Origin of the sequence: Tenacibaculum crassostreae (genome assembly GCF_964512405.1) — a bacterium.
GTDB classification, from domain to species: Bacteria; Bacteroidota; Bacteroidia; order Flavobacteriales; family Flavobacteriaceae; genus Polaribacter; species Polaribacter crassostreae.
This window is the reverse complement of record NZ_CAZELE010000003.1, coordinates 345,792-403,462: the sequence shown is the minus strand read 5'-3', so window position 1 is coordinate 403,462 and position 57,671 is coordinate 345,792. Positions and strand designations below refer to the sequence as shown.

The following is a 57,671-nucleotide window of genomic DNA, read 5'->3' as shown; positions in this document are numbered from 1 at the left end:
TTATTTTGCTTACTGAACACTCTGAAAAAAGTTCAGTAGGATTTATATTGAACCGACCTATGAATCACGTTTTAAGTGATCTAATCCCAGAAATTGATTGTGATTTTAAGATTTATGAAGGCGGACCTGTTGAACAAGACAACTTGTACTTTATACATAAAGTTCCACATTTACTTCCTAATAGTGTAGAAGTAGCCAATGGGATGTATTGGGGTGGTAACTTTGAACTTTTAAAAGATTTATTGAATAAAAAACAATTAGAAGCTTCTGATATTCGCTTCTTTTTAGGATACTCTGGTTGGAGCAGCAATCAACTTGAAGAAGAACTTTTAATGGATTCTTGGTTTGTATCTGAAAATGATTACGACAATATTTTAACCACTAACGATCAAAGTTTTTGGAAAGACAAACTACTACAACGTGGTGGTAAATATAAAATATGGGCAAATGCACCTAGCGATATTCAAATGAACTAACTAGTTACCATTGCTAATTGTAAACTACTCTTAATTTTATTGGTAATATCCGTAGTAAATTCTTTCTTACGATAATTAGTAACTGATTGAATTCCAACAATAGCATTCGTTATAAAAACTTCATCAGCTTTTTGAATTTCAAAAGGAGAAATTGCTGTTTCTTCAATTGTGTAATCTAGGTGTTTGTCTACTATTTCAATCACCTTTTTTCTAATAACCCCTTTGATACAACCTTCTTCTAATGCTGGAGTTTTAATTACATTCCCTTTTATGATAAAAAGGTTTCCATTAATTGCTTCTACTACCCCTTTACGTTCATTCAATAAAATACAGTTATCTAAATCGTTTTCTTCAGCAAAAATAGCCGCCAAAGTATTTAACATTCTGTTGGTAGTTTTTACTGTAGATAGCAACCCTGAATAGTTATAAAAATCTTTAAAAACATCAATTTTATAAACTTCTTTCTCTTGTGTTTCTAACGGACTACCCTCAATAATATAATCTATTTCATTAGAAACTGGTTTATACAAACCTCCATCTTTTCTATAAACTGTTAATCGAATTCTATGAGTAGAAACTTCTAATGACTCTTTTACTACTTTATTGATTTCTTCTTGTAAAAACTCAAGAGTAAATTCCATCGGAATTTTCATACGAAGCATACGCATAGAAGCCATTAACCTAAAATAATGATCTTCTAAAAAAACAACTTTACCGTTAACAACTTTTATTGTTTCAAAAATAGCGTCACCATATTTAAAAGCTCGGTTTTTTATTGAAAGTTGCACTTCGTTATCAGCAATTAAGGCTCCGTTAAAATTTACCATTTTCTAAAAATTTTCAAATGCAAACTTACAATTTAGAGAAATATTAGCCACAAAAAAACTCGACAAATTGCCGAGTTTATATTTAAAATATAGTTACTGTAATTTTTAAGCTCCAATAGTATGTTTTAATTCTTCAATCTGATTTTCCCATAGCATTTTTGCCTCTTCAACATCGTCTTCATCATCAGCAAAATCGGTAACAATTACTGCTACATCTTTTGTTAATGGATCTACTTGAATTTTAAACTCAAAATAACTGTCATCATCCTCACTCTCTGTCCATTTAAACTTAATTCGTTCATCACTTTTTTTGGTAATAATTTTTGCTTCTTCTTCAGAATCATCCCAAAAAAAAGTAATTAACTTACCTCTTGAATTTACTTTATCTGCAAACCACTCTTCTAAACCTGCTGGGGTTGCAAAATACTGATACAACATGCTTGGTGATGCATGGATAGGAAACTCTAGCTCAAATTTAACTTTACTCATTTATTTTTTGTTTGAGCGCCAATATATATAATTATTTTTTAAAAAAAAATTTTAATGTTTTGTTGCCTAAAACCAAAAAGTAATTATATTTGCACCCGCAATCAGGCGAGGTAGCTCAGTTGGTTAGAGCGCAGGATTCATAACCCTGAGGTCACGGGTTCAAATCCCGTCTTCGCTACAAAACCCAAATCATTAGATTTGGGTTTTTTTATTTCTTATAATTCGGTCATCATTTTACAATGTAGTCCAACTTTTTGCACATCAAACTCCTCACCTATTATCTTAAAATTAAGACTTTCATAAAAGCCAACAGCTTCTTTTCTTGCATTGCACCATAAAAAAGAAATTCCCTTTTCTTTAATAATTCTTTTTGCCTCTTCAATCAATAATTTCCCAGTACCTTTACCTCTTACTTTTGGTAAAGTAGCCATTCCTCTTAATTGATATTGTTCTTCTACTTCATTATCAATAGTATTTTTCATAAATGTTGCAATTCCAACCAATTCATTTTTATAAAAAGCACCTAAATGAAAAGTACCTTTGTCATTGTCTCCTTTAAACTTATAAGGTAAATCAATATTCTTACGCAAAACAGTTAAACGTATTTCGTAAGTATCTTGAGTTGATATATTTTTTATTTTTATCATCTTAATTACTTTAACTCAAAAATACATAATGAATATACATTTTCAACCTATTGATAAAAAAGACCTGTTAAGTATTCTCCCTCTTGTGCAAAAAGTTAATACAACCACTCCTTTCGATATTTTAAAAAAACGAGTTTTAGAAATGTTTGAATACCCAAACTACGAATGTGTAGGAGTTTTCGACAATCAAAAGCTAATTGGTATTTCTGGTCTTTGGTATAGTGTTAGACATTATGTTGGTAAAAGTGTGGAACCTGATCATGTTGTAATAGATGAAGAATACAGAGGTAATAATATTGGTAAACAGTTTTTTAACTGGATTTACGAGTACACTAAAGAAAAAGGTTGTGAAGCTATCGAGTTAAACACATATACAGGAAATAGAAAATCACATAAATTTTATTACAATGAAGGTTTTGAAATCTATGGATTTCATTTTGTGAAAGTTATGCGTGAAGACCAAAAATTTTATTAATTTTTTCAAAAAAAACTTTTGCAGATATTAGAAACAGTCTTATATTTGCAACCGCTTTACTGCGGGAGTAGCTCAGTTGGTAGAGCGTCAGCCTTCCAAGCTGAATGTCGCCGGTTCGAACCCGGTCTCCCGCTCAAATTTTTACATATTGTAAGCAATTACAAAAAGCTTTACCGCGGGAGTAGCTCAGTTGGTAGAGCGTCAGCCTTCCAAGCTGAATGTCGCCGGTTCGAACCCGGTCTCCCGCTCAAAAAACCGAAACATTAGTTTCGGTTTTTTTTATTGCTTTATTTTATCTATTCAATCTTAATTTATCGCCAAAGAAAAACAAACCTAGGATAATTAACCCCATCACTCCTATCATTAACGTATTATTTGAAATTACACTTGGTCTTAACAGTAACGTGATTGCATATCCTCCTATCGCTCCTCCTAAATGAGCTGAATGACCAATATTTCCAATTTGATTTTTCATTCCGTATATTGAATACACTAAATATCCAATACCAAAAACATACCCTGGAAGCGGAATAGGAATTGGTAGCATTATCAATTCCATGTCAGGATACAACATTATTGATGAAAAAATAATTCCTGAAACTGCTCCTGATGCACCAACTGCACTATAATACGGTTCACTTTTATGTTGATATAACGAGTACATACTTCCTGCAAGCAAGCTCGCAAAATAAATCAGTAAAAAATTAACAGTTCCGAAACTAGCATCTACTACTTTTCCAAATAAATACAAGGCATACATGTTAAATCCTAAATGCATCCAATCAACATGCAAAAAACCTGAAGATATCATTCGTAGTTTTTCTCCTCCTAAAATTCTTTGAACTTGAAATTTATAGCGATCAAAAAAGGCTGCATCTCCAAACCCTTTAATCGACATCAACACATTTACTAAAATTAATCCAATAATAATTTGACTCATAGTTTAAACATATATCTACAAACATAAACAAAAGTTAATAAAATGAATGATTGATAATTTAATACGATATTTGCATTTTAATTTTTATAAATGGCATTTTTAACTTTTGCAATTGTTTACCCTTTCATCTGGTTAATATCAAGATTACCTATGAGGGTTTTATATGTTTTTTCTGATTTTTTCTTTTTAATTCTATATTATATTGTTGGTTACAGAAAAAAAGTAGTGAAAAAGAATCTAAATATTGCTTTTCCTAACAAAAGCAAAACCGAAATCAATAAAATATCTAAACAGTTCTTCAAACATTTTGTTGATTTACTTTTTGAAAGTGTCAAGTCTTTTTCTATCAGTAAAAAAGAATTGCAAAAACGCTATAAATACAAAAATCCTGAACTTGTTAACAAATACGCTGAACAAGGCAGAAGTATTGCATTGACAGGTGCACATCAAGCTAATTGGGAGTGGGCTTTTGGCATGACTTTTTCACTTAACATAGACTGTTTTGGTGCTTACAAAAAAATTAAGAATCCGTATTTCGAAAAAGTTGTTAAGGAATCTAGAACAAAGTTTGGTTTTGACGGAGTTCCTACAACTTTATTCAACAGAAGTATTTATGATCGTTATTCAAAAGGAATAACCAGCTTATACATTTTATTAAGCGACCAATCTCCTCAAATAAAAAAGACAAGATATTGGGCTGAATTTTTGAATGTAAAAGTACCTGTACATACTGGCGCAGAAGTTCTTGCAAAGAAATACAATTCTGTTGTTATGAACATGAAAACTACCAAAGTTAAAAGAGGTTATTTTGAAGTAGAATTTGAATTAATAACCGACTCTCCTAATAACTTTAATGATTTTGAAATTACAGATAAATACCTTGAAATAACTGAGAAAAATATTAAAGAACAACCCGAGTGTTATTTATGGACGCATAACCGATTTAAGCACAGAAATAAATACGACCAATGGTTAGAAATTAGAAAAGCTTCTCAAAAATAATTGAGAAGCTTTTTTTATAGTCTTTTATTTTTTTAAAATAAAAAAACCTTCTTAAATAAGAAGGTTTTTGGGTGAAAGACCGGGTTCGAACCGGCGACCTCCGGAACCACAATCCGGCGCTCTAACCAACTGAGCTACAATCACCATGTAACTTGCGGGTGCAAATATACAAGCTTTTCACATTGTGACAAAACTTTTTTTTAAATTAATTTGCTAAAATCTTCAACCGCAACATAACGTTCTGAGGTAAAGCCTTCTGCATAATCAACACCTATAAGCCTTCCTAAATCACGCGCTCTATATTCAATACTATCAGTAAAGTTTTTACTTGTTATTGGTGTTTCTGGCTCTTCACTTTTTGGGTCATAAAACTGCGATGAATACGCCATAACAGCATCAATCTTCTTATTTATAAAACCTGTAACATCTACCACAAAATCTGGTTCAATATTTTTCCACTGAATATAATGGTATACTTGTTTTGGTCGCCATTTTCCTTGTTTAACTCCGTTTAATTCAGTCTCAATCTTTAGCAAACCACTTAAAAAACAAGCATCAGACACTAATTTACTTCCTTTGGGATGATCTATATGACGATCATCAATAGCATTACACAACACGATTTCAGGTTGATACTTTCGTATCATTTTAATGATTTCTAACTGATGCTTTTTATCATTCGTGAAAAAACCATCAGCAAAACCCAAGTTTTCACGTACCGAAATTCCTAATATTTCCGCAGCTTTAGTAGCTTCTATATCTCTTAATTCAGCAGAACCTCTTGTTCCTAATTCACCACGAGTTAAATCGATAATTCCTACTTTTTTTCCTAACGAAATTTCTTTTGCTATGGTAGCAGCACATCCTAATTCAACATCATCAGGATGTGCACCAAAAGCTAATATATCTAGTTTCATAATCTTATATAAGAAAAGCTAATTTACTAAATGAATTTTAGACTTGTACTGTTTTCCAGCTTCCTTTTCTAAACAACCAAATACTAATAACTGCTATTAAAACTTCCGCTAAAGTTATTGCCAAAAACACTCCTATAGGTCCGAAATTTAACGTTATCGCCATCAAATAAGCAAATGGCAACTGAAACAACCAAAAACACACAAGGTTTATATAAGTTGGAGTTTTTGTATCTCCAGAACCATTAAATGATTGAATAACTACCATACCATAAGCATACGCAACATAACCAGCAGCCATGATTTGCAAACATAAAGCTCCGTTTTCTACAACCTCAGTATTATTTGAAAACCAACTTAGAAAAGTGGATGCAAAAAGAAGATAAACTATCGAAACAACTCCCATAAAAATTGCGCAATACTTACTCGTTATCCAAACTGATTTTTCTGCTCTTTCAGGTTGATTGGCCCCAAGATTTTGTCCAACTAAAGTAGCTGCTGCGTTACTCATTCCCCAAGCAGGCATAAGTGTAAACATCATTATACGAATTGCAATTGTATATCCTGCTAAAACTTCGCTACCAAATTCAGACATAATACGCATCAAAAACACCCAACTTGACGTTCCTATTATAAATTGCCCGATACCTCCTAGTGATACTTTTATTAAGTTTATCATTACCGAAACTCTAACTACTAAGTCTTTAACAGCGAGTTTTATTTTACCGGCTCCAAAAAACAACACTAGCAATTGTGAAACCACAGCAGTTCCTCTACCAATCGTAGTTGCAATTGCTGCTCCCTCTACTCCATATGCAGGAATTGGTCCTAATCCGAAGATAAAAATTGGATCTAAAATGATATTTAATCCGTTGGATAAAATCAGCGTCCACATAGCAATTGAAGCATTTCCGGCACCTCTAAAAATTGCATTGATTAAAAAGAGTAACATTACAGTAATGTTTCCTCCTAACAACACACGAGTATAGCCATAGCCTTCCGCAATTAAATCAGGTTCTCCGCCCATTAATTGTAAAATCTCCTTCGGATATACGATTCCAACAATGCTAATTAGAATGGAAACAAAAATTCCTAAAAAAATAACTTGAACCGCTGTTTGATTTGCTCCTTCTGAGTCTTTTTCACCAGTTCTACGAGCAACTAATGCAGTAGCCGCCATACTTAATCCGATAGCTACAGCATACACCAAAGTTAGCACCGACTCTGTTAATCCGACAGTAGCAACAGCATTTACACTTACTCTAGAAACATAGATAATATCTACCAGTGCAAAGATAGATTCCATTAACATCTCTAAAATCATCGGAATTGAAAGCATAAAAATCGCCTTTTTAATACTTCCTGTGGTAAAATCTTGCTGCTTTCCTAAAACAGCGTCTTTAAAAAGTGAAATTATATTTTGTTTTGAAGTTTGATTGTTATCAGTCATTATAAGTTTAATTAAATACATAAATAACCTCAAGAAAACTTAAGGCATAACTATTTGTTGCTCAAGCAACCGTACTATGGATGCGACTTATACAATCATAATGATACAAATATGCAAAAATAATTTTAATTAAATTCAATATCTTCGTGCTATGATTAAAGTTGTTATCATAGGAGGCGGTAATGTAGCTACCCATTTAGCCGATGCTTTTAGCAAAACCAACAATGTATCATTGACTCAGGTTTATGCTAGAAACATTGAACAAATACAGCATTTTAAAAAATTTACTTCAATAACTAATAATATAGAGCAATTAAAAAAAGCTGATGTTTATATTATAGCTGTTTCTGATGATGCAATCACCGAAGTTTCACGTAAGATTAATCTCCCTGACAGCATAATTGCTCATACATCTGGGAGTGTAGAAATGAACGCTATTAAAACAAATGGCAGTAAGGGTGTTTTTTATCTTCTGCAAAGTTTTTCTAAAAGCAAAGAAGTTAATTTTGATACTATTCCCTTTTGTCTTGAAGCAGAAAATGAAAAGGATTTACAACTGTTAGAAACGTTAGCAAAAACTATTGGAAAGAATGTGTATCATATCAATTCTGAACAAAGAAAAAGATTACACGTTGCAGCTGTTTTTGTAAACAATTTTACGAATCATATGTACAAAATTGGTGCAGATATTTGTAACGAACACCAAGTCCCTTTTGAAGTTCTACAACCTTTGATTAAAGAAACTGCTGAAAAAATCACGAAACTCAACCCTGAAGATGCTCAAACAGGTCCTGCTAAGAGAAACGATCAAAAAACTATTCAAAATCATTTAGCTTTATTGAATACAGAGCAACAAAAAATTTATAAACTTATTACAAAATCAATCCAACAAAATGGAGAAAAGTTATAAAGAATATTTACCTCAAATAGACACGTTAATTTTTGATGTAGATGGAGTATTGACTAATGGAATTGTTACTATTTTTCCTGATGGGCAATTAATTAGACAAATGAACACAAAAGATGGATATGCTTTACGAGCTGCTGTAAAAGCCGGTTTAAAAGTATGTATCATCTCTGGAGGTAAAAACGAAGGGGTTCGTACCCGCTTAGAAAACTTAGGAATTACCGATATCTATTTAGGAGCTCAAAACAAAACTGATCAGTTTAATGAACTTGTAGAAAAGTATAATTTAAAACCTGAAAACATAATGTATATGGGTGATGATATTCCTGATTACCCAGTTATGAAACTAGTTGGAATGCCTGCTTGCCCTAACGATGCGATTCGTGAAATACAACAAATTTCAAAATATATTTCTGATAAAACTGGTGGTAACGGTTGCGCTCGAGATATTATTGAACAAATTTTACGCGTTCAAGGAAAATGGGAAAGTAACTTTGACGCTCAATATCACTAATTGGAATACTTTTTGAAAACAGTTATTTATTAAACATAATTATAATGAAAAAAACACTTTTAATCTTATTATTTACAGCTTTTAGCCTTTCAATAAACGCTCAAACAATTTTCGGTAAATGGGAAAACCGTGACGAAGAAACGAATAAAGTTGACTCGGTTATTGAAGTCTACGAAAAAGACGGAAAAGCCTATGCTAAAATCATAGAAATTACAGATCAAAGCCGTCAAAAAGCTGTATGTGATAAATGCAGCGGAAAACGTAAAAACAATCCTATTTTAGGAATGAATATTTTAACTGGATTAGAAAAAGATGGTGATGAATGGAGTGGCGGTAAAATTCTTGATCCTAAAAACGGTAAAGAATACAAATGTTATATAAAACTAGACGGTAAAAACAAACTTAAAATAAGGGGCTATATTGGGTTTTCTGCTTTTGGGAGAACTGCTTATTGGTATCGTAAAAGCTAAACTTCAAAATTCATATGTAAAGCACTATTTTTTAATGGTGCTTTTTTTACAAAAAAATAAAAGACTTTAGTGTCTTTTATAAATAAAACTAATATCTTTGTAGCATATTATTTTATATGTTTTCAAAATCTTGTGAATACGGTTTAAGAGCAACTATTTTTGTTGCAGAACAATCTAGCTTAGATAATAAAGTTGGTGTAAAAGCTATTGCTGCCGCTATTGATTCTCCTGAAGCTTTTACAGGGAAAATATTACAAATTTTAACAAAAAATAACATTATTGATTCTATTAAAGGTCCTTATGGTGGATTTGTAATTAATAAAGCTGACCTTAAAAAAATTCGCTTAAGCGATGTGGTTCGTGTTTTAGATGGTGATAGTATTTACACAGGTTGCGGATTAGGTTTAAAACAATGTGATGATAGCTCTCCGTGCCCTCTTCACTTTAAATTTGTAGAAATTAGAGATAACTTAAGAAAAATGTTAGAAGGAAACACCCTTCATGATGTATTATACACAAACGACAAGAAAAATACTTTTTGGCTAAAACGAGAATAAAAAAATTTACAACAATAAAAGACAAAAAGGTCTTTTTATAATTTATAAAAAATGGAGATAAATAACAACTCAATAGTAGCAGATATAGTTGCAAAAAACTATAAAACAGCTACAATTTTTAAACTATACGGAATTGATTTTTGTTGCAATGGTAACAGAACTATTCAAGAAGTTTCAACAAAGAAAAACATTGTTCCAGATACATTGATCAATAAACTCATCCGAATTGATAGAGGTTTAAAATCTACTAACGACTATCAAAACTGGTCCTTAGATTTTTTGTGTGATTACATCTATCAAAATCATCATACCTATGTAGAAAAACAAATTCCTGAAATTTTAGAGTACTTAACTAAAATAGCTAAGGTACATGGTAACAACCATCCTGAGCTACACGAGGTTTTGCAACTCTTTAAAGAAAGTGCCGGAGAACTTACCACCCATATGAAAAAAGAGGAACTTATTTTATTTCCTTTTATAAAAAAGTTAGTTGAGGCGAGTAATTCAAATACGCCCCTTACTCCTCCTCCCTTTGGTACGGTAGAAAACCCTATAAACATGATGCATACTGAACATGATAATGAAGGTAGTAGATTTAGAACAATTGCAAAACTTACCAATAATTACACTCCGCCTGAAGACGCTTGTAACACTTATAAAGTTGCTTTAGCCATGCTACAGGAGTTTGAAGAAGACTTACACAAACACATTCATTTAGAAAATAACATTCTATTTAAAAAAGCAATCAAATTAGAAAATCAATTAAACAATTAATAATGAGAAAAATTTGGACTGGATTTATTGCAGTAGTGGTATTATCATTTATTGCATTAATATGGGTAGGTACAGAAATTTATCAAACCCAACCCCCTATACCTGAAACAGTAAAGGTTAAAGGAAGTAACGAAACTATTTATACAAAAAAAGACATACAAGACGGACAAAATGTATGGGAATCAATCGGAGGAATGGAAGTAGGGTCCATTTGGGGACACGGAAGTTATGTAGCTCCAGACTGGACAGCTGATTGGATTCACAAAGAAGCGGTTTATCTATTAAATTACTGGGCTAAAAAAGACTTTAACACCAACTATGATGCTTTAGATGAAGAAAACAAAGCTGCTTTAAAAGCTCGTTTGGTAAAAGATATTAGAACCAACACTTTTAATGAAAAAGACCAATCAATAACAGTTTCTAAAGAGCGAAAAGAAGCCATTGAAGCAAACTCAGCGTATTATGCAAACATTTTTTCAAAAGGTCATGAAAAATATGCCATCCCAAAAGGTGCATTAACCGATACTGAAAAACTAGCTAAACTTAATGCCTTTTTATTCTGGACTTCTTGGGCTGCCAGTACAGAAAGACCTAATCAAGACTATACCTATACTTCTAACTGGCCTCACGAACCGTTAATTAACAATACAATTACTCCCGATTCACAACTATGGTCAGGGTTCTCAATAATTTTATTACTACTATTTATTGGAGTATTAACCTATTACTACATTCGAAATCATGAAAAAGGAGAAGCGGTAACAAACCCAAACAATGACCCCTTATTAGACTTAAAATTAGTTAGATCTCAAAAAGCAGTATTAAAGTACTTTTTAGTCATCTCACTTCTTATTGTATTACAAGTTGTTTTGGGTATTGTTACTGTACATTATACGGTAGAAGGTCAAGCTTTCTTTGGCTTTAATTTATCGGAATATCTTCCGTATTCAATCTCAAGAACCTGGCATACACAACTTGCTGTATTTTGGATTGCTGCTACATGGTTAGCTACAGGATTATTCTTAGCTCCAATTATTAGTGGTAAAGAAATGAAGTATCAAGTTTTCGGAATCAATTTCTTGTTTATCGCCTTGTTAATTATTGTTTTAGGTTCTATGCTAGGAGAATGGTTAGGTGTACATCAATTTTTAGACTTAACCACTAACTTTTTCTTTGGTCACCAAGGATACGAATACATGGATTTAGGTAGATTCTGGCAAATATTCTTAGGTATAGGTTTAATTTTATGGGTAGTTATGGTTGGTAGACACGTATTGTATGGTATCCGTAAGAAAGACGACTCTAAACATTTGCTTACTATCCTATTAATAGCAGTAGTTGCTATTGGTATGTTCTTTTTCTCAGGATTGATGTATGGAGAAAACAGCTCACTACCTGTAATTAATTATTGGAGATGGTGGCTAGTGCACCTATGGGTAGAAGGATTCTTTGAGGTGTTTGCGACGGTGATTATTGCCTATATTTTCTCTCGAATGAAAATTATTTCAACCAAAACAGCAGGAAAAACAGCGATAGCCTCAGCAACTATTTTCTTAGCTGGTGGTATCATTGGTACCTTACACCACTTATATTATTCAGGAACACCGGTGCAAGCCATTGCTTTAGGAGCTACATTTAGTGCTTTAGAAGTAGTACCGCTTACCTTAATGGGATTTGAAATTAGAGAAAACTGGAATTTATTGAAAAAAAATGCTTGGATTCAACGTTACAAATGGCCTATCTTTTTCTTTATTGCTGTTGCCTTTTGGAACATGGTCGGTGCTGGTGTTTTCGGGTTCTTAATCAACCCTCCTATTGCATTGTACTACATCCAAGGGTTAAATACTACTGCGGTACACGCACATACTGCATTATTTGGAGTATACGGAATGTTAGGGATGGGCTTTATTTTAATTTGTTTACGTCTATATTCAAATATTTTTTGGAACGAAAAACTAATAAAAAACGCCTTTTGGTTTTTAAATGGCGGGTTAGTTTTAATGGTCGTATTAAGCTTACTACCAGTTGGTATCATTCAAGTTTACACTTCTATTACCAAAGGATACTCTTTTGCTAGAGACCCTGAATTACTATACAATCCAACAGTACAAACCTTAAAATGGATGCGAATGATAGGAGATATTGTATTCTCTTTAGGTATTGTATGTTTCTGCTGGTTTGTGGTAAGAACAACGATTAATGCAATAAAACAGAAACTATAAACTTATTTTACAATTTATTCAAAAGGCTGTATGAAAACTCATGCAGCTTTTTTTAAGTAGATTTAAAAACAAAAAAGCCTTACTAGTTTTAGTAAGGCTTTATGTGATCGCGACAGGATTCGAACCTGTGACCGTCTGCTTAGAAGGCTGAAAAAATTTAAGCACTTGAAAATTTCAAAAATTATACTTTATTGATAATCAGTATTTTAATAAATTTTATTTCGATTTAATTTTAATTAAAGTCAAAACGATTCAAAAAAAAGTGTGCACAAAGTGTGCATTTTTTTTCCTAACTTTAATAGAAAATTAGGGCTAAAAATGGCACGTGTAAGACTCGTTTTAGATACCAGAGAATCATCAAAAAGTAGTACAACTGGATTGTATCCAATTGCGCTACGTGTCTTCCATCGTAAAGCCAGACTTATACGCCTTTCATTTTATACTTCTAATGTCGGTTGGGATTCTACATTAACCAAATTCAAAAAATCTGCCTTAGCAAATAAAAACCAAAATTGTGATTACATAAATAAAGAGCTATATACACTACTCCACAAAGCCAAAAAACTACTTGATGAACTTGGAGAATCACTTAAATCAATTCATGTTGATAGTCTTGTAGAACATATAAAGTTAATCTGGGAAGAAGGTGAACAATCGACTATAAAAAAGAAAATAATCAACAATATTTCTTTAGAGGAATGGGGAAAAACATTAATCGCACGAAAACTAAAAGCTAAGAAACCAGGAACCGCAAAATGGTATAGAGGAGGAATTGATGCGATTAAAAAATTTAATGCAGATAACGATATCAAGCTCTATGATATTACTGTTACATTTTTAACGGACTTTCAAGCTCATCATGAGCATATTGGAAATTCTAATAACTGTATTAGCTCTTACCTAAGAGCAGTCAGAGCCATATATAATAGTGCCATTAAGGAAGATGAGTTTGAACCTATTAAAAACTCATTTATCCATTACAAAATTCCAAAGTCAGGAAGAACTAAAAAACGTGGAATTTCAAAAGAGAAGATTCTATCCATACGAAAACTTCATTATGAAATAGACTCGGAACTATGGCATACAAAAAATTATGCGTTAACTATGTTCAACTGTCGAGGAATGAACTTTATAGACTTAGCTAAATTAAAGGTAAATGCAATTAATAATGAGCGATTGCAATATGGACGAAGTAAAACTGGAGAGCCTCTGTCTGTAAAAATTACTGATGAGCTTGCTCAAATTTTAAACTATTACCTCACAAGAGAAAAAGATGAAGATGATTTCATTTTCCCTGTTGGATATGATGGAAGTCCCGAAACCTATAAACATTATCTTTCACATAGGAGACGCGTCAATAAACTATTAAAAATAATTGCAAAAGATGCAGGAATCGAAGAAAACCTAACTACATACACTATAAGACATTCCTGGGCAACAATAGCAAAATACATGGGGATTTCTACTGAAGTAATTAGTGAAAGCTTAGGGCATAATTCATTAAAAACTACTGAAATATATCTTAAAAGTTTTCATAACGACGTTTTAGATGAAGCTAATAAAATGATCGTCAGCTAGAATATTCTTTTTGTTACAGTCCTAGTTCTTTTAATCTTGCAAAAACCTCTGCCATTGATTCACCTTCTTCAAGAGGTCGTTCAGATTCCTGTTTAGTTGTCAAATATGATTCAAGAGCACTTTTTGAACCAAACATAAATTTTTCTGAATTCTGCATTTGTGAATAGTTGGCTGTTAATTTTTCTATTTCTGAAAAAGGCCTTTTGCTTATTCTTCTCCATATTCTATTTAGAAGCCCTTCTGGGCATTCAGGCATCAACATTAAAATATGCTGAGAATCTAACGGAAGCTTTAATATGTTCGATGGGTCAAATGGAGCAAATCTTTCAGGTTTATTATTTGACGCAATTACAGGATTATCACTAGTTACTAATTCTAAATTTTCATCATCAATTTTTATAACACAGATTGAATCATTTTTAAGTCTTACTTTAATCAGCTCGATAGCAACTTCTAATTGCGTTATAATCATTCCTGGTTGTCTTTCTTTATTATAATCTCTTGTAAACTCTTCAAGATTTTTTCCAGCTATAGACACTTTTTCATCCCCAAAAGTGAAATAATCTTTCCCCGTTTGTTTACAGAGCGCGAAAGCTTGTTTAAAAGCCCTCCTCATTAGATCTCTACTGGCATTTACCCATTTAGTTGTTCTATAATACATTGTAACCACTGTAGAAATGATTAATTCTCTTTCTTCGTTTGTTAGCTCTGTTTTATCTGGATCTGTTAAAATTTGATAAATTGCATCATAATGTTGCTCAAGTTCATCAGAGTAGAATCTCTCAACTGCCATTTTTTGTTCAACCGTTTCTCCTGGGAGTGTATAAAGATGTTTTTCTAAAGCAACATTCTTGATATTCGATTGAAAAATAGCTTCTTTTTTTATTGCTTTTTCAGGAAGAGCATGAATAAGATATTCTTGTCCATCTTGAATACTAAAGTGCTTTAGATAAGTTCTAGGAACAAAGTGTTGACGCTTAACTAAATTTCCTGACATAATATTTCCTTTTTAAATAAAGTTTGTCAAATCTATAAAAATATACAGTTATCACACTTCAAACTACGCATATAATAAAATAGACCATCAATTAAATTTTAGAACCACTTTTCTATTACCCTTTAGTTCTTGAAGTTCTATTTCTAGTCTCTCATTATCTCCAAGAACGAACTTTGGTAATACAAAAACAAATCGGTTCGAATCCTTGTTTTTAATCATACCTAAAAGTTCGTGTTCATAAACAACTTTCTGTAGTAGTTTTTGATATGAAGATTTCCTTCTTTTATTACCATTAACGCGATAAATATTCAAGTAATCAATCTCGAAATCGATTCCAGAGTTGTTGGAAAACTCTAAAACCAAATAGACTTCATCACCTTGATATACCATCTTTTGTAGACGTAATTTTAGTCCTTTCTTTCGTTTAGTTTTTAGATTTTCCGACTTTAATTTCAAGAGATATTTACTAAACTTCTCAAAAAACGAAACTCTTTTCCTTTCTTCAGAAATTGGCAGTATACCTGGCTTTTCTTTTATAGTCTTTCTCATTTCATTACCAATACTTTCCATATCACCAACAAAATAATTCAACTTTGGAAGATTTCTTCTATACCTAAGTATGTAGGAATAAATACGACCATCATTGGTAACAGTTAATAAATTACTATCAGTTCCTGGTTGCGCCTGTAGTAACCCAAAGTATTGCTCTTTTTCACGATTGTATGTAAACACAAAATGTGAAGCTCCAGTAATGCCCTGTCTGATAGGTTTAGGAAAAAACAGTGCTACATTTTTATGCTCATTGGCATAAATAGTGTCTAATTGTTGTTGTGCATTTAGAGTTGAACAAATTAAAGCAAACAACAATGTAATTATATATTTATTCATAAGAGTGAGTTTTTAATTATCTCTTTGAGATTTTTAAGATTAATTGATAGTTATCCGCAATCGTAACCCTTACATTACGATTGTTACGTTGGAATAGTTTTTTGATTCCAGAAACTTGCGGTATACCTGGAACATTTACATCGTTGATTGCATCACCAATTAATTGCTGTCTAACTTCAGCTCTAAAACTATTCTCTATGTAAATACCTTCACTTCCATCTTGATAATCGTGCGCTGTAAGTTTCACAGGTTGATGATTGATATGCTCAATAGAAATGATTGTGCGATTGGGCTGAAACTTTACAAATCCATAAATAGATGAATTCTTTAATAAATGCTTTCCATTTATGGTGGCATCTTTCATCAAGCGCATCTGCAATCTAAAATTTTGACGAACCGTTTGTTTCCCATCAACACGAACAAATATTTCGGAATCTGTGTTTTGGTTCATCACGATTTCATTCTTTACTGGACTAGATGCAAAAAAGAGTTGATGTTCTAAACCTAATTCTTTGGCTTCAACAGCTGTTTCCTGTTTTTCGATTTTTGAAACCGTGTCTTTTTTAATTTTAATAATCGGTTTGGTGGGAAGTTTTGGCTTTCGATAAGAAGCGTTTGTATAGTTTATTTTTCCTTGATTGTAGATGCTATCGATCATTCGTTTCTTTTCTTTCTCCAAAAGATTTGAGTCATATACTCCTGTAGAATCCAATAACTGTTCATCATAGATACTTGGCGCATTAGTTTGTCGTACTTCTTTTAAATCGTCTAAAGCCTCTAATTTGGACTTATATTCCTTTTGCTCGTCTTCCAGTTTCGGAACAGGAATTTGATTATTTTCAATAGTGGTTTCTTCCTCACCGCTAAAGTTAATAGCGTAATAAGAACCAATGAACAATACTACACAAAGTATCAATCCCGCGAAAACTATTTTATTCTTGTCCATTTTCATCATAATATTCTTTATTTATTGCCCATTATGGGCTCATAATCTTCTAGTTTTTTAAGTTGATTTTCAAAAAAGTTGGTAATCAATAATCCGTGCGTATTCTTTGGAAAGTTGCGATTCACATGGATTAAGTTTCCTGAAGTTGTTAGCTCATAGGTATCTACTACAGATCCTCTATTAATTTGAAAAATGGTTTTTGTCTCGAACCCATAGGGTTCATTTTGTAAGTCAATTTTGGTATCGATACTTATTACTTTCTGAACTAATGAGTACTGGAGTAATCTGTTGTATACTCCATCCGCTTTTTTCTGTCTATACAATGCATCTACAGAACTATTTCCGAGCCACAGCGCCTTTTCTAAATTCTTTTCATAGTTACTAGCATCGATATTATAGAAATAGTTATGAAACAAATCTAAATGCGCCAATGTTTCTACGCCCAAATTTTCTAATTGAGAAACCATCTTCAATGGAATAACACTTCCGTCTCCATTTACCACAAAGGCACTATTAACAGTTTCTTTATGCAGTTTCATAACCATTAGTACAGAAACAATGCAAGTAACAACTGTTGCGATTACCACAGTCAACACAATGAAGCGATTTAACTTCAGTACATTGTAAATATTTTTATACGGTGTTTTCATTTTAAAAAGTTGATTTTAATTGGCAAAAAGCCTAAATACAAAAGATGTTGCGCGGTGATAGAGTTTAAACTTTAGAAACACAATAAAGCCAAGTGAACCCAATTGAATAAGAGGCGCAAAGAACTCACTACCCCAATCAGTACCGAACAGATCATTCCAAAAATTTGTATTGATTTCGGTATAGAGATTATTGACAAAAACATTCACAAGAAAAAAAGCCGGTACTAGCATATAAACCCCTACGTACAATTTGAAAAAATTATAGGCAAGCGTTCTAAACTTTTCAAATACAGCTAAACTTATTACCAATGGGAAAAACGCTTGCATAATTCCTAATAAAAAGAATCGCTCAGCCAAGAATAGTGGATAAATAAATAAGTCTATCAGCCATAAAAATATTCCAACAATAAATGACAGTATTTTCAATCCATACAATGGTGTTACCAATGCCTCATACAACATTGCCAAAGCCTTTTTGGCGGCTTCCAAGGCACCCACATCCTGTTCCAAATCTATATCCTGCATCTGCAAAGGAAGGAGTGCCGGAGCCGTATCTCGGTATTGCGTTTCAATGGCTACCAAAATGTTATCAAAAACGGTCAATACCTGAGTAGAAAAAATAACAACAATCACTATGGCAAAGTTTTTAGCAAGCTCGGTGGGTGTTAATCCCCAAGTGTGCCCTTCTGTAGAAGCGATTCCTTCATTATATTTTTTTAAAATGTTGATGAGAAAAAAGAGAATAGCCAAAGTCTTCATACCAGCGATAGTATACTGCGAAAAATCGCTGTTCTTTATCGTCGTAAAAACCGTATCAATATATTCTAACCCAATCCCCAAAAACATAATTTCTAATAGCCAGTTTCTCTGTTGTTAATGATATCTTGCATTCTTCTAAAGGAAATGATTTCGCGATAACGTTTCGTCTTCGCTTGAACTTCAGCCACCATTTCCTGCGATTTTAATTCGTGTTCCTTAAGTACTTCCGCACGTTCCGCGTCACTCATCTTTAGATTACCACTAGATAAAATTTGATTGATATACTGAACCGTAGACATTGAACTTTCAATAATCTGAGTAAAAGATTCTGTAACACGATTGACTTCTTCAGGTTTGATATAGGGAGAATTTAAAATCTCTTGTAAATCTCCTTGTACCATATTAAAAAGCTGTTGGTTATTCTGAACAACTTTATGAACAGCATCAAGCTGTTGAATGACATTACTGACTTGCTCAATGCGTTCTTTTTGTTTCTTTAAAAAGTCTACTGTTTTGAGTAATTGTGTGGTATGTTTACCAGATTCTAACAGTTGTTTTGCTAGACTGACAAAGTTAGTGTTATCATACACTGGCCATCCTTGGCTCGTAGCACGAGCAGGCAATAAAAGTGTCAAGGCTAGTGCAATTACTAATGTTCTAATTTTGTTTTTACTCATTGTTAAAAATTTGTTTTGGTATTCGTGAATCTTCGATTTCATAATGATTGTTTTTAAGAATTGATAAATATGTTGATGGCTCTTTCCATTGAGCCGTGTTCTTCAAATAATGCCATTATTTGCTCACTCTCTTTACCATCGGTTAAGTAAGCTGCAAAGACTTCTTTCGGAACTTCCAATCGAAAAATGTTGCTCTCCTTTCCAATTTTGATGAACATTTCGGTGTACTTGCGCTCACCAGTTAGATTGTTTCGGATAGATTTTAATTGGTTTAAATCGTGGCTCGAAAGGTTTAAGCGTTTTTGTAGTTCATCATAACCTTTCTCATTACGTAAGCTGTAAATGACTTGCGTGTTTTCAAGAATACTCGCCGATGTTGAATTGTTTGGCAATTGATTGATGGATTGCAAAATGATGCCAATTGCACCATTCTGTTTTCTAATTGCCTGATAGTAGAATTCCACACTTTCTAATACGTTCCCAAACTTCAATTGCTTTGCAAACTCATCAAACAGTATGATACCACGTTCTGAACGATTACGCCAAATAGTTCTTTGAATAGCCGACTTGATAAGCTTCAGCATCACCGACAAAATCTCTTTGTTGTCCTTTACTTCATCCAGTTCAAAGACAATCATTCGCTTGTCTTCAATCTTATAGGTTTGGTCTTCGCTTACATTGAACAAGAAGCTGTATAAACCATCATCAACATATTCCGAAAGGATGTGCAAAAAGTTATAAACGCTAAAATGCTCTTCTTGAATTTTAAGTTCCTGAATGAGCGTATCTTTTTTATCATCTATAAATTGATACAAGGATGCCAGCGAATAGGTGTCATTAACACCATTTTGGTAGTAGTAACGAAGTACTTTTTTGATAGCTACTTCGTGCGCTTTGGTAGCATCCTTTAGTGCCAATAACTCCAACAGGAACACACCCAAATCTTCTAATCGTTCAGGTGTTAAATCGGCTTCCGAAGCAATATAAAATGGATTGATGCCTAAATTCTTCCCTTGCTCATACCGCAGTATGATATGGTCATCTGGATAGAGCTTTGCAAACTTGGAATACGAACCTCCCAAATCTATAATCACCAAGCGAACTTGTTGCTCGAAATATTGGCGAAGTATGTTGTTAGCTAAAAAGGATTTACCCTCACCAGTCGGTGCGAAAATGGCAAAGTTTCTTGCCTTAATGCGTTTCTTTTTTTCATCCCAGACATCTTTTAAAACTGGAATGTTGTATTGTCTGTCGTTAAAGATGATACCTGTTTTATCCGACTTATAATTACTATTATTAATGTATAAACACAGTGCATGCTTTAAATCGGTAACGTATAAATCCTCATTCGAAAAGTTAGACGAAAAGCAAGCATAAGAGTTTAGAAAAAAGTTTTTTCGCTCTTCTCCTTTTGGATAATACGGGACAATATCCAATTCCTTAAACTCTGTTTTTATCTTGGATGCAATTCTGCCCAATTCTTCAGCTTCCTTACTCCAAAAGATGACGTTTAAATGTCCTCTGATAATTCGTGAAGCATCGTCTTCATTAATTTGATTAACGATGTGCTGAATTTTCTTCAAAACCACTTTATTTTGTGAGCCAAAGTTGGAACTCTTGTTCAACTCTTCAATCTTCTTATCGAGTAGTTTTCGCCATTTATGCTTGTCATCCAAATAGATGATTTGATTGACGATATGATTTTCATTGAGGTTTAATCCCAATCCGTCGATAAAACCTTGATGAAACACAAAATCATCTGAAGTAAACTTGTCATTGGTTTTACTACTTTGTACTACTTCACCAAAACAGAGTTCACTATTTACTGCCAACACATCAAAATTGTAATCGCCTATTTCAATGTGTTTCTTCTTTAGCTGTACATCGGTATCAAATCCTTCATTGAAACCATTGAAATAGCTGTTGGTGTATTCCAAGATTTCTTCTTGGTTCATTGGTTTCATCAATACCTTTCGGCTATTATTGATAAAAGATACTGCATCATTCACCGAAGCAATGAACTCGGTAATGTTATGGTCCATTTTTTTATGGATGCCTTTTTCAACTTTCCGAAAAGGGTTGACAAACTTCGCATTATTCAATGCCTTGTTAAATGGCATTATAAAGAACAAATAGCTTTGGTGTTTTAAGTAATCCCTTCCCTTAAAATAGTTATAAGTGGCCCGTTCCAAAAAGGAATTGTTGGGTAATTCGTTAGCATCATAATGTGCCTTCTGATACACATCTTGTTTATGGATTACTGTACTTGTTGGCAAGGATTTAAAAGCCTGAAACCATGCTCCGTGTATGTCTTCAAAATCTTTTTCAGACAAGGAGTAGATTTCAGGCAGATCCCCCTTAAAACATAATACCACATTACCATTATTGGCAAACACCAAATGATTCTGAATATCTAATATAGGATGGTATGCAGATAGATTAATCTTCATAATACAGGCGGTTAATTCTTTTATTACTTATGGCTAATGGAAATACCTTTTTGAAGTGTAGCAATGCAGGGTGCTTGGTAAGATGTGTCAGTACTATATAAAGCGTTGCATTTAACACGAACACCGAAATGATCACTGCAAAACTGAACGAAAAGATGATGAACAATAATGACCCTATTACAGAGATCATCATGATGGCGAACAATGAAATGGGTAATCCCATTATCATTGCACGCTTTCGTATGTTTTTATAGACTTCGTAACGTTTCATACTTACACTACGATTCCTATTAAATATGTAAAAATACCTACCACTGCTCCAGCTATAAGTACAAAAACCAATACACGCGTAATCCCTTTTTTAAGGTCAGCATTTTCTCCAAAGAAATGCCCTGCATTAAACAGGAAACCAACTAAAAAGATAACACCCAATAGAATTGGAAATATGGAACGAATGGTGTCCGAAATATCGTCTACCGAATCTTCAATACCACCAATTTGTGCAAAAATGGTGTTTGAAATTAGAAGCAAAAGTGTCGTGAGATACAGTGATTTTTTCATAATGAAATAGATTTAAAATTTACTTGATTTTACTTTTGGAAAATTACTGTATATTGTACTTCAAATTATTAATAATCAGATATTTGTGAATAAAATAAATATTGATTTTGATTGTGTTTTTTTGATGTGAATTGGCATCAAATTGTATGAGAAATTGAAGCGACTATGTTGATAACTGAAAAACTTTTAAGACGTCGAAAACTGAAAAACGTCGTTTTTGTGATTCTACTACTAAAAATGTGTTTGTTTTTTGGTCAGAAAAAAGTGGTTGTGATTGATGTTGGACATGGTGGAAATGACACTGGTGCCATTGGTATAAACGATATAAAAGAAAAGGATGTGGTTTTAGAAATTGCCAAGCAAATTATTCAGCTTAACAAAACTGTTTTACGCAATGAGCTCGATATCTATTTAACCAGATATACTGACACCTTAATTTCTTTGGGTGATAGAACCCATTTGGCTAAAGCTTTAGATGCTGATGTGTTCGTATCATTACACTGCAATGCTTCGCCAGTTGTATCAAAAGGTATTGAAGTTTATGTACACCGTTCAGATAGAGAACATACCAAAGCCTCAATTGGTTTAGGATTGTCAATTTTAAATGAAACCACAGAAAAGTTGGGTTTTAAGAAGAGAGGCGTCAAGTTTGCCAATTTTCAGGTATTGCGTGAAGCCGAAAATCATCCTGCTGTTCTTATAGAAATGGGATTTATGACAAATGCTGATGAAGCCGACTACCTTAATAAACCAAAAAACATAAGAGCGATGGCGCTCTCCGTACTAATGGGAATTATAAATTATTTAAAACTGGAACTATGAAGGATTTTTTTGTTCAAATAGTCAAAATTTTAAAGAAAGTACTTTACAAAATATTCATGGGACTTTTTAAAATATAAGAACACATTCGCTAAAGAAGTGGATTACTCCCCAATATTTCATTCGTTCTTTTCATATCAACAAAAACACTATTACCATGAAGTATATATTTATCTAATAAATCTTTACTAACCTTTATTTGAGATAATAAAAGGTAAGCGATAACGAAATCAAAAAGAAAACTTATATACAACAAATCAAACTCTGAAAAAACATCTCTATTTCCTGTGTTACTATGAATATGAAAATCTCGTGAACGTACTACTTTACTTGGAAACTTTTCCCATTCTTCATCACAAATCTTGCCTATCTTCTTGAATATATCTTCATGTCCTAGAATTTGTTTTTTTAAATTGGTCTTCAAGTCATCTGTAAAAAGTTTACAATAAGCCTCAAATGTTGCTATACTATTTGTGAATCTTTTGTTATGACTAGGTTGATTGCCAATGAAATTTTCCATGAGTTTATCTAGGCAAAACTGAAAGTCCTTATTTGAATATGTAGCATTCAGTATTTTAGATAATTGAGTTTTTACTTTTTCATAATCTGTGTGCACAAATGTTGTAGTAGATTTGGATAATTTTTTATCGTTATAGTATAGTTGCTTCCAATACCCACACCCCATACACTTAAAACTAAACTTGCTAAACTTAGATGATTGTCCAAAAACTAATTGAAGTACTTTTTGAAATTGGTCATACAACTCTATTGCTGATAAAACGGTCACTGCCTCTTCTAATTCAAATTTTATTGAACCTTGATTAGATATATTGAGCTCAGTTCTTTTTACCGTATGATATTTCAAATAATGCGCAATTTTAATCTGAAGATTTTCATTTGTGATAGTATAGGAATCGTTAAATTCTTTCTTAATTAACTTCTCATCTATAGTGTCATACCAAGGTGAAAAATTCACCCATTTGACAATCGCTTCATTCACCACAAAAAATTCTTTGAATTTAAGATTTATTGCATCCACTATATGTGAATCACTTACAAATGAATACTTGGGTCTGTATATTCTAGTTTGAGTAATCCCAGATGAAGAATATTTTATTCTACAGTCTATAAATGTTAAGTGCCCTAAACCCGTAAAAGCTCCAAGAATTTGAGATTCTTTGTAAGCTTTCTTTGGTGTATGTAAATTAGTTTCTAAAACAAGATCATCATCTATAAAAGACATAACACAGAACTGCTTATGTTGTTCTTGATTTACGAACCAAACTTCACCATAGTATTTTTTATCTTTTTTTAAATCCACATAAAATCTGTTTATAATTATTATGATTTAATAAATATCGTTTTTTAGCAATGTGTCAATAAAAAAGTTAATGAATTGTCATCAGCCTAGAAACTCCAATATAAAGTGATTAAGCAATCCTCATATAAGCATCTGGCATATAATTGTATATATATACTCTATCAAAATTAGATTCAAGCTTATCAAAATCTGAATGCTCAAAATCATGTGTTGACGCTTTTGTGCCAAAATCTGAAACTAAAAGCAACCAATTTTCATCATATTCTTCAGGGTACTTCTTAATATTCTTTTCTTTTTTTGATATAATAGTTTGTAACCATTCAATATTAACCCTCTCTACTAAATATGCTCCAAAATGTTGCCAATTTTCAAATTTTCTAGTATTTGAAATAGAAAAACTATCAATTAAGTTTGAAACTTTAGAATCTAAAAATTTTGATGAAATATCAAACTCAAAATTCTTATTATTTAAATAAATTGTTTCTACCAACTTAAAAACTTCTATAGAGTATTCCATTTCAGCTTTTAGTCCCGACTTAAGTTTTATATTATTAAAGGTCATTAATACATACAACTCATCATCATATTTTTCCCTAAACAATTTTAGAGCATTATTGATAATTTTTTCTCTATAAGATTCTAATTGTTTTAGTTTAGGGTTTATTAACCTAGTGTGTTCTAAAGATACTTTAAGACCATCAATATCCAATATAAAATCAGGTGTTTCAAAGTCTATTATATTCGATACTCGTAACTTTAATTCAGAATTAGAAATAAATTTTATTAATTGATGTCTTTCAATTTCTTTCTTTTTATCCAATCCTTAATTTTTAATTAATTATGCTTTCCGTTAGGTTAGAAGATAGCTTCTTATCAAAATTTACCCCTTTGAGTTTTAACTCTTCTATTACAGAGTCTTTAAACTCTAGCTTATCTACCAAGTTCCTGTGTCTATGATTGTATTGCCTGAACAAATCGTCCCAAGTCATTGCATAAATTTCGTAGTTGTTAATTGATTGAACCAGAAAACGCTTTCCTTTGTTTTTTTGATTTTCATACAATCCTTTGATAAAACCATCAACCTGTTTGCCTACTAGAATAAATTTCCAATGTCTTAACTGGCTATTAAATTGAGTTTCATTCACAATAAAGTTAAGATAATCTTCTATTTGTCGATATTGCTCTTTACCAATTGTAACTGAAGGCCTTTTTAATTCAATAATTATATTCTCTTCAATTATATCATCATTAGAGTTAGGGTCTGGAATACTTGATTTACGACATATAAAAATATCCGGTCTTCTTAACTTTTCTTTACGATTTAATTCACTAATCTTTGGTTGCTTGTTATTGTTAATCTCAAGGAACTGCAAATAATTATTGAGAACAGTTTCAAAATTCACATCTGCCGATACCAAGTGATACTTTTCTCCAAATAACCAATAATTGTTTTCAATAACTTTTTGAATATGATTAATTTCATCAGTGAATTTTTCCAAATCAAACACTAGAACTTTTAAGGTTTCAACGGCTATATGTCTATTTTCAAGAAGCTTAACCAAACTCATTATATGAGTGAACTTTGTTCTATTTAGAGTTTCAGCGAGTTCAGTTCTTTCATCATCAGTGAGATTAACAATACCATCGATTATTGTCAATATTTTATCCCGCTCTTCTGAATCAAGAAGTAAATTCAAGAAACCAACTAATGTTCGGCTTTGAGTTTTATTCAGCTTGTGAAAAATCTTTGGTTCAGCACAATAAAGCTCTTTAACGACATTTTCTAAATCATTCTTACGCAATTGCTCATAACTCGTATTTTTAAATGAAGGAAAAACATTATCGTTTCTATATTTAATTATTAAATCTTCAGCTTTATTTTCCTTTATATATTCTTTCTCTTTTTGAGAAATAAATTCTTTTAAGTGAGAAACAAGAAGCTTAAATGTACTATCAAGTTGATTTTTATCAAAAGAAGGAGAATCATTCTTTGTGGGTAAAAAGTCATTAAAATAAGCTGACTCTACATAAACAGAATGATGAAAATCTATCGCTCCGTTATTAAAAGAGGTGTGAACCCGATGCTTTTCTATTTTATCACTATTTAGAAAATAATTAAAGTACTTGTCTCCAATTTTTTTACTCCAACGGACATAAGAAACTTTAAATTTATCATCAATAATCGTTGCTTCAAAATTTTGAGAATCAGCAATGATTCTATTATAATCAATTCTATTTCCGTTAACTATAATTTTGTAATCTCGTTCTTTATTAAGATGCAAAAACCAACCAAACTCACTTGCTAAAAAATCAAAAAACGCCTCATTTTCTAATTGATCTCCATATAGATCAAAAAACGTATCAAATGTAACGACTGTACCTGTGTCCTTTTTAACAACCTTCTTTTCTTGGGTTATACCATAATTCTGACTGTCCTCCTTACTAATGACTATACCGTATTGAAAATTTTTACCTTCCTTTTCAAATACAGTATCCCATTTGGCTTCATTCGCAAAAGTTGTAAATGAATATCTACCTTTTCCTTTTTTACCTTTAATAAATCCAGTCTTAGAAAAAGTAAACATCTTTTGAGAATCTTGAAATTTTCCAAACGTATTTTCTAATTCGGATAAATCAATACCTGTTCCATTATCAGAAATTGATAAGCTATTGAGATAGCCTATTTCATTAGAATCGTAATCTATTTTTATTGTAGTAGCTCGGGCGTCAAAACCGTTCCACACATATTCAGCAATGGCTTTATATCCACTCGGTAAGCCACTCTGTTCGATGCTTTTTGATGTTATTTTAGAGGTAAACTTTTTCATGAAATGTAAAGGTAATAAAATGATCTTGTTCATTTAAATTTTATTATCCTTTATCCATAGCCCTTTTTCCAATAATAGAAATGCCTTGTTTTATTAGGATTGTAAAACTATAGATATACTATAATAAGTTTGTTTCTACTAACTGAATCAATCAAAAACCAGAACAGGACCATTTTTGATAACAAGACTAGTAATACTTCTAAACTTAAAATATTGAACCAACCTATCTGAAAAGAATATAGAACCGGTTTGAAGACTTATAATATCTCTTTTTGCATAGTGTTTATCTAAGGCAATTTTCGCCCATCTGTAGAATAAATTCTCTTCGCTATAATCCTTAAATTCTTGATAGTTTTTGAAAGATAGATATCTTCTGTCAACCTCATCAATCAATGCGTCTTCTTCAGGAAAAATAGCAGATTTAGAGAATACGATCTCAGAAGTAGGAATCATCGGAATAAATAACAAATAATAATTCTGTTCTGTTCCTGTAATGTGAACCTTTCTAATTTTGTAGTCTTCTTCAGATACTTCAAGTTCTTTTAAACATTCTAAGAACTTTTCACTAATGATATATTTATAACCATTAAAATGAGGTGTAAACACCACCAAGTCAGTTTCTTTAGCACTTTTTAAAAAAGACGCACTCAAGTGTTCAATTTCTAAATTCGCTACTTGCTCTTGTTCGTTTACGAAATTGGGATTATAACTTAGTAGAACGTTATTTATGTCTTTGAAATTATCATTTTTACGCAATTCTTTTTCGGAAAATTCTAGTTGATAAACACCGTTTTTAACTCCGATTACTTTCGGCTCTGGATTATGTGATATTTGTTTGTAAGAGTGCATTCTAATTATTGAGTTTTCTAAAATAGTCATTTAATTTTATTCCGCTATCGTACGCCTGATTTAACTGTTTATTCAAGTTTTTTTGTAAGCCTCTAATGGCTTTTTTACTTAAGCTCCCTTCATTAATAAGTCTTTCAATTTGATTCCCTACATACTTATTGTATTGTGGATGATTCCCATGAAAAGGTGTGGGTAACTTCTTTAAATTCCAAACTGAATTTATTTCCATAAATGGAGCTAATATCGCTTTATGTTTCTTCCAAATTGCTTTAGGAATTATATGGTGTTTTTGAATTTTCACCAACTTAGCAGCTCTCGCTATTTGGGTAACACTCTGTTTAACGGGGCCTCCAATTAACTCCAGTGCTCCCCCACCTCCTAGTTGTAAATCGGACTCCCTCTTTACATCAGGAGTATTAAATAAATAATCGGCGATATTAGATATATTAAACTCCGAGTAGCTATTTTGCTCGTTATAAAAATCCGTATAAGCATCTGCAATGTCATCACTCACATAATTAATTACATTAGCCTCGAATGACTTTCCTCCAATAGTTACAGTAGTTGTTTTATCATTGATTTCATTAGCGAAAAACTTGGCTTTTGTAAAATCAGTATCACTAACTTTAATAGTTTTATTTATACCATCGTTTACCTCAACGGTCTCTCCAGTATTAATGTTTTCATAAATCGTTTCCGGAGCCAACCCGGTTGGATCTATAAAAAATATCGGATTGTTATTTGTGAAGTTATAGGGTGACATATCCGGAAATTCTTCACTTAAAGGATCAGGAGTCATCCAACGACTCACAATCTCTGGTTTTAAATCAGCCTCTGAAACACCCAAGTTTTCAGTTATAATGACACCTGTTATTTGCTTAGATTTTAGGTTATATGTAAAGCTCCCTATTTGAACGAGAGTGTCAGGAAAAGCTTCACGATATTTGCCTTTACTTAACGTGGCAATTTTTGGTTTATACCCCAAATGTCTAAAAGGGTTTACCTCATTGATATAGCGTTGTCCTCTTTCTTCTTTTGTTTCATTGTTTTGCTCCGTTTGGGCATACGCTCCAAAAAGTGCAAATACAAAAAGGATGGTTAATAGTTTTTTCATAGTTTAATTTTACTTTTTTAGGGTCATGATTTTTTTGTTTAAATATTTTTCTTTCTCCTCTTTTAGAGATACTAACCAATCGAGATACATTCTCTTAGGCATTTGGCGATATCCAAGTTCATGTATATTTCTAACTTGAGTATTTAGATTTACCCAAGCTATCTTACCTTTTGGGTCATCTATAATTTCATTAATTGTTTTATGCTTGCTCTTCACATATGCTTGAAGTTGCCTCTTCTCAGTTTCTAATTTTAACAACAGTGCATTGATGTAGTTTGGATAATATTGAAGTGCTTTCTCTAAACATCTAAGAATGAACGCTCCATTATTATCGGGATATTTCCTATGATATCCTTGAGCCAGGTCTACTAACAATAAAGCAAGGCTTTCCTTATCGTTTAAAGCCTTCATATAAAGTCCATTTCGTATTCCATCTAAATGGACATAGCCACTGGCCATTATCCAAGCATCAATTGGAAAATAGCCACTAGTCAATTCTGTGTTATACCATCCGTCTTTTTCGTTACGATGCTTGATATAAATATGGTTTGGTGCTAATGCTAAATGTGCTTTCACTCCAATTTCTTCCGCTAAGATTTTATACAAATATGGTAGAGAATGACAATTTCCTTTGTTCTCAATGAGTAGTTTAGAAACAAACATTTTTCTCCAATCTTTTTCGCCCCATATATCTTCAAAATCGTATCCATAAGGTTGATACTCGTACTGTCCTCCTTTCATATAGATTGGTATGGTGTCTTTCATAACACTGTATAAAGACGCGTATTTCAAAACAGCTTCTTTGTCTTTATGATTATAGTTAAGTAGTTTTCTGGATTTTACAATATTCTCAATTAACTTCGTTAATCCTTGAATCTCCATGTTGAGATATAGGGTGTCTAATTCTCCTTCCATATAAGCATTCTCCACTGCGAAAACAGCTTCCTTAAAACTGTATTTCTCTTTTGCATCGTGCATACTTACTATTTTTAAAAATGCATCTTCGTGCAAATGGTCTTGCCCGACCGCTATTTTTGGTAAGAAAACTGTTACCAAAAATGAGATTGCCAGAAATCTATTCATTAGTCCTTGATTATTGGTGCTTTATTTAATCCTTTATACTTTTCCTGATCTTGTTTTTCTTTTTCTTTGTTTAATGATTCTAACCAAGCTTCATATCGTTCTTTTGGCATTTCTTGAAAGCCTAATTCTTTAAGTTTCATATCCTGTAGTGCAAGCTCTTTGTACATTTCTAGTGCCTTCGGATGTCTAGACAATTCTTTAGGGTTTTTAGCTCGTAATTGTTGTGCTACGAAAGTCATTCTAGCCAATTTCATATTAAAATTATGAATGTTAGGGTTGATACCATTTGGATCAAGCTCCAGGGCACTATTAACGACCGTTTGCACAAATTCATCACGTCCGAACTTACTGATATAACCCGACGCCAAATCATCCAGCAGAAGGGACATCAATTGTCTTTTGGTTCTAGCAGTCATATAATTACCATTCCGTATGGTTTCAGCTTTTATAAACCCCGAATCGAACATCATCATATCGCTCATAATTGCCCCACTGGTCAATTCAGCGTTATGCCATTCCCCCTGACCATCCTTAAAACGGATGAATGAGTGATTCGGGGCTAAAGCCAAATAGCTATTCGCTTCTAATTCTTCAGCCAATATCAGATAGAGTCGAGGCATTGAATTGCATTGTCCTTTGCCTGTATATAGCAATTTAGAAACGAACATATTGTTCCAATTTTCTTTTCCCATATAATCATTAAAATCATATGTATATGGTAGATGCGTTCTTCCATCAACCGTAAGTGTGTCAGAAATAAATTGGTAAATACTTAAGTTTTTGGAAAGATTGCTTTTCGGGTCTAGTTCTTGATTTTGCATTGCTTTTCTTATAAATCCCGAAATATTGGATATTGTTTTATTGAACCTTGCACTGTCTAGCTTATTATCATAAAAGGCATTCTCTACTATAAATGTCGCATCCTTTATTGAGAAGTTATCCGGGTTCATTTGTTTAAGCTTCTTATAGGCTTCGTGATAATAAGATGTTCTCACATCTTTGCTAAAAGAAGGTAAGCTATATTGAACACGGCTTTTATTTATTTCAGCTGTATAATCTTTTATAAGTTGCTCTTGCTGAGCGACTCTTCTGAGGTCTTCTTGATAGTGGTTATGTTGTTGCTGATACCTAAGTGCATCGTTTGGTTGTAAGGTGTATAACTGTCTAGGCGGATGTGGGTTTGTAACGATATGTGGGTTTTTAGCCACATGTCCAAATTTGAATGGCTTAGGTACTCCAGGTACAATATATCCAACTGATTGAGCCATTGTAGTCATACTAATAATGAGCAACCCAACCGAGAAACCTCTAAGTAATATTTTCTTTTTCATTCTCGACAATTTAATTATAAGAGAAATAGCACGATAAGGGAAAAAACCTTGTTTTCTATAAGGAAAATCCTTCTTGTTAATTCAAATACATTTTTGCCTGTAATACCTTAAGGGGTTTACAAGTCTGCTATAATAATTAGAAAATTTACTCTCTCTTATAAAGAGTATTTAGGGAAAATATAAGACGTACTTGATTTAACAGTGTGCTATTTCTCGTTTAATCTTTTTGCTATTAAATGTTAAAATCCTTTTGCTTCATCTTATTAGTTCTAAATCTTCAAAGGTCTTTTTAACTGTCTTATAAGACAAAGTTATAAAAAAAATTCAATTCACGTCATATATGACGTAATTTATTTATCTTATTTTAAGGAGGTTTATATCATAATGAGCGACGATATAAACCAAACAAGGAGAAAAGCCATTGGCAATCGAATAAAAGAGCTAAGAAAAAAAGCTGGATACTCTAGCTATGAGACTTTTGCAACTGACAATGGAATGCCTCGAAAGAATTATTGGCGTGTAGAAAATGGAAATAACTTCACCATTAATACGCTCTTACGCTTATCTGAAATTCACAAAATTACCCTTGAAGAATTTTTTAAGGGTATAGACTAAATTTTCCTTAGAAGAGAAAAGCAAGCATTAGGTCACTTCAATTTAACGTATCTCAAGAAAGAAAATCAAGGCATAATTTTTGCATTAATTTGATTAAAGAAATGCCTATCTGATGCGAATTATAATGATTTTCTTTATTAAAATGTTTCAATATTTTCTAGGAGCAATCTTCTGGAAAATATTCAACTGGAATTCGCCTAAAAGAGAAAATTATTCTAAACGAAAAAGAACTATTAGTTTACCAAAGGATGGAATCATACGATTTAGCTTTGGGAAATATAGAGGTCAGCCCGTAAAAAAAATCTGGAACTCAAATAGACAATATATTGATTGGTTAAGAGAGAACGTCGATATGACCAAATATCCTAATGAGGAGTTTATGATTGAATTGCTTTTTAATGCTGAAGCTTAAACAAGATTTTTCGAAATTTCTGCGAATATCATTCCTTTATCTTTAAGACTGATTTCATATTCTGATTTCTTATAAAATTTGACTACATCCTTAGGATTTGAATAGTCCTTATTTTTTGTTATGTCTCCAATTATTTGCTTAAAATTTTCATTCTTTGCCCACTCTTCAAATTTAGATAAAACGAAACGACCTAATCCTTTTTTCCTTTTTTCTTCATCAACTTGGAAATGTGTAATCTTTAATATGCTACTATAAGGAAAACTAAAAAAAACAAGTTTAAAACCTTTATTATCAGACTTATCTATACCAGAACATTTTTGAGCTTTATTATCAAAGTTAACTTCAAAATTGCGTCCTTTAAAAACAAATGATTCCATACTAAAACAAAATTTATGTTTGTCATTGTTAAATTTAATAAAAAGTATAACCAAAATGAAAATATGATTATCATTTCCTCTTATCCCTACTTCCCTTATCAAACCCAATTAAATTAAATAGCTCACGCATTCGAGAGCGTACCCGATTACCATATCGTTCTTCTAATTCTTGAGCATTGAGGTTGGTTGTTCCGTGTGTTTTAATACGATGATTTACAAACAGTTCGTAACGTGATAGCAGTACTTCACCAATCACATTACAGTCTTTTCCAAAGAATCTACCCGTAGGCTCAACACCTAAATCGTCAAAGCAATAAAAACGACTATCTCCATACTGTTGAATGGTAGTATAACCAATATGATTAAACGCAAATGTGACGTTGCGAGTTGGAATCATTTCATAAGCTTTGTAATGCGGCGTGATGTAGCGGATGAGTTTCATCAAGCTAGTTTTTCCACAGCCTACAGGTCCAGAAAGTAAAATACCTTTTTTCAGGTCAACTCCTAATTTCTTGCACGTATGATAATCTCTGATTTGATAGTTGCACAGTTTGTAGAGTATGTTTCTATCCTCTATGTAAATCTTGAATTTATCTCCAAACAACAACTTTCCTTTAGCATCTAGATACTCCAAAATCTTATCGAAATCATACAAGATTTGATTGCCTTTTAATTTACCAAGTTCGTAGTGTTTGTTAGCTTCAAAAATGATATGTGGTGTTCGGTGATTCATAAAGGTTCGTTGTAATCTTTATCTGTGGTTGTCTTTAAGTTGTCCTGATATGGGACGGTTGCTTTATGTTTTTCGCCGTTTTCAAAATCCTTGGAATTTGAATTTTTAAAATCTCGCTGTTTGTTTTTATTTTTATTGTTTTCTATAGTTTGTATATGTTTGTTTATAGGTACCTGTGCTTGTCCACTGCTTGTCTTAATATTGGTACGGCTTTGGTACAGAACTTGTCCATTACTTGTCCCAAAATCGAACATCTTGATTCTGCTTCCTTTGAATGGGTTATGTGATGGTGTGTAGAGAATATATTTCCAGTGCGTAAGCTCCTTGATGCATCGATGATAGGTAGATTTTGAACCTATCTTTGAAAAATCCATGACCTCTTCGCGATTGATGTAAAATTCTTCGCGAAAGAAATTATTATTCCAAATCTGGAACAGTGCTACATACAAACTGATATGCGTTGGATTCAATCGATTGTCTTTGGAAAATTGCTCAAATACACTATTTAAGTGTTTGATATAATTGATATTTTCCAAAATATTTAGAATTTATTATGAACTCGGTTCTTCTCTAAGACATTCATTATTTCCTGATAATCATAATATAATACGCCTCCAACTTTGGTGTAGGGTATTGTTCCATTGATTCTAAGGTTCTGTAATGTTCCTGGTGAAATACCTAAAAGTTCTCTAACTTCTGGTGACTTTAACCATTTTTTAGTTGGATTTCCATTATGCTGGTTGAATAGTTGTTTAATCTCTTCTAAGAGTTCCATCTTGAACTCATAGAGATCTTCTGTAGTGATGATTGTTGCGCCCATAATAAAACGATTTAAAAAATAAAGCTGTCAAGGTTATCCATTTTTAAATGACAGCTTTACCCCGATTTAATTTTCGTTCTACAAAGTTGATGCAGTTTGTTTAAATTACATCAGAGTCTAATCCGAGTTCGGTTAATTTTTGAAGTCAAAAAATTTGTTATTGTTTAAACCAAATTGGTTTACCTATTGCCTAAACTTAAGAGTATTTAAATCGCATCTATTATTAAAATTAAAGCTTCAGAGTCCAACCCGAGTTCGGAAAACATTTATAGATCCAAACCATCTTCATCATCCATTTTTTGCAATAGGCTTTCACTAATTTCATCGAAAAATTTAACTCTAGAACTCTTTCGAGATTTAATCTCATTATAAGTACGTGAATGATTCCCTTTGGAAACACCAAGAAAAGCACCAAGCTCCTCGATGACCTTTTTAATATCGGTTGCTCCATTGTTTAACGCTCCAATGGTCTTTAAGCCATAAGTAAGTTCAACGAATGCGGCATAGCTCCCTGTCCATACTAAACTTGAATTATGTTTCATACTTGAAATTCGCTTGCCATTTCTTAAACTAACAAGTTTCTTATTAAGATACTTTACCATCAGCGTATAGGCTCTTAACTGCGCTAAGTTAACATCCTTTGGAGTGTTAAAATCTACATCCTCAATGATGAAGCTAGAACTAATCACTGGAAATTCATCGTTAAACTTTCTTGTGAAGTAATATTCATCAAAATGAATGAGCTGAGATTCTATATATTGCCCAAAATCAAAATTTTTGGAAAAGAAATTTTGGTACCGCAATAGTTGTTCTTCTATGAACTTTTTCTTTTTTCTCCTGGAGCTTTTAGGAAAGTTCTTCTCAATTCTAAAAACCTCTTTATAATATATCAATCTAGACAAAGGAACTTGTTTTATTTCCTTAAAGAATACTATTTCATCTTTTTTAGATTCAAATCCATTTGTAATTATTTCTCGACGGTATTTGGTCAATAATTTTCTACACAATAAAATACTTATATGAGATTGTTTGAGAATCGCAGGCGTAGATTTTTGGACTTTTTCCAAATCTTTAAGAAGATCTTGTGCGAGCAGCTTAAATTCCATACGCCTCCATTATTATCCAGTTTCCAAACTGCAAATAGAGGTGCTTCTAAAAGAAAGAAGCAAGGTTTATCACGAAAGTCCTTTCCCAATATTCATAAGGAAACCATTCATATTGTTACTATTAAATTTCAAAATACAATGCTTAGGGTTTATATCTTAAAAATACCCATATTATGGAGATACCTCGTAATAAAAAAGGCGTATATACGTACGGATTAAGACGTATTTTCGTACGTTTTTTGTTAAATTAATGTTTTATTTTAAACCTTTTTAAAAATGCGCTTCTATTCTTTACTCCGGTTTTTTTAAAAATGTTCGAGGCGTGCTTAGACACTGTTCTTTCTGCAATAAAGAAATCATCACCAATTTGTTTATAGGTTTTTCTACTTAAAATTGATACTGCAATTTCCATTTCTCTTCTGGTTAGTTTTTGATAAATAAGTTTGGATTCCAAAAGATTTTGTTTGTTCTCTCCATAAAACTTGAATACTTCAAACATTTTATTCTTGTTTTCTAAAAAGTACAAGTAACGATCAACTTCGATTGCTGTAATAGCATAAAAAGACAAGTTCATCACTGAAAAGGTAAGCCATTGATAATCTCCTATGACTGTCATAAGTGGTAACAAAGAAATACAAAAAGCACTCAAAAGAGATAGTCTACTTCTTCTCAAAGCAAACTTATTTGATTTTGGAATCTTCATTATTTTATCATAGAAAGCCCATGAAAAATAAAAGGCCAATAAAATTGTTGGCATGGTGAATATAATTCTTGCAATATTTATCGAATCAGTTAAAAAATAAGGCAAGAGAAACAAGCAAACAAAGGCTAGAAAAAGTATGACTGAAATATTGGTTACAGACAAGTAAATCTTGAGTATCAAAATATCATATTCCTCATATAGATAATAAATAATATAGATAATGAGAATAATGGCGACACTATATGTAATAATATATTGAATGATTAGCGGTCCTGGAAAACCTTCCATTGGCAAAAATCCTCCCGTTGCGTTATACGCTACAAAAAGTAAACCTAAAGTAATGTAGGTTCTTAAGTTAGTGTTTTTAAAGCGCGCAGATTGAAACAAACAAAAAACAACAATAAATATATCTATTAGCAAATAGAAAAAAGTTGTCCAATGTATTGAAGTTCCAAACATTACTATTTACATACTTAAAAGGGTTTCAAACTTATTCTTTTCAATATTCTTTCGCACATTTTCCCAATTAAAAACACTTTGATGCATAGCGATAAATACACCTGTTTTCTGTTCCTTAAATTGTGAAATTGCAAATTTTAGATTAGAGTCGGCATCAGTATTCTCTTCAGTCCCAAGAATAAAAGCTCCAGTAAGAATGATTGTTTTGTTAAGATTTAACCTTCCCAAATACCTTGCTGTTTCAACCATGGTATAGGTGCCATGCGTAATAAGAATCTTATTATTCTCAATGGTTTTGATTCTTCTAACTAAGGTCTTCAGGTCTTCTTCAGAAATGAATCGGCTATCTTTTGAAAACAAGGGTATAACCTCATAAGAAGTATCTGATTCTATTCTTGAAAGCAAATCCTTAATTGACACCCCAACTGTTAGAGGTTGAGATAATTCATTTGAATAATCCAAACCTTCAATTGTTCCTCCTGTGGTAATAATTGATACTTTCATGTGGCAATCTTTTTGGGAATATGACTAAAGACATTTAACTGAAAAATCCGTAGAGTTATTGTATTTACTCCAGTCTACTAAATTTACGAATTATATTTTTGCATATCAAGATCAAGTGCCAAAACGAGTATGTATGTCACGGTAAATTTTGCTATAATTGATATCAATATCTCTATCAAACTTAGTACTTAAGGTTGGCGTCTCCTTTCTAATATTTGGCAGCTGAAATCGAACTTGTTTGTCCTTCCCATCTGCAAATGCTATAAACTCCCCCTGTCTTAATCGAAAAAAAATTTCAGCTCTTCGCTTCGGAACTTCTTTTTCTCCTTTTGTTATTCTAGCTTCCCACGAAAGACCTGTACCTTTACTAATGCTCCTCGTTGGATTTTTTACAATTTCAAAAAACCGTTCATAGTATTTTGCTGTATCTGGATCATTTACTTTCCCAAAGAACTGATACGATAAATTACTCAGAATAGCTTTACTCGCTTTATCACCATAAAGCATATCGTTTTGAATTTTGTCTTGCATTACATAAATAGTGGCAATGTCATAACTGCGAAGTGTTGCAGGAATGCGATGCATGTTTAAGAGTTTTATGGTAGATGCTTCTTCCATTAATACAAATGAAGTTTCTCTATTTCGAATACTCATTTGCTTAACAACTGTATGCATTATCGTTGCAATGATTGGAGAATATGCAGATTCATATTGAGGGTTGTTCACTATTGAAATTACCGCCTTATTTCCAGAATTATTAATATCAAGTGGTACCTCATCAGCGGAAAGAGCCATAAATATTTTTTTTGAACTTATTTTTTTAAAGGCATTAGCTAAAGTACTTTTTACCCCTGCCGTTTGCTTTTCAGATTCTATTCCATTGATAAAAGCACTCGCCAAAGCTTTTGACGTAAAATCCGAGCTTAAAAAGGTGACCAATTTCTTAGTACTCATAGATTGAAACAATGCAATTAAATGTGGCAAAGTACAAAGTTCAGGATATACCGTTTTTAACTTCCATATTAAACCGCTTAACAGCCCTTCTACTGCGTCAGCGAAAAACTTGGAACTACCATTGATATCCGATATATTTTGCTCCAACAAATTTTCTATCAACACCTTGGAAACCTCATTTACACTTTCTTCATTTGGCAGGTATCTTGGAGCTATTGGATTCACCTTGTAATGAATTTTATCAAATGAAATCGTATAGAAGTCAATATCATTACCTTTAAAAAGTGGATAGGCAATTTCCGTAAGTTCAAAATCCTTGTAATCATGAATAATTCCGCAAAAATTATATTTGGCGAAATGCTGTAATAAATTATAAACGACACTTTCTGTTTTGCCACTTCCAGCCGAACCAATAATGGAAACACCACGTCTGATATTGTCAATCTTAAATCTTCCTTGTTTTAATTTAAAGTGAACCTGATACTTTTTATCAATCTTTGATTTTCCTTCTGAAAACAGATACACATAGGCAATCATTCCTAGTATCAAAACTGGAATTACAATATATAAAATGATATGTGCTAGTGTCCAACTCATATACCAATAGAACTTGATTGAATACCTCTATCAATGGTTTGCTTTAGCTTTTTGAAAAATTTATATGCTAATTGTGCTTTATTGGTTGGAATGTTCATCAACGGAACTTTTACACCTGCATTACCCAACAACTTAAACGCCACAGCTTTTTGATGGGTTGACAATCCCATAATACTGGCAAAATATTTATCAGGATTTTTTATGAACTGCTTTCGTGCCTTATACGTTTCTACATAATTCCGCTTGTAATTAAATTGTTTGTCAAAGACCTCTTCGGCTTTCTTGAAAAATTCATTTCTGTTAAAACCTCGTTTTACATTTTTGCCATGCATTTTAGTCTCAGAAGCTATATACTTACTTCCAGGAGAAAGACTGTATGTATTACTCATATCCTTTCGGCTCACGATAATATGAACATGAGCTTGTGAACCTTCCTTTTGCATGCCTCTAACAATACGTTTTCCGTTTTGCTGATGTGGTGCTTCCTTTTCGAGTTTGACTATTTTTTTTTGTAGAGATTTTATATTACCTCTTAATTTTCCTTCTTCAATTTTTCTAATCTCATTTTTTAGTTCAAGGATTTTCGTTGCAAACGATTGATTTTCGATAATGACTTTATCAGTTCCTTTATAGGTGCGTTCGTGTTCAATTTTAGCATAGTACTTTATATCATCTACATTCACAGCTCGTCCGTTTATTTCTCTATTAAAATTCTTTGCATATTCTTTCATCAACTCTCTTGTATAGGCTTTTAAATCTTCAGAATTGCTTTGTAAATGCTTCAACTCTCTTGGACTTGGATTTACCGTGATGGAATAGAATTTTGGTTCATGCTTTTTAAGTTTTGCTTTGTTACCATCAATCTCGCGAATGACTTCTTTCGCAGAAACTCCCTCTCCATATTGGTTAAAGAAATGTTCCTGTTCTTCTATAGGTTTTCCTTCGTTTTCCTTTTCGAGATAGTTTACAAAATCTGCAGAACCTTGTGCAAAATTCTCACCTATTTTCTGTGCTGTTATCGTTACGTACATCTTCTAATTTCTGTTTTATTGTTTCATATTCTTCTTTCGTTATTTCTAGTCTTAAATAGCTATTTCCAAAGCTTCCTTTTGCATACTTCACTTTGCTCATTACTTTCTCCAAATCATTATGAGTTATATTGAATTGCTCTTTTATTCTGAAATAGTTATCTCTGTAATACGTAAGCTCTTCATTTTCTGAAATAAGTTCTGTTGAGCCAAAATCAAATTCCTCTTCTTCTACATCTGTTGAAGCTTGTTCAAATAGTTGCTGTAACATTGCTGTGGTGGGTTTAGTTTGGCTCTTTTCAATGTCTCGGATAATGGCAATAACAGCATTGAAACGCTTTTGCATTTGATGCTTTAAACTGGAAACCGTTTCGCCTAATCGTTCATTTGGTGACACCTCATTGATTTCAAAAAAGTCAAGCATGGCAAGTAAAGTCATCGATTGTGATTTACAAAACCGCTTACAAAATCTTCTAAACTTTTTCACCACTGAAGCTTTTATACTTAAGTTCTTAAACTGTTCATTTTCGTACCCTTTATCCATTTTTTCGTTAAAAATTCCTTGATTTTATTGGGTTTGAAGCGTTTTTCCGTGAAAAACAACTTCAGTATCAATTTTTAATATTCATCAAAACCCCTAATTTTAAAGGGATTGTAAAGCAAATAGACTATGTAACATCGCGTGAGCGTGTTACCCTCTTGCTTCTCCTTTTCGTCACGCTCGCGTGACAAAAATCCGAACAAGCTAACCCAATGGCTAGTTGCTTTTACTATTTAGATATTGGAAAAAATGGTTGTCTTTAGATTTCAGAAAACGAAATTGACAACTGTATTTTGATGCAGGATTATAGTGTTATAAATATACAAATTGAAACCTTATAAAATCAAAAAAGACTCGACATTTAATGTGAGCCTTTTTATTGTTTTTTAGGTGATTATAGGTTGAAAATATAATTATAATTGTATAAATTTCGCATCGCTTCTTCATCTAATAGTATTTCGTAGTCTATATGATGTTTTTGAGCGTATTGTTTCAATTGTTCACCGAAAGCATTTTCTACATCTTGTTTGGATGTAGCAATTAATTTATTTTGAGTTTCGGCATCGAGGTTTGTAAAATTCAGATACACCATAATTCAAAGGTTTAAATTATAACAAACCGCTATCAGCAAAGCTATAATATGCTCCATTGGGAACAACTATTAAATGGTCCAAAACCTTAACATCGAAGTAATTTCCTGCTTTAACTATCTTACGAGTAAGATGCTTATCTGCTTCACTTGGAATTAATTTACCGCTTGGATGATTGTGAGCTAAAATAACAGCCACAGAAAGTGATTTTAATATAACGGCATATAGTACACGTAGATCTACCAATGTGCCTGTAATACCACCTTGGGAAAGTTCATAAATTCCTTTTACTTTATTTGAGTTATTTAAAAGTAACACCTTAAAAGTTTCTTTTAAACTAATCGTGTCTTTATCCCAATTTTCATATAGTAACTTTCCTGCTACCAATGAACTTGTTATAGTTGGAGCCTTAGAAATTGCTTGTTTTTCTTTGTAACTCACAATGATTTCGTTAACTTTATTCTTCATTGTTATTCTATTTAGTTTGATAATGAAAAAAGAGGGTGTCTCTGTCGAAAGTTGCACCCTCTTTACTTTTTAATTAATTATTGTTACCCATTAGTAAGATTTCAGAAACCACTACTTCGGTAACATAGCGTTTTACACCCTCTTTGTCCTCGTAAGAACGTGAGGTTAATTTTCCCTCAACAGCAATCTCTTTGCCTTTATTTACATACTTTTCTATGATGTCCGCAGTCTTACCCCAAGCAACAATATTGTGCCAGTTAGTATCTGTCTGCTTTTCACCATTACTGTTTTTGTAATTCTCATTGGTTGCTAATGATAAACGAACTACTTTTTTACCACTTTCAAGAGTTGTGATGGTTGGTTCTTGCCCAACGTTTCCGATTAACTGTACTTTGTTTTTTAATGTACTCATGATATAAAAATTTAAGATTAATATTTCCCTTTAGATTTTAAACTGAATTAAATTTTAAGGGGTGTTTGTTTGATTTCTCTCGTGCGTAGCACAATAGTTGAAGTGGGTTTTGTCAAGACTTTTAGAAGATAAAATCAGGTGTGTTTGCGACGTAGTAAATTCCTTGGAATTTCAAGGAAGTAGATACCTTATTTTTTTCTAAAACTTGCATGGTCTTGACAAGTTCCATAGGGTATTAGCAATTCTTTTAAATGCAGTTGTGTTAGAGCGTACAGAAAGTTAAGCGAGATAAGCAACTGTGTTTAAATTAGAAATGCTTATAGCATTCCTGTTTTTCGCTGTCCCGAAAAACAAGCAAAGGCTTCATCTATTAGAAACCCCTTAAAATGTGTGAGGAAAGCGTATGGTTTTTAAGAATTATTGAGGAAAGTTAGAGAAGGCTTTCTCAATAATTCTGTAAAGAAAAATTATACGATTGACTTTCCGATTAAAAAATCTAATCTTTAAGATGAAACAGTCCCTTTTGCTTAACCTTTTTCTCTTTAGGAGTTGCTTTTTTATTATTCTTTAAAGATACTTTCAATGCTTCACGTCTCTTGTTATAAATCCATATTCTCAAATTTGTTAAAAGTGATTCTTCATATTGAGAAAGCTCACTCGGTGCAATATCATTCATTGCTTCAACCATCGACTTCTTTTTAAATGATTTGGCATATTGAAGTCCGCACCAAGTATAAATTCTTGTCCATTCAGATGACATAGGTGCTTCTAATGTCCTTGGCATCATATAAGCTACAACCTCAGTTATCGAAGCCATGTCTTCTTTTAACATTAAGGACATCATGCGTGCCATTGAGATATTATTCAGTATGTCTTTTGGTACGGTATCTTTCCATGCCGATTTAAAAACAATGATTGGACTGGTAAGGCAATCCATCATATCGAAAACCGAATCTGAAACCAATTTCTTATTCGGCTTTATATTCACTTTTGGGTTTGAAATTGGTTTACAATCGAAACCAAAATCAAGTTGTAATTTAGAATGACTCATGGTTATAGTATTTTAATTAAAAAACAAAGCCCACTCTTGCGAGTAGGCTTTACTTTTAAAAGGTTAGACATATTTTACAGTTCAAATTGCACAATCTGTTCTTCAATTTCAGATTTACGTTGTTCCAAGGTTGTTTGTAAATGAGAAGTAACCAATTTTATAAGATTTGAGTTGGTTGTTTTGAACTCCAAATTGTGAGAGTCTCTTAAATGAAAAGCACATGAACCATCTTGATTGTAATTAAATTTGGTGAGCTCGTTTAATGTCTGTGTCAATCGTTCACGTTGAGTTGCTAATCCTCTTAACTTCTCAAATTTTTGGATTCGATCATCTAAATTGACTACAGGTTTTTCAGTAATCGCTTTCTTTTCTGGCACAACTGTTTCTCCAACAGCTTCTTTGGTCAACTTGTCTTGAACTTCTTTTTTGACTTTCGCAGTCGTCTTTCTTGTAGTTCTTACTCCGTTTTGCTTTGCTTTTGTTTCCATTATTTTAAAATTTAGATTAAACAATATTTGAGCAAGCACCAAACGAAAGTAAAATCTCAGCTCAAAAGGAAACGGAATAAACAAGTAGAGGAATAAGCGATAGCTTTATGCCGTAGTCTTTTGATGGGAGTATTTTACGAGTTTAAATTGCAGGAATATTGGATATAAATATATTATACAAATAAAAAAAGAGGCTATAATTAGCCTCTCTATACACTTTAAAACAAAACTTAATTACTTCATTTCAATTTTGTTTCAATTTATGTTTTAAAACGTAACAATCTTAAGGCATTAAATACAACTAATAAAGTTGAACCTTCATGCATTAGCATTGCGGGTCCAATTTTGGCAATACCAGAAATAGTTAAAGGGATTAAGATGGCTACAATACCTAAACTCATCCATAAATTTTGCTTAATAATTGATTTTGACTGCCTACTTAATCCAATTACAAATGGTAAGTTTTCAATTTTATCAGACATTAAGGCAACATCTGCTGTTTCTAATGCTACATCACTACCCGCTGCACCCATAGCAATACCAACTGTACTATTAGCCATTGCTGGTGCATCATTTACACCATCACCAACCATAGCTATCTTACTATCGCGCTGTTTTAAATTTTTAATTGCAGTTACTTTATCCTCTGGTAATAAATTTCCTTTGGCTTCCGTTAAACCTATTTGTTTGGCAATACTTTCACCTACATTTTGATGATCGCCAGTTAGCATTATCATCTTTTTAATCCCGATTTCTTTTAATTTTTGAAGTGTACTTTTCGCATGCTCTCTTGGTACATCCATTACACTTAGTAACCCGATAAGTTTATTATTAAACGCTACCAACATTGCAGTATGTCCATTTTTTAATAAATCGCTCATTTGCATTTTAACATCCGAAGAAACAACAATATTTTTATCTATCATTAGTTTTTCATTACCAATAAATACTTCACCATTATCATAGTTGGCAGAAATTCCTTTTCCCTGAATAGCTTTAATATTAGTCGCTTTATTCGCAATAGTTAAACTGTACTGTTCTTTAATGTCTTTAGAAATAGCTTTCGCTAATGGATGATTACTTAAACTTTCAACTTCTAAAACTAATTTTAAGAATTCGTCTTGATCAAAACCTTTTAATGCAATAGCATTAGTTAGTTTTGGCTTCCCTTCAGTTAATGTTCCTGTTTTATCGAAAGCAATTGTAGTTAAACTACCTAGATCTTCTAATGCACGTCCGCCTTTAATCAATACTCCTTTTTGTGCAGCTCTCGCCACACCACTTAATACTGCACTTGGTGTAGAAATTGCCAAAGCACAAGGGCTTGCAGCTACTAAAACAGCAATAGCTCTGTAAAGGCTTTCTTTTGGTGTTTCATCTATTACCAAATATGCAAAACATAGCGCAACTACCAAAACAATAACCGCAGGCACAAACCATTTTTCAAACTTCTTGGTTAATAGTTGTGTTGGTGATTTTTGATCTTCGGCTTCACTTACCATTTTCACCAAGCGTGCAATCGTACTATCTTTACTCAAACGCAATACCTGTATTTCCAAAGCATTATCACCATTAATTGTGCCTGTAAATACTTTATTCTCAATATTAATATTTTCAAAACTTGGAATACTATCAATATTCGAAATTGCTTTTTTATCGACTGGCATACTTTCTCCAGTAATAGATGCTTGATTAATACTTGAATTTCCTTTTACAATGACACCATCTGCTGCTATTTTGGTATTAGGTTTTACTACAATTATATCATTAAGTTGTAGCTCTTCTATAGCTACTTCAACAATTGTATTATTACGCTTTACCAATGCTTTTTTTGGCGATAATTCACCTAATGCTTGAATAGATTTTTTAGCGCGCCCCATTGCATACTCCTCAAGAGCGTGCCCAATACTAAATAAAAATAGTAGCATTGCACCTTCTTCCCATTTTCCAAGATAGGCGGCACCTGCTGCGGCTACTAGCATTAAAAAGTCTATTTCAAATTGTCCTTTGCCTATTTTTTCGATGGCTTCTTTAGTTGTAAAAAATCCACCAAGAAAAAAGGAAATAATAAAACTTATCAGTGCATAGTTGGCTGGTAAGTTGGTTAATTTTTCTATAATTAATCCAGCGAAAAAGAAAACTCCACTTCCAATGGCAAAATAAAGCTCTGTATTTTTACCTAAAAATCCACCGTGATTTTCGTGATTGTGTCCGTCGTTTTTAGTATGTTTTTGTTGTGACATTTTTTTAATAAATATTAATGATCATCTTATATAAATGGTATCGACTATTCTGCTAATGCGCATGTCCTTCCATTCCTCCAGCTTTTTTAAGTAATTCACCTTTTAAAAAATGTGCCCCGCTGGTTACTATATTAATGTTAAAGTTATTTTCTTGAATAGTTTTTAATTCTGTAAACCCATTATCGGTACTTCCAATCGTGACTTCTAATGGAATAAATTCCTCATTACTTTCAGCCATGAATATAAACTTTTCACCTTCAATATCTACAATTGCTTCTTCTGGTACTGTGGTCTTATTTTCTCCACCTAACAAAATTTCAGCATTTATAAATGTACCCGCTCTTAGTAATTGTTGTTCATCTTCGAAATGCCCATGAACATTAACAGTTTTTGTTTGGTCATTAACTTTTTGACTAATCAATTTAATATAACCGTTATATTCTCTATCTATACCATTAGGTTTAAATACAAACTCATCTTTAATCTTTAATCTTGATATATCAGAACCAAATACATTTAGTTCAGCATGTTTATGATCGTTATCTATAATCTCCATCATTTCCGAATTTGCTTCTAAAAACTTTCCTTTATTTAGGTTGTTCTCTACAACGTAACCAGAAATTGGTGCTTTTACATAAACATATTGTTGTATACCACTATTTCTAACAATAGTTGGTGAAATTCCTGCCATTTTCAGTTGTGATGCATAACTGTCTACTAAACTTTTTGCAGATAGGTACACACTTTGAGCCATTTGGAACGACTTTTTTGAAGCAATGTCTTTTTCAAATAACATCTTCTTTCTATCATATTCGGACTTTGCTAAAGAATGTTTGTTTATTGCTTCTAAGTAATTGTATTGTAAATCGGTAAAATTAGGGTGCTGTAAAATTGCTACTGTTTGTCCTTTATGAACTTTATCTCCTGGCAACAAATCTGTTTTAAAAACAAAGGCCTCTAATGGAGCATATACAGTTGCTTTACTTTGTGGAGGCACTTCAATACTCCCAGTAACTTCAATGCGCTCACGAATATTTCGTTCACGAATACTATCGGTTTGTATGTTTGCCGATTTTATTTGAGTGGCGTTTAAGTGAATTTCATTTTCTGAATGTTCTTCCGAATCACCTTTATCCTCTTCAGACTTTACAATTCTGGATTGTTCTTTTTCATGATCGTGATCATCTTCATGTTTTGATTTACAGCTTATTACAGCTGCAATTACCATAAATAATATTATTATTCTTTTCATTTGTTTAATATTTTGTTGTAGAATTCATATTCTATAACTGTTTTATTATAGGTGTTTACTAATTGTAAATAGTTTTGCATTACTTGAAAATAAGCATTAAAGCTCTGATTGTATTGATAAGCATCTATTTCGCCCGCTTTATAAGCCGTTTCTAATTTTATAATGAACTTTTGGGCCTGTTCGGTTGTGCTTTTGATGCTTTCTAATTCTGATTGTAACTGTACAACCTGCAATTGCAAACTGCTACTATTATTTTTTAAGGCTACTTTTTTCGCTTCATTTTCAAAAGCAATCTCTTCTCTTATGATTTTTTGCTTTTTGATTTTTGCTTTATTAACTCCAAACGGTAAAGGAATATTTAAGCCTACTCTAAAACCTGTATATGCGTTAGCATTTCCTTCTTTCCTATTAATAATCCCAGCAGTAACTTCTGGAAAATATATGGATTTAGCTACTGCAACTTTTTTATCTGCCACTTCATTACTTTTATTAATAGCATCTAAAAACATTGTCGAATTGCTTTCTATAGTTGGTAATGGTAATGGTTTTGGAAATTCTTTTTCTGGCACAATTTTGTTATCTAATTGCAATAAGAATTTTAACTGATTTTCTATATTAATAAACTGCTTATATACATTACTTTTTTGTGACTGTACACCCAAGGATTGTAGAATAGTAACATCATTTTCTAATCCACCTATTTCTCCTGATTCATGTAGCTTATTTGAGATGCTTTTTATAGCATTTACATTTTTTTGCTGTTCTTCCATCAAGGATTTTAAGGCATATAAATAATGCCATTGCTGGTATAAATATCGAACATTTAAAACAGCTTGTCTTTGGGATATATCTGCATTTAGCTTTGCAAACTCTGTTTGTGTTTTAGCTAGTTTTTGTCTATTAATATGTGATAAAATAGAACCAAAATTTTGATTTATACTCCATTCTTTTTCATCTGCATTGGGTGCAATTCCCACAGTTTGATAGTTAACTGATAAGGGTTCTAATACTATCGCTCCGCCAATGTTAGTCTTCTGCTTTTCAATATTTAATGTGGCCTTTTTTAATGTAACTGACTTCGCTAATGCTAATTCGATAGCCTCTTTTTCAGTTAAAACATTGGTAGATTGTTGCGCACTGGCAAATGAAATACCTAAGAAAAATAGAGCTACAGTTATTGTATTTTTATTCGGTTTTTTAATCGATTTAGTTTCAAAAAACATATATAAAATTGGCAAAATCAACAAGGTTAATAAAGTAGCTGAAACTAAACCGCCAATAACTACAGTAGCTAATGGTTTTTGTACTTCCGCTCCTGCTGATGTGGCTAAAGCCATTGGTAAGAAACCAACAGATGCTACCAAAGCAGTCATTATAACAGGGCGTAAACGTACTGATGTTCCTTTTTTAATCACATCGACAACGTTAGTCATTCCGTCTTTTTTGAGGCGATTAAATTCAGCAATAAGTACAATACCATTTAAAACAGCAACACCAAATAGCGCAATAAACCCTATTCCTGCCGAGATACTAAAAGGCATATCTCTCAACCATAATGCAAATATTCCGCCAATGGCCGACATAGGAATTGCCATAAAAATAAGTAAGCTCTGTTTTACCGACTTAAACGTAATATACAGTAACATAAAAATAAGTAATAAGGCCACAGGTACGGCAATTCCTAATCTTGTACGTGCTTCTTCTAAATTTTTAAACGTACCTCCATAGGTTACATAGTAGCCTGCATCAAATTGAACTTTCTCTTCAATGTTCTTTTTTACTTCAGAAACTATACTAGCCACATCACGTCCACGTACATTAAACCCGACAGTTAATCGACGTTTGGCATCGTCTCTTTGAATTTGATTCGGGCCTGTTTTAAAACTTATCTCTGCAACACTTGCTAATGGAATTTGCATGCCATTAGGCATTGTAACATAGAGTTTTTTAATATCCTCTATACTATTGCGACTAGATTTTTGTAATCTTACAACTAAATCGTATCGCTTTTCACCTTCATATACTGTTCCTGCATTTTGTCCTGCAAAAGCTGCATTAATAGCAGTATTTACATCTTGAATAGCTAATCCGTAACGTGCTAGCTGTTCTCTTTTATAGTCAATTACGATTTGTTGTAATCCACCAACCTTTTCAACATATAAATCTTCAGCACCTTGAACAGTTGGAATTATTTTCGCAATCTTATTTCCATAAGAAATTAATTTGTCTAGATCTTCTCCATAAACTTTTAATACAACATCTTGTCGTGCACCAGTCATCAATTCGTTAAAACGCATTTGTATGGGTTGTTGAAAACCAAAGGTTACTCCCACCATATTTTCTTCAAGTTTTTCCTGCATTTTTTGAGCCAATTCTTCTTTGGAATTTGCTTTAGTCCAATGGTCTGGTTCAGAAAGGATAATCATTATATCTGCCGCTTCAATAGGCATTGGATCAGTTGGTATTTCAGAAGAACCTATTTTTCCCACAACTTCTATAACTTCATCTGGAAACTCTCGTAATAAAATTTGTTCTGCCTTTTCAGATGATTTAATAGTATGAGATACACTACTTCCTGTACTTACCATCATTTGTGCAGCAAAATCTCCTTCATCTAGTGTAGGTATAAATTCTGAGCCCATTTTAGTAAACGTAAAAATGCTAAACGAAAAGATTAAAAGTGTAGCAATAATTACTTTGGTAGCATTAGTAAGTACAAAATTTAATATTGGTTCGTAAACCTTTTGAATTGATTCGATAATTTTATCTGAAAAGTTCTTTTTATCAACTAACTTCTTCTTTAAAAAAAGTGCACTAATCATTGGCACGTATGTTAGTGATAAAATAAATGCTCCAAGTATAGCAAAGCTAACGGTCATTGCCATTGGTTTGAACATTTTTCCTTCGATACCTACTAAAGCTAAAATTGGCAAGTACACTATTAAGATTATAATTTCTCCAAATGCCGCACTCGTTCTAATTTTTGAGGCTGATTGATACACTTCATCGTCCATTTGAGATTGAGAGAGTAATGTACCTGATTTTCGCAATCCCAGATGATGTAAAGTAGCTTCAACAATGATAACAGATCCGTCAACTATAATCCCAAAATCAATTGCACCTAAACTCATTAGATTTCCTGATACACCGAATAAATTCATTAAGCTTATTGCGAACAACATGGATAAAGGAATAACCGAGGCAACTATTAAACTGGCTCTTAAATTTCCAAGAAGTAAAACCAAGATGAAAATTACAATTAGAGCTCCTTCAATTAAGTTTGTTGAAACTGTTTTAATAGCTTTATTTACTAATTTTGTTCTATCTAAAAATGGGCGAATTTCAACACCTTCAGGAAGACTTTTTTCAATTTGAGAAATACGCTCTTTTACGTTTTTTATTACTTTAGATGAGTTAGCTCCTTTTAACATCATTACAATAGCACCAACAACTTCACCCTCACCATTTCTAGTCATAGCACCATAACGAATGGCGTTACCAAATTGTACTTTTCCTATGTCTCTAATTAAAACAGGGGTGCCGTTTTGAGTATTCGTTACAACAATATTTTTAATATCGTCTAACGTTTTTATCAAACCTTCACTACGTATAAAATAGGCCTTTGGGTTTTTGTCAATATATGCTCCTCCTGTATTTTGATTGTTTTTTGACAAGGCACTAAACACGTCACTTATACTTATATTTAAGGCAGATAGACGCTCTGGTATTAGTGCAACTTCGTATTGCTTAAGATATCCTCCAAAACTACTTACATCTGCAACACCTTCTAACCCCAATAATTGACGACGGACAATCCAATCTTGAATAGAGCGTAACTCCATAGCATCGTATTGTTTCTCATAACCTTTTTTAGCATATAAAGTATATTGATAAATTTCACCCAATCCTGTTGTTACAGGCATCATTTCTGGTGTACCAATACCAGATGGAATTTGGTTTTTTGCTTCTATGAGACGTTCACTGATTTGTTGACGTGCCCAATAAATATCAATGTTATCCTTAAAGACGACAGTTACCACACTCAACCCAAAGCGCGAAAATGAACGTATTTCTTCTACATCTGGTATATTAGACATAGTCATTTCAACTGGAAATGTAACCAAACGCTCAATATCTTGAGCTGATTGAGAAGGGGCTGAAGTTATAATTTGTACCTGATTATTGGTAATGTCTGGTAAAGCATCTATTGGTAATTGTTTTGCAGAATAGATTCCCCAGCCTATTAAAGCAAATACCAATGTTCCAATAATCAATTTATTTTTAATCGAAAATTTTATAATATTATCCAACATAATGATGAATTTTGTTACTATTTATATTAATTAGTAGACATCTTTTCTAATGAAAAGATGCATTAAAATGAGTTTCTGAAATAAATTCAGAATAACTTAATACTAGTAACTCTAAACCCGAGGTGGTTGGAAAATACCGTCTAAATAAGAAGAATTGTAAATTGATTGATAAAAACTTATTAAAGTTTTTTCAGAAGAAGCAACAACTATTTGAAGTTGGTTTAATGGAAAAGAAATAGCCAAAATTGAAGAGAATTCTATGGAACAATGATGGTGGTGCTCCTTATTCTTATCTTCATCATTATCATTTTGATGATGCTCTTCTTCATGTTCATGATCAACATCAATATGTTGCTCGATATCATCTTCATATATAATAACATCATTATGCGCCAATAGCGGTGGCGACATCAATAAAAATGTTAATATATAGATTATTAGATGCTTCATAAACTTAGGCAAAGATACAAAGTTTACAATTTAGTTATGTTATTAACTGTTAAGGTTTCTTTAAATTATTAAGGTTGATTTTCATTTAGTTTGCAATAATGGAAAACTACCACGTTCAAAGTACTGCAAAATTCAATAACGATTATGATTGGGCGCACATAGTTGGTTAAAAGTCTTTCTGTTCTACAAAATTAAATTTTTACATTTCGCAATCGCAACGCATTCCCGATTACAGACACAGAGCTAAAACTCATAGCTAGTGCGGCAATCATAGGTGATAATAATATGCCGAAGATTGGAAATAAAACTCCTGCAGCAACGGGAACACCTAAAACATTATAGATAAATGCAAAAAATAGATTTTGCTTAATGTTTTGCACAACTTTATGACTTAGGTTTTTAGCTTTTACAATACCTTGTAAATCACCTTTTACCAAGGTAATAGAAGCACTTTCTATAGCAACATCTGTTCCTGTTCCCATAGCGATTCCAACATCCGATTGTGCTAATGCAGGTGCATCATTAATTCCATCACCAGCCATTGCTACAATTTTACCTTGCGCTTGTAATAACTCAATTTCTTTAAGTTTATCCTCTGGTAAGCATTCTGCTTTAAAATGTTTTAACTGTAATTTTTCCGCAACTGCTTGAGCAGTATTTTTATTATCACCTGTAAGCATTATCACTTCAATACCTTTTGCTTGTAAAGTTTTAATAGCTTCCTCACTTGTTTTCTTAATGGCATCAAAAATAGTAACATAACCAACGGCTTCTTTACCGATAGCAATGTATGAAACCGTTTTACCTTGTTGTTGTTCTGCTTTAGCTTGTTCTAACAAGTTATTAGAAAGCTCAATATTAAACTGATGTAACAATTTATCATTACCTAAAGACACTTGATGTCCGTCTATAGTTCCAATAACTCCTTTACCTTTTACAGCTTCAAAATCTGGAACATCAACATCCTTTATGTTTTTTTCTTTGGCAAATTTAACCACAGCTTCTGCCAACGGATGTTCACTATATTGATTCAATGATGCTATCTTTTGAGTTAAATCAGTTTCAGAGATTTTTTCTGAAATTGATATAACTTTTTCTACAGACGGTTTCCCTTCAGTAATGGTTCCCGTTTTATCTACAATTAAGGTATCAACCTTCTCCATTTTTTCAAGAGCTTCAGCGTTTTTAATCAAAACACCTGATTGTGCTCCACGTCCAATACCAACCATTACAGACATCGGTGTGGCTAATCCTAAGGCACAAGGACACGCAATAATCAACACAGCTATGGCATTTACAAAGGCAAATACATAAGCTGGTTCAGGTCCAAAAATAGCCCAAACAATAAATGTAAGTACAGCAACCACCAATACGATAGGTACAAAATATTTTGAGATTTTATCTGCTAACTTTTGCATTGGTGCTTTTGAACGACTCGCATTATTTACCATTGTGATAATTTGAGATAGCAAAGTTTCAGAACCTACTTTTTGGGCTTCCATCACAAAAGATTTTGTACCATTAATAGTTCCTGAACTTACTTTATCACCTTGCTTTTTATCTACAGGAATTGGTTCACCAGTAATCATAGATTCATCAATACTACTTACCCCTTCGTTAATTACTCCATCAACAGGAATCTTATCTCCTGGTTTTACACGTAATAAATCGCCTTGTTGAATTTTATCAATAGCAATAATTTTTTCTTCACCGTTTACCAATAGAGTGGCTGTTGAAGGCACTAACTTTAGTAACTCTTTAATAGCTCCACTAGTTTGACTATGTGCTCTTGCTTCCAGTAATTGCCCTAATAACACTAAGGTCAATATAACTGTAGTAGCTTCAAAATATACAAATACATTACCGTGAGGTGTTTTAAATTGCGCTGGAAAAATATCAGGAAATAGCATAGCAAATACACTAAATACCCACGCAATACCTGCGCCAATACCAATTAAGGTAAACATATTTAGGTTACGTGTTTTTATAGACTTCCATGCTTTTTCAAAGAACATCCAAGTTGCATAAAAAACAACAGGAATGGATAATACTAACTGAACCCAGTTCCACATTTTTTGATCTAAAATGTTATATAACGGATTGTTAGATACCATTTCTGACATGGCAATAATGAAAATAGGAATGGTAAAAGCTACCGCTACTTTAAACTTTTTAAGTAGTTTTTGATAAATAGCATCTTCTTCATTATCACTGTGTTCCATTGGTACTAAATCCATACCACAAATTGGACATGAACCAAATTCGTCTTTAACAATTTCCGGATGCATTGGACAGGTAAACTGTACACTTTTAGGCATCAGCTCTGGAATTTTTTCCAAATTCATTCCACAAACAGGACAATCACCAGGTTTATCATACACTTTAGAACCTTCACAGTGCATAGGGCAATGATATTTTCCAGCAGCTTCTGGACCTAATGTTGGTGTAGGGTGATTGTGTTCATTACCATGTTGATGATACTTACTTGTGCTGTGTCCAGTACTACAACATGAAGCGGTTTTTTCTTCTGTTTTATTTTGATGTGACTCAGTAGCTTTAGCATTTCCACCACAACAAGAGTCTCCTTTGTTTTCTCCTTCTTTTTTAGGAGTATGATGTGTCATTTCAATAGTATAGTTCCCTGCTTCAGCTAATACTTCTTGCATAGTTTCTGTAGTAACATGTTGCTCCATTTCTATGGTAGCGCTATCTGGTAAACTTACTTGTGCATTTATAATGCCTTCAATACTATTTAAGGTTTTTTCAACTTTAGTTCTACAACCATTACAGGTCATTCCTGTTATTTTATAAGTATGCTTCATTACATTTTCATTTTTTCTTGGTTCATTTTTAATACATTCAAATGCAATAAATGCAAATGACGTCCAACCCCGAATAGTAAAATTCCGAGCCCTAAAAATCGTGTTGGCATCCCCATTTGTTTAATAAATTGTATTGGGTTTGTTGATAGATTATTGAGAAAGTCCAATGTGAACGCAATACAAATGATAATTAACCCCAAAGCAATGATTCTATAACAGCTTTTTAGGTCTTTTAATTTGATGTTGATTTTATCTATATTTTCCATAATTCTTTTTTATTTAAAACCTAACTGTCAATCCGCCACCAGCTCCAAAACGATTGTCATAACTTGCTGATAATGAAAAATACTGTCCTAAAATATACTCTGCACCAACGCTCCAAATATATTCACGTTCCCAGTTTGTATCTGCTGGTAAGTCATTTTTCCAACCAAAATCGGCTTGCATTTGCCACATTCCTTGTAACTCTACGCGATTAAATATTGGAATTGCAGTTGAAAACTGAATTTGAGGACGTAGCTGTGTGTCGATACCTAAATCGCTATCAATAAAGAAAGGTAATAACCAACGTACACCAGCTCGTCCAACAGTTGTGATTTCATCTAAAGAATCTTCAACTTCGTTTTCGGCTTCTATTCCGATGTATGCTCTAAAAAATGTTCCGAGATAGCGTTCATAATCGGCACCAATTTCTACATTTTTATTCCAACCGTATTGTGCATCGACATTAAATTGGTTGTAGGTGTTAGTTGCTACTAATTCTAATGAAGCCATATGACTTGCCACAGTAGTTTCTCCCCAAGTATAGATTTTTTGATCTGCTTTGGTAAGTTGTTTTAATGGATAGTTTGCCATTCGAGGATCGCGCGGATCACCATAACTAAAAATACGTGCCATACCAGCTTTGGCGTGATACAAGATATGACAATGGAAAAACCAATCTCCAGTTTCATTAGCATCAAATTCGATAGTAACGCTTCCCATTGGCGGTACATTTACTGTGTGCTTTAATGGTGAATATTCACCATTGGCATTGACAACCCTAAAAAAATGTCCATGTAAATGCATTGGATGATGCATCATTGTTTTGTTATTAAGGGTAATACGTGCTTTTTCACCTCGTTTTATTTTTATTTTATCAACTTCGGAAAGGACTTTGCCATTTAAACTCCACACATAACGCAACATATTTCCAGTAAGATTAAGTGTGATTTCATTGGTCGGCAACTCGGAATGAATGGTTGTTTTTACAGGTGATTTTAAATAATCATACGAAAACTCCTTGTTCATCTGCATATTCATTCCTTTCATTTTTGTGGAATCTGATTTCATCATATCCATTTTATGATGTTGATGCTTGTCATTCATCTTCATTTTTGGCATCGAATCTTTTTTATGCATAAGCATTTCTTCCATTTCCATCTCTTTTTTCATAGACATTTTTTCATCCATTTTCATAGAACCTCCCATCTTCATATTACCCATTTGTTTAAGCATCTTTATGTAATCTACAGGGGGTAATACCTTAGCCTTTTCTATAGTACCGCTTCCTAATATTGCAGATGTGAATCCAGAACCATCTTGAGCAGTAGCTCTTACTTCTACGGCACCACTTTCGGGAATTGTTACGATATAATCATACGTTTCTGCAATGGCGTGTAATACCTTGTCTCTATGAACAGGAACTACATCTACACCATCACTGGCAATAAGCATTTGTTTTCCGCCAATGGTAATCCAAAAATAGGTAGCAGCCGAAGAGTTAACCATTCTAATACGTACTTTATCACCCGCTTTGAATTGTGGATAAGTAGGTGCTGGTTTTCCATTAATAAGAAAAGCATCAAAAGCCACATCGGAAATATCTACTCCTGGCATTCGCTTGCTCCATAACTTTAATTGAGCGCCAAGCGCATTGTTAGCAATGGCATTGGCTAAAGAAACATTAGTCTTACGTTTAATAGCATACCACTCATTATTTCGTTTTAGGTTTTTAAGTACGCTATATGGCTTTTCGTCTGTCCAGTCAGACAATACCAAGGTCAGGTCATAATCGTAATCGAGTTTTTGTTTTTTTGGCTTTATCATAATAGCACCATATACTCCTCGCTGTTCTTGTAAACCTGTATGTGAATGATACCAATACGTTCCTGAATGTGTAAGTGGAAATTCGAATTTGTGGGTTTTCCCTGGAAGAATAGGTGGCGAATTGAGATAGGGCACACCATCTTGAAAATTAGGTAAAATCAATCCGTGCCAATGCACAGAGGTTTCGACCTTCATGTTGTTAGTAACGTAGATAACAGCGTTTTGCCCTTCGGTAAAAGTCAAGGTTGGTGCTGGAATGGAATTGTTTACTGCCATTGCTTCAACTTCTTTCCCTGTGAAGTTTACCATTTTTTCATCTATGGTAATGCGATAAGTAACCGTGTTTCCTGAAATTTCAGGTATTATTTTTTCTTGTGCTATTATATTAATTACAAAAAGAAATGCGATTAAATTTAAAACTACTGATTTCATATTTTGAATATTTTGTTTCACGAATTTCTTATAAAACAGAACCCTTATCGTGTATAATTATGGTTAATTTGTATCAATTGTACTTCGTTATATTTTTTTAAAGACTAAGGTTATTTTTATTATTTCGATTCTTTTTCTATTCGTTTCTTTATATAGTTTATAAGACTAAATAATATACGCAAAAGGAACTTGTATGAAAAAAAAACAACTAAACTTATTATTACCGTTTTCATAATAACATCTTCATTAAATCAATCTGAAAAAGAATGAAAACAGTTATAAACCATTGTCATTATTAAGTTTATCAAGTGTATTTCTTTTACCAAAAGCTTTAAATTGCGTAGGGGTTAGCCCTGTAACTTGTTTAAATTGTCTTGATAAATGTTGAGGACTGCTATAATTTAAATCGTAGGATATTTGCGATAGATTTAGCTCACCATATTTTAGCAACTCCTTAACCTTTTCTATTTTTAGATGAATAATATATTTTTCAATAGTTGTCCTTTCAGTTTCAGAAAACAGTTTGCTAAGATTAGTATAATCCATACCAATGGCATCTGTTAATATTGTAGAAATGTTTTGTGTTACTTTAGTATTACTATGATGAATTTGTTCTATAAGAATTGATTTTATTTTATTTATAAGTTGCCTATCCTTATTTTTTAAGAGCTCAAACCCTTCTTTTTTAAGTATTTGTT

57 protein-coding genes and 4 tRNA genes (2 of these 61 cut by a window edge) are annotated in these 57,671 nt (G+C 32.6%); 16 read left to right on the top strand and 45 right to left on the bottom strand.

From position 1 onward, the window contains the following. Positions 1 to 476, top strand: partial view of a YqgE/AlgH family protein gene (locus ACKTST_RS04170; protein ID WP_408046473.1) — the 3' portion only. 82 nt of this gene lie to the left of the window's left edge; only the last 476 of its 558 coding nucleotides appear in the window; its start codon lies beyond the left edge, outside the window; it ends in the stop codon at positions 474 to 476. Here the strand turns inward: ACKTST_RS04170 and ACKTST_RS04165 are convergent. Both ACKTST_RS04165 and ACKTST_RS04160 read right to left on the bottom strand, forming a co-directional pair. Further along, complete coding sequence (locus ACKTST_RS04165; protein ID WP_408046472.1) at positions 473 to 1,303, bottom strand: aminotransferase class IV; 831 nt, start codon at positions 1,301 to 1,303, stop codon at positions 473 to 475. The two genes, ACKTST_RS04170 and ACKTST_RS04165, sit on opposite strands and share 4 nt — an antisense overlap. Positions 1,304 to 1,408: 105 nt before the next feature. After that, entirely contained in the window at positions 1,409 to 1,792 is a 384-nt protein-coding gene (locus tag ACKTST_RS04160; RefSeq protein ID WP_408046471.1) for an START-like domain-containing protein, read from the bottom strand. Positions 1,793 to 1,896: 104 nt separating this feature from the next. Between ACKTST_RS04160 and ACKTST_RS04155 the strand changes: the two genes are divergently transcribed. Then, positions 1,897 to 1,970 (top strand) — tRNA-Met (locus ACKTST_RS04155). A gap of 37 nt (positions 1,971 to 2,007) precedes the next feature. Here the strand turns inward: ACKTST_RS04155 and ACKTST_RS04150 are convergent. Further along, positions 2,008 to 2,439: a GNAT family N-acetyltransferase gene (locus ACKTST_RS04150; protein WP_408046470.1), complete on the bottom strand. Its 432-nt coding sequence runs from the start codon at positions 2,437 to 2,439 to the stop codon at positions 2,008 to 2,010. A 28-nt stretch (positions 2,440 to 2,467) separates the two neighbouring features. Here ACKTST_RS04150 and ACKTST_RS04145 point away from each other — a divergent pair, with 28 nt between their 5' ends. The 3 genes from ACKTST_RS04145 to ACKTST_RS04135 all read left to right on the top strand — a co-directional run bounded on the left by ACKTST_RS04145 (position 2,468) and on the right by ACKTST_RS04135 (position 3,162). Next, positions 2,468 to 2,914, top strand: a complete 447-nt coding sequence (locus ACKTST_RS04145; RefSeq protein ID WP_408046469.1) for a GNAT family N-acetyltransferase — start codon at positions 2,468 to 2,470, stop codon at positions 2,912 to 2,914. A gap of 61 nt (positions 2,915 to 2,975) precedes the next feature. Beyond that, positions 2,976 to 3,048, top strand: a tRNA-Gly gene (locus tag ACKTST_RS04140). A 41-nt stretch (positions 3,049 to 3,089) separates the two neighbouring features. Continuing rightward, a tRNA-Gly gene (locus tag ACKTST_RS04135) sits at positions 3,090 to 3,162 on the top strand. 44 nt (positions 3,163 to 3,206) lie between these two features. Here the strand turns inward: ACKTST_RS04135 and ACKTST_RS04130 are convergent. Further along, positions 3,207 to 3,854, bottom strand: a complete 648-nt coding sequence (locus tag ACKTST_RS04130) for a rhomboid family intramembrane serine protease (RefSeq protein ID WP_408046468.1) — start codon at positions 3,852 to 3,854, stop codon at positions 3,207 to 3,209. A gap of 90 nt (positions 3,855 to 3,944) precedes the next feature. On the opposite strand from ACKTST_RS04130, the gene ACKTST_RS04125 reads away from it, so the two are divergent. Beyond that, complete coding sequence (locus tag ACKTST_RS04125; RefSeq protein ID WP_408046467.1) at positions 3,945 to 4,856, top strand: lysophospholipid acyltransferase family protein; 912 nt, start codon at positions 3,945 to 3,947, stop codon at positions 4,854 to 4,856. 69 nt (positions 4,857 to 4,925) lie between these two features. On the opposite strand, the gene ACKTST_RS04120 is transcribed toward ACKTST_RS04125, so the two are convergent. The 3 genes from ACKTST_RS04120 to ACKTST_RS04110 all read right to left on the bottom strand — a co-directional run bounded on the left by ACKTST_RS04120 (position 4,926) and on the right by ACKTST_RS04110 (position 7,220). Next, a tRNA-His gene (locus tag ACKTST_RS04120) sits at positions 4,926 to 5,001 on the bottom strand. 55 nt (positions 5,002 to 5,056) lie between these two features. Then, positions 5,057 to 5,773, bottom strand: coding sequence for a bacillithiol biosynthesis deacetylase BshB1 (bshB1, locus tag ACKTST_RS04115; RefSeq protein WP_408046466.1), 717 nt, complete (start codon positions 5,771 to 5,773; stop codon positions 5,057 to 5,059). A 37-nt stretch (positions 5,774 to 5,810) separates the two neighbouring features. Next, on the bottom strand, positions 5,811 to 7,220 hold the full coding sequence (locus ACKTST_RS04110) for an MATE family efflux transporter (RefSeq protein WP_408046465.1): 1,410 nt from the start codon (positions 7,218 to 7,220) through the stop codon (positions 5,811 to 5,813). Positions 7,221 to 7,371: 151 nt separating this feature from the next. Here ACKTST_RS04110 and ACKTST_RS04105 point away from each other — a divergent pair, with 151 nt between their 5' ends. The 7 genes from ACKTST_RS04105 to ACKTST_RS04075 all read left to right on the top strand — a co-directional run bounded on the left by ACKTST_RS04105 (position 7,372) and on the right by ACKTST_RS04075 (position 14,242). Then, positions 7,372 to 8,130: a Rossmann-like and DUF2520 domain-containing protein gene (locus ACKTST_RS04105; protein ID WP_408046464.1), complete on the top strand. Its 759-nt coding sequence runs from the start codon at positions 7,372 to 7,374 to the stop codon at positions 8,128 to 8,130. Then, entirely contained in the window at positions 8,114 to 8,641 is a 528-nt protein-coding gene (locus ACKTST_RS04100) for a KdsC family phosphatase (RefSeq protein WP_408046463.1), read from the top strand. The genes ACKTST_RS04105 and ACKTST_RS04100 overlap by 17 nt, the downstream gene beginning before the upstream one ends. A 44-nt stretch (positions 8,642 to 8,685) precedes the next feature. Next, the gene (locus tag ACKTST_RS04095) at positions 8,686 to 9,111 is read left to right on the top strand and encodes a DUF2147 domain-containing protein (protein WP_408046462.1); all 426 of its coding nucleotides are present in this window, start codon (positions 8,686 to 8,688) and stop codon (positions 9,109 to 9,111) included. A 116-nt stretch (positions 9,112 to 9,227) separates the two neighbouring features. Continuing rightward, positions 9,228 to 9,668: an RrF2 family transcriptional regulator gene (locus tag ACKTST_RS04090; protein ID WP_408027913.1), complete on the top strand. Its 441-nt coding sequence runs from the start codon at positions 9,228 to 9,230 to the stop codon at positions 9,666 to 9,668. Between the two features lie 51 nt (positions 9,669 to 9,719). Beyond that, entirely contained in the window at positions 9,720 to 10,442 is a 723-nt protein-coding gene (ric, locus tag ACKTST_RS04085; RefSeq protein ID WP_408046461.1) for an iron-sulfur cluster repair di-iron protein, read from the top strand. Positions 10,443 to 10,444: 2 nt separating this feature from the next. Beyond that, entirely contained in the window at positions 10,445 to 12,664 is a 2,220-nt protein-coding gene (locus ACKTST_RS04080; protein ID WP_408046460.1) for a nitric-oxide reductase large subunit, read from the top strand. Between the two features lie 318 nt (positions 12,665 to 12,982). Beyond that, a complete protein-coding gene (locus ACKTST_RS04075) occupies positions 12,983 to 14,242 on the top strand; it encodes a tyrosine-type recombinase/integrase (RefSeq protein WP_348718436.1) in 1,260 nt (419 codons plus the stop codon). 13 nt (positions 14,243 to 14,255) lie between these two features. Here the strand turns inward: ACKTST_RS04075 and ACKTST_RS04070 are convergent, their stop codons facing one another. The 8 genes from ACKTST_RS04070 to ACKTST_RS04035 all read right to left on the bottom strand — a co-directional run bounded on the left by ACKTST_RS04070 (position 14,256) and on the right by ACKTST_RS04035 (position 22,170). Continuing rightward, positions 14,256 to 15,239 (bottom strand): DUF4238 domain-containing protein, encoded by a 984-nt coding sequence (locus ACKTST_RS04070; RefSeq protein WP_348718434.1) that lies wholly within the window; start codon positions 15,237 to 15,239, stop codon positions 14,256 to 14,258. A gap of 87 nt (positions 15,240 to 15,326) precedes the next feature. Beyond that, positions 15,327 to 16,127 carry a DUF4138 domain-containing protein gene (locus ACKTST_RS04065; protein WP_348718433.1) on the bottom strand — a complete coding sequence of 267 codons (801 nt, stop codon included), beginning with the start codon at positions 16,125 to 16,127 and terminating at the stop codon, positions 15,327 to 15,329. 16 nt (positions 16,128 to 16,143) lie between these two features. Continuing rightward, complete coding sequence (gene traM, locus ACKTST_RS04060; protein ID WP_348718431.1) at positions 16,144 to 17,082, bottom strand: conjugative transposon protein TraM; 939 nt, start codon at positions 17,080 to 17,082, stop codon at positions 16,144 to 16,146. 8 nt (positions 17,083 to 17,090) lie between these two features. Next, positions 17,091 to 17,723, bottom strand: a complete 633-nt coding sequence (locus ACKTST_RS04055) for a conjugal transfer protein TraK (RefSeq protein ID WP_348718430.1) — start codon at positions 17,721 to 17,723, stop codon at positions 17,091 to 17,093. 15 nt (positions 17,724 to 17,738) lie between these two features. Further along, complete coding sequence (locus ACKTST_RS04050) at positions 17,739 to 18,569, bottom strand: hypothetical protein (protein WP_348718429.1); 831 nt, start codon at positions 18,567 to 18,569, stop codon at positions 17,739 to 17,741. A 5-nt stretch (positions 18,570 to 18,574) separates the two neighbouring features. Continuing rightward, positions 18,575 to 19,159, bottom strand: a complete 585-nt coding sequence (locus ACKTST_RS04045; RefSeq protein ID WP_456243490.1) for a conjugal transfer protein — start codon at positions 19,157 to 19,159, stop codon at positions 18,575 to 18,577. Between the two features lie 53 nt (positions 19,160 to 19,212). After that, the gene (locus ACKTST_RS04040) at positions 19,213 to 21,612 is read right to left on the bottom strand and encodes a TraG family conjugative transposon ATPase (protein ID WP_348718605.1); all 2,400 of its coding nucleotides are present in this window, start codon (positions 21,610 to 21,612) and stop codon (positions 19,213 to 19,215) included. A 270-nt stretch (positions 21,613 to 21,882) separates the two neighbouring features. Continuing rightward, complete coding sequence (locus ACKTST_RS04035; protein WP_348718426.1) at positions 21,883 to 22,170, bottom strand: hypothetical protein; 288 nt, start codon at positions 22,168 to 22,170, stop codon at positions 21,883 to 21,885. Between the two features lie 219 nt (positions 22,171 to 22,389). On the opposite strand from ACKTST_RS04035, the gene ACKTST_RS04030 reads away from it, so the two are divergent. Then, positions 22,390 to 22,992, top strand: coding sequence for an N-acetylmuramoyl-L-alanine amidase family protein (locus ACKTST_RS04030; protein ID WP_348718425.1), 603 nt, complete (start codon positions 22,390 to 22,392; stop codon positions 22,990 to 22,992). An 88-nt stretch (positions 22,993 to 23,080) separates the two neighbouring features. Here the strand turns inward: ACKTST_RS04030 and ACKTST_RS04025 are convergent, their stop codons facing one another. The 7 genes from ACKTST_RS04025 to ACKTST_RS03995 all read right to left on the bottom strand — a co-directional run bounded on the left by ACKTST_RS04025 (position 23,081) and on the right by ACKTST_RS03995 (position 31,515). Then, positions 23,081 to 24,310: an ApeA N-terminal domain 1-containing protein gene (locus tag ACKTST_RS04025; protein WP_408046459.1), complete on the bottom strand. Its 1,230-nt coding sequence runs from the start codon at positions 24,308 to 24,310 to the stop codon at positions 23,081 to 23,083. Between the two features lie 109 nt (positions 24,311 to 24,419). Then, on the bottom strand, positions 24,420 to 25,130 hold the full coding sequence (locus ACKTST_RS04020; protein ID WP_348718422.1) for a hypothetical protein: 711 nt from the start codon (positions 25,128 to 25,130) through the stop codon (positions 24,420 to 24,422). 10 nt (positions 25,131 to 25,140) lie between these two features. Continuing rightward, a complete protein-coding gene (locus tag ACKTST_RS04015) occupies positions 25,141 to 27,138 on the bottom strand; it encodes an ATP-binding protein (RefSeq protein WP_408046458.1) in 1,998 nt (665 codons plus the stop codon). A 147-nt stretch (positions 27,139 to 27,285) separates the two neighbouring features. Continuing rightward, positions 27,286 to 28,017, bottom strand: coding sequence for a hypothetical protein (locus ACKTST_RS04010; RefSeq protein WP_348718420.1), 732 nt, complete (start codon positions 28,015 to 28,017; stop codon positions 27,286 to 27,288). Further along, positions 27,989 to 29,101, bottom strand: a complete 1,113-nt coding sequence (locus ACKTST_RS04005; protein WP_348718419.1) for an AHH domain-containing protein — start codon at positions 29,099 to 29,101, stop codon at positions 27,989 to 27,991. Before ACKTST_RS04005 ends, ACKTST_RS04010 begins: the two co-directional genes overlap by 29 nt. 9 nt (positions 29,102 to 29,110) lie before the next feature. Beyond that, positions 29,111 to 30,184, bottom strand: a complete 1,074-nt coding sequence (locus ACKTST_RS04000) for a hypothetical protein (protein ID WP_348718417.1) — start codon at positions 30,182 to 30,184, stop codon at positions 29,111 to 29,113. Next, complete coding sequence (locus tag ACKTST_RS03995) at positions 30,184 to 31,515, bottom strand: hypothetical protein (RefSeq protein ID WP_348718415.1); 1,332 nt, start codon at positions 31,513 to 31,515, stop codon at positions 30,184 to 30,186. The genes ACKTST_RS04000 and ACKTST_RS03995 overlap by 1 nt, the downstream gene beginning before the upstream one ends. Positions 31,516 to 31,899: 384 nt before the next feature. Between ACKTST_RS03995 and ACKTST_RS03990 the strand changes: the two genes are divergently transcribed. Continuing rightward, a complete protein-coding gene (locus ACKTST_RS03990; protein WP_348718414.1) occupies positions 31,900 to 32,130 on the top strand; it encodes a helix-turn-helix domain-containing protein in 231 nt (76 codons plus the stop codon). A 142-nt stretch (positions 32,131 to 32,272) separates the two neighbouring features. Then, on the top strand, positions 32,273 to 32,542 hold the full coding sequence (locus ACKTST_RS03985) for an exodeoxyribonuclease X C-terminal domain-containing protein (protein ID WP_348718413.1): 270 nt from the start codon (positions 32,273 to 32,275) through the stop codon (positions 32,540 to 32,542). Here the strand turns inward: ACKTST_RS03985 and ACKTST_RS03980 are convergent. The 23 genes from ACKTST_RS03980 to ACKTST_RS03870 form a co-directional block, all read right to left on the bottom strand. Then, positions 32,539 to 32,919, bottom strand: a complete 381-nt coding sequence (locus tag ACKTST_RS03980) for a GNAT family N-acetyltransferase (protein WP_348718412.1) — start codon at positions 32,917 to 32,919, stop codon at positions 32,539 to 32,541. The genes ACKTST_RS03985 and ACKTST_RS03980 overlap by 4 nt on opposite strands. 70 nt (positions 32,920 to 32,989) lie before the next feature. Beyond that, positions 32,990 to 33,652 (bottom strand): ATPase, encoded by a 663-nt coding sequence (locus ACKTST_RS03975; RefSeq protein WP_348718411.1) that lies wholly within the window; start codon positions 33,650 to 33,652, stop codon positions 32,990 to 32,992. Then, the gene (locus ACKTST_RS03970; protein WP_348718409.1) at positions 33,649 to 34,188 is read right to left on the bottom strand and encodes a hypothetical protein; all 540 of its coding nucleotides are present in this window, start codon (positions 34,186 to 34,188) and stop codon (positions 33,649 to 33,651) included. The genes ACKTST_RS03975 and ACKTST_RS03970 overlap by 4 nt, the downstream gene beginning before the upstream one ends. Before the next feature lie 5 nt (positions 34,189 to 34,193). Beyond that, positions 34,194 to 34,472, bottom strand: a complete 279-nt coding sequence (locus ACKTST_RS03965) for a helix-turn-helix domain-containing protein (protein WP_348718407.1) — start codon at positions 34,470 to 34,472, stop codon at positions 34,194 to 34,196. 266 nt (positions 34,473 to 34,738) lie between these two features. Then, positions 34,739 to 35,578, bottom strand: a complete 840-nt coding sequence (locus ACKTST_RS03960; protein WP_348718406.1) for an RteC domain-containing protein — start codon at positions 35,576 to 35,578, stop codon at positions 34,739 to 34,741. Between the two features lie 247 nt (positions 35,579 to 35,825). Then, positions 35,826 to 36,740 (bottom strand): LuxR C-terminal-related transcriptional regulator, encoded by a 915-nt coding sequence (locus ACKTST_RS03955; protein WP_408046457.1) that lies wholly within the window; start codon positions 36,738 to 36,740, stop codon positions 35,826 to 35,828. Between the two features lie 6 nt (positions 36,741 to 36,746). Next, positions 36,747 to 37,244 (bottom strand): asparaginase domain-containing protein, encoded by a 498-nt coding sequence (locus ACKTST_RS03950; protein ID WP_348718404.1) that lies wholly within the window; start codon positions 37,242 to 37,244, stop codon positions 36,747 to 36,749. Between the two features lie 111 nt (positions 37,245 to 37,355). Continuing rightward, positions 37,356 to 38,795, bottom strand: a complete 1,440-nt coding sequence (locus tag ACKTST_RS03945) for a type IV secretory system conjugative DNA transfer family protein (protein WP_348718403.1) — start codon at positions 38,793 to 38,795, stop codon at positions 37,356 to 37,358. Further along, positions 38,792 to 39,826, bottom strand: a complete 1,035-nt coding sequence (gene mobB, locus ACKTST_RS03940) for a MobB family relaxase (RefSeq protein WP_348718401.1) — start codon at positions 39,824 to 39,826, stop codon at positions 38,792 to 38,794. The genes ACKTST_RS03945 and mobB overlap by 4 nt, the downstream gene beginning before the upstream one ends. Beyond that, a complete protein-coding gene (locus ACKTST_RS03935; RefSeq protein WP_348718400.1) occupies positions 39,792 to 40,367 on the bottom strand; it encodes a BfmA/BtgA family mobilization protein in 576 nt (191 codons plus the stop codon). Before ACKTST_RS03935 ends, mobB begins: the two co-directional genes overlap by 35 nt. A gap of 391 nt (positions 40,368 to 40,758) precedes the next feature. After that, the gene (locus ACKTST_RS03930; protein ID WP_348718399.1) at positions 40,759 to 40,956 is read right to left on the bottom strand and encodes a hypothetical protein; all 198 of its coding nucleotides are present in this window, start codon (positions 40,954 to 40,956) and stop codon (positions 40,759 to 40,761) included. A gap of 16 nt (positions 40,957 to 40,972) precedes the next feature. Continuing rightward, positions 40,973 to 41,422, bottom strand: a complete 450-nt coding sequence (locus tag ACKTST_RS03925; RefSeq protein WP_348718398.1) for a JAB domain-containing protein — start codon at positions 41,420 to 41,422, stop codon at positions 40,973 to 40,975. 73 nt (positions 41,423 to 41,495) lie between these two features. Further along, positions 41,496 to 41,834: a single-stranded DNA-binding protein gene (locus tag ACKTST_RS03920; protein ID WP_348718397.1), complete on the bottom strand. Its 339-nt coding sequence runs from the start codon at positions 41,832 to 41,834 to the stop codon at positions 41,496 to 41,498. Positions 41,835 to 42,330: 496 nt separating this feature from the next. After that, the gene (locus ACKTST_RS03915; protein WP_348718396.1) at positions 42,331 to 42,885 is read right to left on the bottom strand and encodes a hypothetical protein; all 555 of its coding nucleotides are present in this window, start codon (positions 42,883 to 42,885) and stop codon (positions 42,331 to 42,333) included. A gap of 74 nt (positions 42,886 to 42,959) precedes the next feature. Then, positions 42,960 to 43,373: a hypothetical protein gene (locus ACKTST_RS03910; protein ID WP_348718394.1), complete on the bottom strand. Its 414-nt coding sequence runs from the start codon at positions 43,371 to 43,373 to the stop codon at positions 42,960 to 42,962. A gap of 260 nt (positions 43,374 to 43,633) precedes the next feature. Next, the gene (locus tag ACKTST_RS03905) at positions 43,634 to 45,616 is read right to left on the bottom strand and encodes a heavy metal translocating P-type ATPase (protein ID WP_348718392.1); all 1,983 of its coding nucleotides are present in this window, start codon (positions 45,614 to 45,616) and stop codon (positions 43,634 to 43,636) included. A gap of 52 nt (positions 45,617 to 45,668) precedes the next feature. Continuing rightward, the gene (locus tag ACKTST_RS03900) at positions 45,669 to 46,868 is read right to left on the bottom strand and encodes an efflux RND transporter periplasmic adaptor subunit (RefSeq protein WP_348718391.1); all 1,200 of its coding nucleotides are present in this window, start codon (positions 46,866 to 46,868) and stop codon (positions 45,669 to 45,671) included. Continuing rightward, positions 46,865 to 51,181 (bottom strand): CusA/CzcA family heavy metal efflux RND transporter, encoded by a 4,317-nt coding sequence (locus tag ACKTST_RS03895; RefSeq protein WP_348718390.1) that lies wholly within the window; start codon positions 51,179 to 51,181, stop codon positions 46,865 to 46,867. The genes ACKTST_RS03900 and ACKTST_RS03895 overlap by 4 nt, the downstream gene beginning before the upstream one ends. A 111-nt stretch (positions 51,182 to 51,292) precedes the next feature. Continuing rightward, the gene (locus ACKTST_RS03890; protein ID WP_299009075.1) at positions 51,293 to 51,592 is read right to left on the bottom strand and encodes a hypothetical protein; all 300 of its coding nucleotides are present in this window, start codon (positions 51,590 to 51,592) and stop codon (positions 51,293 to 51,295) included. A 230-nt stretch (positions 51,593 to 51,822) separates the two neighbouring features. Then, on the bottom strand, positions 51,823 to 54,453 hold the full coding sequence (locus ACKTST_RS03885; protein ID WP_348718388.1) for a heavy metal translocating P-type ATPase: 2,631 nt from the start codon (positions 54,451 to 54,453) through the stop codon (positions 51,823 to 51,825). After that, entirely contained in the window at positions 54,453 to 54,719 is a 267-nt protein-coding gene (locus ACKTST_RS03880; protein ID WP_348718387.1) for a hypothetical protein, read from the bottom strand. The genes ACKTST_RS03885 and ACKTST_RS03880 overlap by 1 nt, the downstream gene beginning before the upstream one ends. A gap of 13 nt (positions 54,720 to 54,732) precedes the next feature. Beyond that, on the bottom strand, positions 54,733 to 56,973 hold the full coding sequence (locus ACKTST_RS03875; protein WP_348718386.1) for a multicopper oxidase domain-containing protein: 2,241 nt from the start codon (positions 56,971 to 56,973) through the stop codon (positions 54,733 to 54,735). Between the two features lie 276 nt (positions 56,974 to 57,249). Continuing rightward, positions 57,250 to 57,671, bottom strand: the 3' portion of a protein-coding gene (locus ACKTST_RS03870; protein WP_348718384.1) for an AraC family transcriptional regulator. It continues 157 nt past the right edge of the window; the window shows 422 of its 579 coding nt (coding positions 158-579); the start codon falls outside the window, past its right edge — the gene reads right to left on this strand; it ends in the stop codon at positions 57,250 to 57,252.

Bases quoted from the DNA above. Each gene is read 5' to 3' on its own strand.
- ACKTST_RS04080 (WP_408046460.1), top strand. From the start codon at position 10,445: ATGAGAAAAATTTGGACTGGATTTATTGCAGTAGTGGTATTATCATTT.
- ACKTST_RS03910 (WP_348718394.1), bottom strand. From the start codon at position 43,373: ATGGAAACAAAAGCAAAGCAAAACGGAGTAAGAACTACAAGAAAGACG.
- ACKTST_RS04130 (WP_408046468.1), bottom strand. From the start codon at position 3,854: ATGAGTCAAATTATTATTGGATTAATTTTAGTAAATGTGTTGATGTCG.
- ACKTST_RS03900 (WP_348718391.1), bottom strand. From the start codon at position 46,868: ATGAAAAGAATAATAATATTATTTATGGTAATTGCAGCTGTAATAAGC.
- ACKTST_RS04075 (WP_348718436.1), top strand. From the start codon at position 12,983: ATGGCACGTGTAAGACTCGTTTTAGATACCAGAGAATCATCAAAAAGT.
- ACKTST_RS03875 (WP_348718386.1), bottom strand. From the start codon at position 56,973: ATGAAATCAGTAGTTTTAAATTTAATCGCATTTCTTTTTGTAATTAAT.
- ACKTST_RS03915 (WP_348718396.1), bottom strand. From the start codon at position 42,885: ATGAGTCATTCTAAATTACAACTTGATTTTGGTTTCGATTGTAAACCA.
- ACKTST_RS03950 (WP_348718404.1), bottom strand. From the start codon at position 37,244: ATGAAAGTATCAATTATTACCACAGGAGGAACAATTGAAGGTTTGGAT.
- ACKTST_RS04165 (WP_408046472.1), bottom strand. From the start codon at position 1,303: ATGGTAAATTTTAACGGAGCCTTAATTGCTGATAACGAAGTGCAACTT.
- ACKTST_RS04055 (WP_348718430.1), bottom strand. From the start codon at position 17,723: ATGAAAACACCGTATAAAAATATTTACAATGTACTGAAGTTAAATCGC.
- ACKTST_RS04090 (WP_408027913.1), top strand. From the start codon at position 9,228: ATGTTTTCAAAATCTTGTGAATACGGTTTAAGAGCAACTATTTTTGTT.
- ACKTST_RS04010 (WP_348718420.1), bottom strand. From the start codon at position 28,017: ATGACTATTTTAGAAAACTCAATAATTAGAATGCACTCTTACAAACAA.
- ACKTST_RS03975 (WP_348718411.1), bottom strand. From the start codon at position 33,652: ATGAATCACCGAACACCACATATCATTTTTGAAGCTAACAAACACTAC.
- ACKTST_RS03930 (WP_348718399.1), bottom strand. From the start codon at position 40,956: ATGGTGTATCTGAATTTTACAAACCTCGATGCCGAAACTCAAAATAAA.
- ACKTST_RS03995 (WP_348718415.1), bottom strand. From the start codon at position 31,515: ATGAAAAAGAAAATATTACTTAGAGGTTTCTCGGTTGGGTTGCTCATT.
- mobB (WP_348718401.1), bottom strand. From the start codon at position 39,826: ATGTACGTAACGATAACAGCACAGAAAATAGGTGAGAATTTTGCACAA.
- ACKTST_RS03925 (WP_348718398.1), bottom strand. From the start codon at position 41,422: ATGAAGAATAAAGTTAACGAAATCATTGTGAGTTACAAAGAAAAACAA.
- ACKTST_RS03890 (WP_299009075.1), bottom strand. From the start codon at position 51,592: ATGTCGCCACCGCTATTGGCGCATAATGATGTTATTATATATGAAGAT.
- ric (WP_408046461.1), top strand. From the start codon at position 9,720: ATGGAGATAAATAACAACTCAATAGTAGCAGATATAGTTGCAAAAAAC.
- ACKTST_RS04150 (WP_408046470.1), bottom strand. From the start codon at position 2,439: ATGATAAAAATAAAAAATATATCAACTCAAGATACTTACGAAATACGT.
- ACKTST_RS04105 (WP_408046464.1), top strand. From the start codon at position 7,372: ATGATTAAAGTTGTTATCATAGGAGGCGGTAATGTAGCTACCCATTTA.
- ACKTST_RS03965 (WP_348718407.1), bottom strand. From the start codon at position 34,472: ATGGGCGCAACAATCATCACTACAGAAGATCTCTATGAGTTCAAGATG.
- ACKTST_RS04110 (WP_408046465.1), bottom strand. From the start codon at position 7,220: ATGACTGATAACAATCAAACTTCAAAACAAAATATAATTTCACTTTTT.
- ACKTST_RS03885 (WP_348718388.1), bottom strand. From the start codon at position 54,453: ATGAAGCATACTTATAAAATAACAGGAATGACCTGTAATGGTTGTAGA.
- bshB1 (WP_408046466.1), bottom strand. From the start codon at position 5,773: ATGAAACTAGATATATTAGCTTTTGGTGCACATCCTGATGATGTTGAA.
- ACKTST_RS04045 (WP_456243490.1), bottom strand. From the start codon at position 19,159: ATGAGTAAAAACAAAATTAGAACATTAGTAATTGCACTAGCCTTGACA.
- ACKTST_RS04160 (WP_408046471.1), bottom strand. From the start codon at position 1,792: ATGAGTAAAGTTAAATTTGAGCTAGAGTTTCCTATCCATGCATCACCA.
- ACKTST_RS03880 (WP_348718387.1), bottom strand. From the start codon at position 54,719: ATGGAAAATATAGATAAAATCAACATCAAATTAAAAGACCTAAAAAGC.
- ACKTST_RS04125 (WP_408046467.1), top strand. From the start codon at position 3,945: ATGGCATTTTTAACTTTTGCAATTGTTTACCCTTTCATCTGGTTAATA.
- ACKTST_RS04035 (WP_348718426.1), bottom strand. From the start codon at position 22,170: ATGAAAAAATCACTGTATCTCACGACACTTTTGCTTCTAATTTCAAAC.
- ACKTST_RS04015 (WP_408046458.1), bottom strand. From the start codon at position 27,138: ATGAAAAAGTTTACCTCTAAAATAACATCAAAAAGCATCGAACAGAGT.
- ACKTST_RS04000 (WP_348718417.1), bottom strand. From the start codon at position 30,184: ATGAATAGATTTCTGGCAATCTCATTTTTGGTAACAGTTTTCTTACCA.
- ACKTST_RS04070 (WP_348718434.1), bottom strand. From the start codon at position 15,239: ATGTCAGGAAATTTAGTTAAGCGTCAACACTTTGTTCCTAGAACTTAT.
- ACKTST_RS04145 (WP_408046469.1), top strand. From the start codon at position 2,468: ATGAATATACATTTTCAACCTATTGATAAAAAAGACCTGTTAAGTATT.
- ACKTST_RS03990 (WP_348718414.1), top strand. From the start codon at position 31,900: ATGAGCGACGATATAAACCAAACAAGGAGAAAAGCCATTGGCAATCGA.
- ACKTST_RS03980 (WP_348718412.1), bottom strand. From the start codon at position 32,919: ATGGAATCATTTGTTTTTAAAGGACGCAATTTTGAAGTTAACTTTGAT.
- ACKTST_RS03895 (WP_348718390.1), bottom strand. From the start codon at position 51,181: ATGTTGGATAATATTATAAAATTTTCGATTAAAAATAAATTGATTATT.
- ACKTST_RS04065 (WP_348718433.1), bottom strand. From the start codon at position 16,127: ATGAATAAATATATAATTACATTGTTGTTTGCTTTAATTTGTTCAACT.
- ACKTST_RS03920 (WP_348718397.1), bottom strand. From the start codon at position 41,834: ATGAGTACATTAAAAAACAAAGTACAGTTAATCGGAAACGTTGGGCAA.
- ACKTST_RS03905 (WP_348718392.1), bottom strand. From the start codon at position 45,616: ATGTCACAACAAAAACATACTAAAAACGACGGACACAATCACGAAAAT.
- ACKTST_RS03955 (WP_408046457.1), bottom strand. From the start codon at position 36,740: ATGTTTGGAACTTCAATACATTGGACAACTTTTTTCTATTTGCTAATA.
- ACKTST_RS03960 (WP_348718406.1), bottom strand. From the start codon at position 35,578: ATGGAATTTAAGCTGCTCGCACAAGATCTTCTTAAAGATTTGGAAAAA.
- ACKTST_RS04095 (WP_408046462.1), top strand. From the start codon at position 8,686: ATGAAAAAAACACTTTTAATCTTATTATTTACAGCTTTTAGCCTTTCA.
- ACKTST_RS03935 (WP_348718400.1), bottom strand. From the start codon at position 40,367: ATGGATAAAGGGTACGAAAATGAACAGTTTAAGAACTTAAGTATAAAA.
- ACKTST_RS04005 (WP_348718419.1), bottom strand. From the start codon at position 29,101: ATGAAAAAACTATTAACCATCCTTTTTGTATTTGCACTTTTTGGAGCG.
- ACKTST_RS04100 (WP_408046463.1), top strand. From the start codon at position 8,114: ATGGAGAAAAGTTATAAAGAATATTTACCTCAAATAGACACGTTAATT.
- traM (WP_348718431.1), bottom strand. From the start codon at position 17,082: ATGATGAAAATGGACAAGAATAAAATAGTTTTCGCGGGATTGATACTT.
- ACKTST_RS03945 (WP_348718403.1), bottom strand. From the start codon at position 38,795: ATGAGTTGGACACTAGCACATATCATTTTATATATTGTAATTCCAGTT.
- ACKTST_RS04050 (WP_348718429.1), bottom strand. From the start codon at position 18,569: ATGTTTTTGGGGATTGGGTTAGAATATATTGATACGGTTTTTACGACG.
- ACKTST_RS03985 (WP_348718413.1), top strand. From the start codon at position 32,273: ATGTTTCAATATTTTCTAGGAGCAATCTTCTGGAAAATATTCAACTGG.